This is a genomic window from Labrys sp. E2SS-1L, assembly GCF_057073705.1.
In genome coordinates this window covers 2,883,370-2,938,867 of record NZ_CP172712.1, presented here as the reverse complement: position 1 = coordinate 2,938,867, position 55,498 = coordinate 2,883,370, and the positions used below count along the sequence as shown (strand labels likewise).

Genomic DNA, 55,498 nt, shown 5'->3' with positions numbered 1-55,498 from the left:
GGACGGGCGTCTAGTCGCCGCCAGTGGCATCGGCGCCGGCAATACGATCGCCCGCGATATCCGGCTGTGCGAAATGCTGATCGCCAAGCGCGCTCATCCGGACAGGGGCAGGCTCGCAGACCCCAACACCCGCCTCAAATCCCTTCTCTCAGCCTAAGCCACCTTTGCGCCTCGACGACTCGATCGAGCCGCGGGGCACCCTGGAGACCGTCATGGCTCGCCTTCGCCCGACCGTTGCCGACCTGCTCGCCCTTCGCGGCAAGAAGCAGATCGCCAAACTGAGAGTCACCACGCTCGAGGAGGCGGAAGCCGCCGAACGCGCCGGCATCGGCATGCTCTCGGTTCCGCCCGCGCTGATCGCCGAGCCTGCTTTCCGCGACGCGGCACCGACGACCTTTGCAGTGACCGGGCTGGAATATGGCAACTACGTCACGGCAGAGGATTACCTGCGGGCCGCCTTCCTCGCCCGGCAGCAGAGTTCGGATGCCGTCTATTGCGCCGCCAGCCTAGCCACCATCCGGCGACTTCGCGACGAGAAGGCATCCCGGTGGTGAGCCATGTCGGCCTGATCCCCTCGCATCGGACCTGGACGGGCGGCTTCAAGGCGGTGGGCAAGACGTTCGAAACCGCCTGGCAGGTCTGGCAGCAGGCCAAGGCCCTCGAAGAGGCAGGCGCCTTCGCAGCGGAGATCGAAGTGGTGCCCGTGGAGGTCGCCACCGCGATCAGCCGGCGCACCAGCCTGTTCATGATCTCCATGGGCGCCGGCGGAGGGTGCGACGCACAATATCTGTTCGCCGATGACGTTCTAGGCGCCCATGGCGGGCATTATCCCCGTCACGCCAAGGTCTATCGCAATTTCCGTGGCGAATATGACCGCCTGCAGAAGGAACGCATTGCGGCCTTTTCCGAATACAATGCCGACGTCACCAATGGCGCTTTCCCGGCCCCGAACCAGGTCGTCGGTATTGCGGGCGATGAGTTCGCACGCTTCCTGAAGGCGCTCGATGCCGCCTGATCATCCCGGATGATCAGGCGATCGGCGGGGCCGACGCAATATCCTTGTCGAAGCAGCGATCGATCACGCGCTGGAGGTTCGCGGCGTGGCGGAAGCTGGGTTCGGCATTCTCGCCGCTCTGAACGGCCGCGATGAAGCGCTGGTAGTTGGTCTTCACTGGATCCGCATGCAGATCGCGCCAGGCCTGGCTGTGGATCCCGTCCCCGGTGCAGATGCGCAGGCTCGTATAGGGACCGTGATTGATCTCGATCGCGCCCTTGGTGCCGAACACGCTGAGCTTGAGCGTATTGGCATAGCCGGTCATGAAACGACTGGTGTGGATCACGCCCAGCGCCCCGTTCTCGAAGCGCACCGACATCACCGCGCTGTCATTGGCATCGAGCGGATAGTCGCCGATGCGGTCGCCGGGCGCCTTGTGGAAGGTCGCGAGCTGCGCCTGAAGCGCGACCGGCGTCATGCTCACCGCATAGCTGGCGAAATCCAGGATGTGGATGCCGACATCCCCCAGCACGCCCTTCGAACCATGCTCCTCGGACAGGCGCCAGAGCCAGCGCGGCTCGGTCGACCAGTCGCCCCAATGGTTGCCCACCAGCCAGCTCTGGCGATAGGAGGCCTCGACATGGCGAACCTCGCCGATCTCGCCGCGCGCGATGATGCCATGGGCCGCCTGCAGGGCCGGCACGTCACGATAGGACAGGTTGACCATGGCGATCAGACCGGCGGCCTCGGCCGCCGTCGCCATCTCATCGGCCTGTGGGAAGGTCTCGGCCAGCGGCTTCTCGCACAGGACATGCTTGCCGGCCAGGATCAGCTTCATCGTGGTGGGATGATGGAACCTGTCAGGCGTGACATTGGCGACGGCATCGAAGCCGCCCCAGGCGATGGCCTCGTCGAGATCGCCGAAGGAATGGGGAATGCCATGCTCGTCGCTGAACTGACGGGCCCTTGCCTCGTCGATGTCGACGCCCGCCACCACTTCGGCGTCGGGAGAAGCCTGGAAGTGCCGGGCGTGGTTGGCCGCCATATTGCCGGTGCCGAGCACGAGAATGCGGATCTTGGACATGAGGTGATCCTGGGATCGCAGGCTTCCAGCCTGCTTTTGGCTAAGCAGAACTTCCCGATGTGTCCGTTCGCGGGCAACATCGAAAAACCGTGCAAGTGTTTGAGATCTTGAAGATTCCGCCTGATCGAACCCTTGATTCGATCAGGCGGACTCCACTCAGGATCGGGAAAGTGACAATGCGGGAAGGGACGCCTGCAATCCCAGGACTAACGGAAGCCCTCTTCGCCATCCTGGTGGAGTCGCGGCCCTTTCACTTCCAGGGGGACCGGCGCCTTGTCATGCGGCGTGTTGGGGGCTTCGTTGACCCGCTTCCAAGCCGTTGCCGGATTGTAGGCCCACTTCACCGCGTTGCCGAGCACCTTGCGCACGGTGGCGTTGTGATAGGTCGGATAGGCCTCGTGGCCCGGGCGGAAATAGAAGATCTTGCCGGCACCGCGCTGATAGGTCAGTCCAGAACGGAAGACTTCACCACCTTCGAACCAGGAGATGAACAGCGTCTCCATCGGCTCGGGCACGGTAAAGGGCTCGCCATACATCTCCTCGTGCTCGATCTCGAAATATTCGGGCAGGCCTACGGCGATCGGATGGTTCTTGTTGAGCACCCACAGCCGCTCGACCTCGCCGGCCTCCCGCCAGGACAGGGCGCAGGGCGTGCCCATGAGTTGCTTGAAGATCTTGGAGAAATGGCCCGAATGCAGCACGATCAGGCCCATACCCTCCCAGACTCGCTCCTGCACGCGCTGGACGATCTCGTCCTTGACCTCGCCATGGGCGGTGTGGCCCCACCACAAGAGCACGTCGGTATTCTTCAGCTTCTCGACGGTCAGGCCATGCTCGGGCTCGTCGAGCGTCGCCGTGCCGACACTGATGCCACCGGCCTCCTCGAGTGCCGCCGCGACCTCGCCATGGATGCCCTTGGGATAGAGCTGGCGCACCAGGGCGTTGGTCTGCTCATGCCGGTTCTCGTTCCAGACGAGTGCGCGGATAGTCATCTCGGATTTCCTTTGCCGTGGACGGCGATTCAAAGCGCTTTAACAAAAATCTCTGCCACATCCGACGGGGCGATTGAAGCGGGTTGTGGACCTATTTTTTGGCCCGGCGAAAACCGCCGGAACCAATCCTTGTGGCACCCCAGGCGCCCCGTGACGAAAAGCCTTCCAGGTGCCTCGCCAAATGCGACGATGCAGGCCCCGTTCAGGCCGGCAGTCGCCGCAGAGCCGAACCATCCGCCTTGAAGACATGGGAAAGATCGCCGGGCACGCCGATATTCACCTTGGTCGCGGCAACCACCGGGGCGTCCCCGGCGTGACGCAGTGTCACCAGCCTGCCATCCGCCGTGCGCACATAGAGGAAGTGGCTTTCGCCCAGTTCCTCGACCACCTCGACATCGCCGGTGAACGAGGCCTCCCCGCCCGTCTCCTGCAGATGTTCGGGCCGGATTCCGAGCTTCACCTTGTCGCCGGCGCGCACGCCGTTGCCGTCGACCTTGGCGACCACGCTGCCCCCGCCCGGCAAAGCGACCTTCACACCGGAAGCGTCGGCAGCCTGGACTTCGGTATCGATGAAATTCATCTGCGGCGAGCCGATGAACCCGGCGACGAACAGATTATGCGGGTTGTGATAGAGCTCCAGCGGCGCGCCCACCTGCTCGACATTGCCGGCGTTCAGCACCACGATCTTGTCGGCCAGAGTCATGGCCTCCACCTGGTCATGGGTGACGTAGACCATGGTGGCGCCCATCTGCTTGTGCAGCTTGGCGATGGAAATGCGCATCTGCACGCGCAGCGCGGCATCGAGGTTGGAGAGCGGCTCGTCGAACAGGAAGACCTTGGGGTTGCGCACGATGGCGCGGCCGATGGCGACGCGCTGGCGCTGGCCGCCGGACAGTTGCTTGGGCAAGCGCTCCAGCAGCGGCGTCAGTTCCAGGATCTTCGCCGCCTCGCGCACCTTCTGGTCGATGGTCTGCGTATCGGTTTTCGCCAGTTCCAGGCCGAAGGCCATGTTCTGGTAGACGTTCATGTGCGGATAGAGCGCATAGGACTGGAACACCATCGAGATGCCGCGATCCTTGGGTGTCTTCTCGTTCACACGCTGCCCATCGATCAGGAGGTCGCCGGAGGTGATGTCCTCGAGGCCTGCGATCAGGCGCAGCAAGGTTGACTTGCCGCAACCCGACGGGCCGACGAAGACCACGAAATCCTTGTCCTCGATGTCCAGGTTGACGCCGTGCACGGTTTCGATCCGGCCGAAGGCCTTGCGGATGTTCTTGAGTGTGACACTGGCCATGTTGCTTAACCCTTCACGGCGCCGGCGGTGAGACCCGCCACGATCTTGCGTTGGAAGATGAGGACGAGAACGATGAGGGGCAGCGTCACGATGACCGATCCGGCCATGATGTTGCCCCAGGGCAGTTCCTGCTGGCTGGCGCCGCTCATCGAGGCGATCGCCACCGGTACGGTGCGGTTGTCGGGCGAGAAGGTCAGTGCGAACAGGAATTCGTTCCAGGCCGCGATGAAGGCGAGCAGGCCCGTCGTCACCATGGCCGGCCACATCAGCGGCATGAAGACGCGGCGCACCACCGTCCAGGGGCTGGCGCCGTCGACGAAGGCGGCCTCCTCCAGTTCCCGCGGCAGCTCTTTCATGAAGGTGGTGAGCACCCAGACGGTGAAGGGCAGCGTCAGTATCAGGTTGGAGAGCACCAGCGCCGGCATGGTGTTGTAGAGGCCGAAGGCGCGCACCACCTCATACATGCCCGAAAGCACCGCCACCTGCGGGAACATCGACACGGCGAGGATAGTCATCAGCAGGAGGCCCCTGCCCTTGAAATGCACCCGCCCCAGCGCATAGGCGGCCGTCACGCCCAGAAAGAGCGAGATCAGCACCACCGTGACGGCGACGACGATCGAGTTCCAGATGTTCCAGGCGAAGGGCTGCTGCTCGAACACGCCGACATAGTTGGAAAAATCCAGGCTGTCGGGCAGCAGCGAGGTCGAAAACAGCGCCTGTCCCGTCCGCATCGAGGTCAGGATGGCGTAGTAGAACGGGAAGACGGCGTAGAGGACGATGACGACGACCAGCGCCCAGAACCCGATGGGTTTGAGGATCTTGCTCATCTCGTTCCGTCCTCCGAAACACGCACCTTGCCCACGGTCATGGCCAGCACGGTGATGAGGCCGATCACCAGGAACAGCAGCGTCGCCGCCGCCGAACCGAGGCCCGTCTTGGCGAAATCGACCAGTTGCAGCCGGGCAAAGCCCGACATCGAGATGGTGTCGCGGCTGCCCGAGGTCAGCACATAGATCAGGTCGAAGATGCGCAGGGCATCGAGGGCGCGGAAGACCACCGCCACCATCAGGGCCGGACGGATCAGCGGCAGCGTCACCTTGAAGAACACCTTGACGGGGTGAATGCCGTCGACCTTGGCCGCCTCATAGCAATCGGAGGGCATCATCTGCAGCGCCGCCAGGATCAAGAGGGCCATGAAGGGCGTCGTCTTCCAGACGTCCACCATGATCACGGCCCACATCGCAGTCTGCGAATTGGCGGTCCAGGCGACCGGCTCGGAGATGATGTGCAGGCTGAGCAGGATGTGATTGAGGATGCCGAACTGGTCGTTGAGCATCCATAGCCACATCTTGGCCGAGACGATGGTGGGAATGGCCCAGGGAATCAGCACGGCGGCACGCACGATGGCGCGTCCCTTGAAATTGGCGTTCAGCACCAGCGCCACGATGGTGCCGAGCACCGTCTCCAGCGCGACCGAGACCAGCGAGAACCACACGGTGTTCCAGACCGAAAGCCACCAGACCTTGTTGGCGAGCAGGCCGATCCAGCGCCCATCGACATTGGCGAGATAGTTCGAAAAGCCGACGAGCTTGTAATTGCCCGGATTGGAGAGCTTGGCATCGGTAAAGCCAAACCAGATGGTACGCAGAAGCGGCCATCCGGCGACGATTGCCAGGACCACCAGCATGGGCAGCAGGAACAGCCATGCCGACCGAACCCGGGTCCTTGTCAGTTCTGATTGACTTGCCATCGGGGACTCCCAGAAGGAGGCAGGAAGAGTTGGCCGGCATCTCAGCCGCCACCCCAGTCACAATGCGGGAAATCCATACGCGGCCGGCCGCCGGCGAGGCCCCGAAGCGCTTTGCGACTTGAGCGAGTCACCCCGCATCGCACAGACGCTCTCGCCAATCCGTCGGATTGGCTTGGAGACAAGGAGCTCGAGCAAACAGCCGTCCGGTCGTGAACGCGCTCTGCTCCCGGGATCAGGAACCAGGCTTCGGTCGATCAAGTCGCGAAGGATGAGAGAACGGCGGAAAGAGCGCCGCGAACCGGGGGGTTCGCGGCGCAGTCGGGGAGGATCCTACCAGCCCGAGCCCTTGATATTGGCGAGTTCGCCGTCAAGGTCCTCAAGGGCCTGTTCCGCCTTCGCCTTGCCGGACAACACGCTGGCAACCGCGTTCCAGAAGGCGTTCGAAACTTCGTTGTAATTCGCGCCGGTGATCTTGGAGGGACGGGCCACCGCGCTGGTGAAGGTCGCCTTCAAATCGCCGAAGAAGGGCACGGCCTTGAGCACGTCCGGGTCCTCATAGAGGCTGGCGATGGTCGGGTTGTAGCTGCCCTCGATGGCGCGGCGCTTCTGCTCTTCCTTGGAGGTCAGATAGACGGCGAGGTCGGCAGCAAGATCGGCCTTCTTGGAATATTTGGAGACGGCGAGCTGCCAGCCGCCGAGCGTGCCGGTATTCTTGCCGTCGGCACCGCCCTTGGGCAGGGCGACGACGCCGATCTTGCCCTTGACCGGGCTGTCCGCGCCATTGCCCAGCGACCAGGCATAGGGCCAGTTGCGCATGAAGGCCGCATTGCCGGACTGGAACACGCCGCGCGCTTCCTCCTCGCCGTAATTGAGCACGCCGTCCGGCGAGATCTTGCCGATCCAGGAGGAAGCCAGCGTCACCGCCTCGGCCGCCTTGGGATTGTTGATGGTAATCTTGCCCTCGGCATCGACGATGGTGCCGCCGCCAAAGGAGTCGATCCACTCCAGCGCGTCGCAGGTCAGGCCCTCATAGGCCTTGCCCTGGAACACGAAGCCCCAGAACTTGTCGTTGCCGCCCTTGCGCTCGCCTTCCTGGACCTTGGCCGCGGCCTCTGTCATTTCCTGCCAGGTGGTCGGCGGCTTCAGCCCGTTCTTCTCCAGGAGATCCTTGCGATAATAGAGCACGCCGGCATCGGTGAACCACGGCATGGCGACGAGCTTGCCGCCCACGGTGTTGTTGTCGATGATCGCCGGGAAATGCTCCTTCTCGGCTCCCTTGGTGTAGGGCGCCAGATCGATGAAGTGATTGGCGAGAATGCCGGGCCAGATCACGTCGATCTGGAAGACGTCGATGTCGCTCGCGCCGGCCGACAGCAGTTGCTGATAGAGCGCCAGCCTTTCATTGGTATCGTTGGGTGTCGAGACGATCTTGACGGTATTGCCGGTCTTCTTGGCCCAGGCTTCCGCACCGCTCTTGCACAGCGCCAACTCCTGGCCGACTGCGCCGCAGGAAATCGCAACCTCGGTAGCGCTGGCAAAACTCGTGAGAGCGATAGAGGCAGTCGCGGCCAAGGCCCAACGCATGAACATGCGGTCTTCCTCCCTTTTATGCGCCATAGCTGCCTCCTCTATGGCAGGTCAGCATAGGCAACCGACATTTCCTCGTTCGAAGTCCCTTTTAGCAGAGCTTCTATAATCTACTTCAAAGCGCTTTGAATTCTAATTCCGACAAAAGTTTGCCTTTGTCAAGGCGACCTCGTGGCAAAACTGCGTAACAACTAAGGCGCAGGAACAGTTCCCCCAAAAGTAGCATCTTTCATTGAAACAATTTGATTGAAAATCAGAGCCGTTGATGCCTTTTGAGCGATTGAGTGAGAAACTTGTGAATTTCCTGGTAAATGTGGCGGCTGCGCTACCTATTTGACGGAAAAGAATTAAGCTGACTCAGAAAAAATAATAGAAAGCGTTAGTCCAAAGCGCTTTAATGAACAAATGCAGTCTGGTCGCTGCTTGCGGTCGGGAGACTACCAGGAAGGGCATGCAGTATCGCGAGATATTTGCCGTGCCCGACGAGCGTTTCTCCCCGATCCCTGGCATGACGAGCTTGCCTCTGTTCATCGAGAGAAACGAGAAGGCCTGGAAGGAACGTTGCGGTGAACTTGAAGGAACTGTCACAGCATCTGGGCCTATCCCAGACGACTGTCAGCCGCGCGCTCAACGGCTTTCCGGAAGTTGGCGAGGCGACCCGCAAGCGTGTGCTGGAGGCGGCCGAGACCTTCCAATACCGCCCCAACGCCAGCGCCCGCAAACTCGCCACCGGCCGTGCGGGAGCGATCGGCATCGTGTTCTCGTCCGAGCGCAACATGCTGCTCGATCCGATCTTCACCGATTTTCTCGCCGGCGTCGCCACCCAGTGCTCTCGATCCGACAATGACGTGCTGGTCTCTTCCGCCCAGGGCGACGAGGCGGGCACTTATCGGCGCCTCGCCCGCGTGCGCTCGGTGGACGCCCTGTTGCTGTCCTCACCCACGATCGACGATCCGCGCATCGCCATGCTGCAACGGCTGGGCATGCCCCTGGTCGTGCATGGGCGCACGCAGACCGGCCTCAATTATCCCTATCTCGACATCGACAATGAGGGAGCCTTCCACAAGGCCACCACCTTGCTGATCGATCTGGGCCATCGCCGGATCGGGCTGCTCAACGAAAATCTGCGCTTCACCTTCGCCACGCATCGCTCGCAAGGCTGGCGCCGGGCGCTGACAGCTCGGGGCCTCGCCGCCCCTCCGGAACTCGAAGGCGGCGCCCGCATGACGGAAGAGAACGGCTATCGCATGGCGCGGGGCCTGTTCGAGCTATCAGACCCACCGACCGCCCTGCTCTGCTCGTCGATCTTCCTCGCTCTGGGGGCCATGCGAGCCGCCCGGGAAACGGGCCGGATCGTCGGAAAGAATCTGTCGCTGATCGCCCATGACGACGGCCTCGACGCCATCAGGCCGGAAACGCTGACGCCGGCCCTCACCACCACCTTCTCTTCCATCCATGCCGCCGGCGTCCGCGTCGCCGAGATCGCCATGGCCCTGGCCAACGGCGCCGATCCCACAGCCGCCGCGGAGATCTGGCCGGTCGATCTCGTCTTCCGCGGCTCTACTGTGCCCCCCGCCCCCTGATTACTCGGCTGGCGCCGACACGGTGGCGCGATCGCGATAGAAGACGAACAATCCGCTGCCGATGATGATGCAATTGCCGATGAGGATCGGCAGTGTCGGCACATCGCGCCAGACGATCCAGCCCATCAGCGTCGCCCATACCATGGCCGAATATTGGAACGGAGCGAGCATCGCAGCCGGCGCCATGGCCAAGGCACGCGTGATGCACACGAAGCAGACCATGGCAACGATGCCGACGAGGAACATCAGGACAAGATCGAACCAGCCCGGCGTGGCCCAGGCAAACGGTATCGTCGCTGCGCCTATGACACCCGCACCGGCAAACTGCCAGACCACGAGGGAAAGCCAATGCGTGCGCCGCAAGCGTCGCGTCACGGTAACCGCCAAGCCAAACATGATGGCGCCGACGAGAGCAATGGGCGAGGCCGAGGAGAACAGTTCCGCCGAGGGCTGCAGCGCCACCAGAACGCCGATGAAGCCCACGATCACAGCGCCCCAACGGAACGGCTCAACCCTTTCGCCGAGCAGCGGAACCGACAAGGCGGTAATGATCAGGGGTGCCGCCATGTAGAACGTCATGACATCGGCGAGCGGCATGCTGCGCGTGGCGAAATAGAAGCAGAAGGTATCGCCGGCCATGCACAGGATCCGCACGACCTGGAGCCGCCACTGGCCGAAATCGAAGAGATCGACCTTCAGGTGCCAGACCATCGGCACGAGGACGATGGCGGCGCCGACGGAGCGCAGCAGCAGCAACTGACCGACGGAATAGTCGGCGACCAGCCATTTGCCGAGGGCATCGTTCAAGGCGAAGAGGAACACGCCGATGAGATAGAGCGCGATGCCCATGCCGACACTTGTGGTCCCGATGCCGGCCCGGCGGAGGGTAGTCATTTCGGTCTCGTTTCCTGCCGGAGCGCCACGCGTTCAGCCATGAACGCGTTGTGCTCCAACTCCTTGGTTCAAGGCGTCTTTGCGGGTCTTGCCGAGTCCGTCAATTCGCAAAGCGTTCCAGGCGCGTGGCATGGTGTCTGATGCGGTCCGGGCGTCCGCCGGGCATCGCCCTCACCCAGCGGATCGCCATTTGTCGTACCAATATCGGCGGGCGGCGGAAAGAGGCAATCTTGCGCAGCATGCAGGGGCATCAGGCCGCAGCCATCTTCGCCGCCATGTCCGAAGCGAGCAGGCCGTCGAGCGCGACCTTGATCAGCGGGCGGCGCACACGCAGGGCGTTGAGGGCTGCGACCGGCCATTCGACATAGCAGGCACCCGGTTCGACCGTCACGGTGGCCGAAGCGGGCTGGCGGCGCAGGAAGCCGGCCTCGCCGATAAAGGACTGCGGCCCGACAACCAAGCTGCGCCCAGCCTTCATCACATGGGAGCTGCCGTCGAGCACATAATAGACCTTCTCGACCGTTTCCCCCTCGCGCAAGAGCGTGTGGTTGCCCTCGCTGCGTCGCCAATGACCGATCTTCATCAAGGAGCGGAACTCGCCCGGCGACAGGCCGCCGAGGGCGGCGAACAGCCGGCGCTCTTCGGCACTGAGACGAAACTGGGTGCGAGCAAAGACCAGCCTGGCCATCATCAGCAGATTCACGCCCAGATTGACCGCCGTCCAGAACAGCGCATCCCACAGCATGATCTCGGGCACGACCAGATAATAGAGGATGTAGAGCAGGGTCGAAACGACCAAGAGGGCGCGCAAGACCAGTTGGTCGCGACAGGTCAGCGCCGCGACGGCAATGAGGGCGGCGGCATGGATCAGGCCGAGCCGGACGATTTCGAAGAACATTTCAGCACCAGGACGGGAAGATCGGCTGGCGCATCACGTCGCCAACCACGGCGTCGACATGGTGCGTTTGCCGTCCAATTGCTGTGCGCCCTTGCACGGGTCAGCCGCTATGACCGAGGCCAGGCGCCAACCAGCGCCTGGGCAAGGCCTGTCCTACGCCAAGCCGTGATCTGACTGCCCTGAGGCATTGGAGGGCACCTCCTCGCCACAACCCAGTTGAACCTCTTCCCATCCGGGATGCCGGCCTGCGGCGCTCGGCCTTGCGTCGGCCGACATCCGTCCGGAGCGATCTCATCTCCCCTTGCGTGCACCACCGACACAAGCGCGCAATGTCCCTGCAATAATAATCAGCAGTATAGATTTGTTGCCGGCTGCATTTTTTATCCAATGCCCTGCTCAGTTGGCACACAAATCTCTCCAACTCGCCCCCCAGGAAGAACACAATGTCGCCATTTTTTGTGACAACAAGGGAGATAATCAAAGATATATTTAAAAATTTTGACAATATTATCTCATTTATTCTAATAATTCTGATGATAATTACGGCATTTTGGGCATCAATTTATGAGAAAATTAGTACCGACCGCTCCAACGCCCTTGCATCGCTGTCGATCCTGTTCGCGCTGCTGCTGTCCTACTATCGATTGAAGGAGCATGTCCGGCACAACCCAGGATCCTCCCTGCGCTACCTGCTTCCGCGCTTCCTTTTTGCACGGGCGAAGGGAGGCAGCCGGGCCGGCAGATGGTTTGCCAGGGCGCTGCTCTGGAGCATTTCAGCCGTGACGATCTATGTCGGAGTGCTGCTCTATTGGGGCAATTTCGGCACGGTGATTCGCGGACAGGTCTATCGTTCTGCCCAGCTCGGCAGCGCCACGATGTCGATCAACGTCCAGCGCTACGGCATCAGGGCCATCATCAATCTGCGCGGCAGCAATCCGGGCCAGGACTGGTACGACCGGGAGGTGGCCGATGCGAAGGCACTCGGCGTTCATCACATCGATTTCCGGATGTCGGCCAAGCGAGAACTAAGCCGGGAACAAGCCGAGCAGCTCATCGCCCTGATGGCACAGGCACCGAAGCCGTTGCTGATCCATTGCGCGTCCGGCGCCGATCGCACCGGCCTTGCCGCCGCTCTCTACGTCGCTGCGATCGCTAAGGCCGGCCGCGAAAAGGCGCAGGCCCAGTTATCGCCCTTCTTCGGGCACCTGTCCCTGCCCTTCCTGCCAGGCTATGCGATGGACAGGACCTGGGAGGAGTTCGCCCAATGGCTGAACAAGGCCGGACACGAACCGCGCCCCGCGCTGGCCACGGCGAGCGGGGGCACCACCGACCGGCGCTGACTGGCAGCCACGGGACCAGCAAATTCCTGCGTGGAGGTCTGGTGGGCCCGGAGGGACTTGAACCCCCAACCAGACCGTTATGAGCGGCCGGCTCTAACCATTGAGCTACAGGCCCGGCTGTGCCAGACGCCGCATCTATAGGCAGAGTCTCGCCCAGGTTCAATCGGCATCCGCAATTGCGATGCCCGCCGCAAGCCCGTCATCATCCCGCCGCCTTCGATTGCAAGGTTCCGACCGCAATTTTCTTCACTGGAGTTCACCGATGCTACCGTCTTTCGTCGCCCGCCCCGCCCTCGCCGCCCTGCTGCTGGCCGGAGCGCTTGGCGCCGCTCAAGCCGAGGATTTCAAGCGCGTGGTCGCCATCAACGGGGAGGCGACGGTCGGCGCCAAGCCGGACCTGGCCTATGTCAGCATCGGCGTGCAGAGTGCGGGCAAGGTGGCACGCGACGTGCTGACCGCCAATTCCAAGGCAACCGGTGAGGTCCTCTCCGCACTCAAGGCAGCCGGCATCGATGCCAAGGACTTGCAGACCTCGGGCTTCAGCGTGCAGCCGGCGAGCCCCCAGAACAGCAAGTTCTCGTCAAGTTCCGAGGATGGCCCGACCATTGCAGGCTACACCGTCTCCAACACCGTAAACGTGACGCTACGCGACCTGCCCAAGCTCGGCGACATCCTCGACAAGGCTGTCAGCGCCGGCGCCAACAGCATCGAGGGCATCCAGTTCATCGTCTCCAACCAGTCGGTGCTGCTGGATGGCGCCCGCAAGACCGCCCTGGACGATGCCAGGCGCAAGGCCGAGATCTACGCCAAGGCATCCGGCCTGCGCCTGGGCAAGCTGGTGGATCTGAGCGAGAATACCGGCCCGATCGGCGGCGGTCTCTATCGCGCCAAGGCGGTGCAGGATTCAGTGCCGATCGAGTCCGGCGAGAGTACGCTGAACGTGACTGTTTCCGCGCGTTTCGAGCTGGAAGACTGATCTCCCATACCCCCCTCCCAGTATCGGACAAGATTCCACGGGCCGGCAGCGCATCTGCTGCAATGCCGGCCCGGCAGATTTTCCGCACACGCAAGTTTGTTTCACGCAGCAAGGCCGATTGGGTAACAAAGATGCTTGCTTGACTGTTCTCCCCGGTTTAGGACGGCGTAACCGCTGTTAATCGGAAAGCTTATCGTGCGCGCACGCCTTGATGCTGTTGACTGGAAAATCCTGCAGGAACTACAGGCCGATGGCCGCATGACCAATGTGGAACTGGCCAAGCGCGTCGGCATTTCAGCGCCTCCCTGCCTGCGGCGCGTGCGGGCCCTCGAAGATGCCGGCGTGATCAAGGGCTATCGTACCCTGCTCGACGAGGCCTCGCTCGGCTACGAGATCACCATCTTCGCCATGGTCAACCTGACTTCGCAGGCGGGGGCGGATCTGCAGTCCTTCGAAACCTATGTGAAGAATCAGCCCTTGGTGCGCGAATGCTGGATGCTGTCCGGTGACGTCGACTTCGTGCTCAAATGCGTGGCGAAGGACTTGCGCTCCTTCCAAGCCTTCGTGGCCGAGCTGACGGCCGGGCCAGCCGTGCGCAACGTCAAGACGGCGCTGACCCTGCGTTCCATCAAGGACGATCCGATCGTCCCCCTCGAACTCGACGTGAGCGAAGGGGCCTAAGCCAGCTTGCTCAGCAGCCAATGGGCATAGCTGGATGCCAGCCAATCATAGCGGCGCGGCGTCGGGTCAGGCACTTCAGGAGCAGCATCCACCGAACTCGTGGTGGCAAAGAGCGGGAAGCTCTTGATCACGCCGCCCGATGACGACAAGAGCGTGACACGGCCATCGAGCGTGTCGACGCTGTCGAAACTGATCAGGCCGCCATCCGAATCCACGGGAAAACTGATGTCGGTAAGCGCCACTGACAATGTCGCGCCGCTCTTTGCACCGGGCTGGTAGCGCGAGCCGAGCTGCCGGACGAGATTGCGCTGGAGAAAAGGCGGCATGCGCTGGAGCCAGAGATTGCCGCTCCCGCTGACCTGCACCCGGCGGATGACCGGAATGGCCGGATTGTCGGCGTAGGAAGTGGCGCAACCGGTGAGCAGCAGACCGGCACCCATGGCCAGGAAGCTTCTGCGCCCGACACGTCCCGAAGTCATGATAGCCTCCTGCTCACGATATTCACTGTCTATAGAATGCGTCGCGCCGCCAATCGAAGCAAATTCGCGCGACCACACAGCAAAACGCCGCATCCGGTGGGATGCGGCGCATTGTGTCTACAGGGTCTGAGATCGGCAGGCGGTTCAGCGCCAGGCGACGTTGGCGATCTCATAGGCCTTGGGGCCCTTGGGCGTGTTGACCTCGACGGAAACGCCGATCTTCTTGCCCACCAGTGCGCGGGCAAGCGGCGAGCCGATCGAGATCTTGCCGGAGCGCACATCGGCTTCGCTCTCGCCGACGATCTGATAGGTCTTCTCTTCCTCGGTGTCCTCGTCGATCAGCGTGACATGAGCCCCGAATTTGACGGTGTCGCCGGACAGCTTGGTAATGTCGATTACCTCGGCGCGCGACAGGATGTCCTCGAGCTCGGCGACGCGGCCTTCATTGTGGCCTTGGGCTTCCTTGGCCGCATGGTATTCGGCGTTCTCGGAAAGGTCGCCATGGGAACGGGCCTCGGAAATCGCCGCAATGATGCGCGGCCGTTCGATCTGCTGCCGTTCCCTCAATTCTGCCTCGAGCGCGGCATGGCCTGCCGGCGTCATCGGGATCTTGTCCATAGCTTCGTCTTCTCTTTCCAAACGCAAAAAAGATACGCGCCGGACGGACTTCCCCGGCGCGGCTGACATATCGAATTTGCAATATTACGGTACCCTCGCCCCGATGGGCGAAGGCGCCTCCTTCAGAAGTAGGATTGCAGCGCCCGCACTTCCAGATCTCCGCCCTTATTGGCCTTGATCCCCTGCGCAGCCGCCACCGCTCCGAAGAGAGTGGTGTAATATGGGACTTTATGCAAGAGGGCGGCGCGTCGCAAGGAACGCGAATCCGCCAGCGCCTGGGCTCCCTCCGTGGTGTTGAACACGAGCTGGACGCTGCCATTCTTGATGGCGTCCACGATGTGCGGACGCCCTTCCAAGACCTTGTTGATCCGCGTGGCCTCGACGCCGTGGCCGGCCAGGAACTGCTGCGTACCATCGGTGGCGACGATCGTGAAACCCAGATCGGCAAGCAGCCGCATCGAATCGAGAATGCGCGGCTTGTCGCTCTCCTTCACCGACACGAACACCGTGCCGCCGGAGGGAACGGTGACACCGGCGCCGAGCTGGCTCTTGGCGAAAGCCACGGCATAGTCCCGGTCGAGACCGATGACCTCGCCGGTCGAACGCATCTCGGGTCCCAGCACGGTGTCGACGCCCGGGAAGCGCGCGAAGGGATGCACGACTTCCTTGACCGCGATGTGATCGAGCTTCTTCGCCTTCAGATTGAAGGAAGCCAGGCTCTCGCCGGCCATGACGCGAGCGGCAATCTTGGCGATCGGCTCGCCGATCACCTTGGCCACGAAGGGCACCGTGCGCGAGGCGCGCGGATTGACTTCGAGCACGTAGATCAGGCCGTCCTTGATGGCGTATTGCACATTCATCAGGCCGCCGACATCGAGGGCCAGGGCCATCGCCTTGGACTGGCGCTCCAATTCGGCCAGGATCTCGGGGCTCAGCGAGCGCGGCGGCAGCGAGCAGGCCGAATCGCCGGAATGGATGCCGGCTTCCTCGATATGCTCCATGATGCCAGCGACGAAGACGTCCTTGCCGTCGGCCAGCACATCGACATCGACCTCGACGGCATCGGAGAGATAGCGATCGAACAGCAACGGGTTCTTGCCCAGCAGCGTGTTGATCTGGCCTGTCTTGTCGTTGGGATAACGCGTCTTGATCTCCGGCGGCACCATTTGCGGAAGGGTGCCGAGCAGATAGTCGTCGAAGGCGACCTCGTCGCGGATGATCGCCATGGCGCGTCCGCCGAGCACGTAAGACGGGCGTACCACCAGCGGCAGGCCGAGATCGGCCACGACCAAGCGTGCCTGCTCGACCGAGTAGGCGATGCCGTTCTTGGGCTGGCGCAGACCGAGCTTGTCGAGCAGCCGCTTGAAGCGGTCGCGGTCCTCGGCAAGATCGATCGCATCGGGCGTGGTACCGAGGATGGGAATGCCGGCCTCCTCCAGGGCAGCCGCCAGCTTCAGCGGCGTCTGGCCGCCGAACTGCACGATGACGCCGTGCAGCGTGCCCTTCGACTTCTCGACCCGCAGGATCTCCAGCACGTCCTCGGCCGTCAGCGGTTCGAAATAGAGCCGATCCGAGGTGTCGTAGTCGGTCGACACCGTCTCGGGATTGCAGTTGACCATGATGGTCTCATAGCCCGCATCCGAAAGCGCGAAGCAGGCATGGCAGCAGCAATAGTCGAACTCGATGCCCTGGCCGATGCGATTGGGACCGCCGCCGAGGATGACGACCTTCTTACGGTCGGACGGGTCGGCCTCGTCGGCCGGCGCGCCGACGAAGGGCGGCGCATAGGTCGAATACATATAGGCGGTGGGCGAGGCGAATTCGGCGGCGCAGGTGTCGATGCGCTTGAAGACGGGGTGCACCTCGAGTTCGGCGCGCCGGTTCTTGACCGTTCCTTCCGGAACGCCTGCGAGCGCATCGAGGCGCCGATCGGCAAAGCCCATCGCCTTGAGGGAGCGCAGGGCGCCCGGCGTCTTGGGCAGGCCGATCTCGCGCACCTTCTGCTCGGTCTCGACGATGCCGCGGATCTGGGCCAGGAACCAGGGGTCGACCTTGCACACGCCGTGGATCTCGGTGTCGGACAGGCCAAGGCGCATGGCCTGGGCGATGTTGAGCAGGCGGTCAGGCGTCGGCTTGCCGAGCGCAGCGCGGATGGCATTCTTGTCGTCGCCCTGGCCAAGGCCCTCGATCTCGATCTCATCGAGGCCGTTGAGGCCGGTTTCGAGCGAGCGCAGCGCCTTTTGCAGGCTTTCCTGGAAGGTGCGGCCGATGGCCATCGCCTCGCCGACCGACTTCATCGCGGTGGAGAGGATCGGCTCGGCGCCCGGGAACTTCTCGAAGGCGAAGCGCGGGATCTTGGTGACGACGTAGTCGATCGTCGGCTCGAAGGAGGCCGGGGTCGCGCCACCGGTGATGTCGTTCTCGATCTCGTCGAGCGTATAGCCGACGGCGAGCTTGGCAGCGACCTTGGCGATCGGGAAACCCGTGGCCTTGGAAGCCAGCGCCGAGGAACGGGACACGCGCGGATTCATCTCGATGACGACGAGGCGGCCCGTGGCCGGATCGACGGCGAACTGCACGTTGGAGCCGCCGGTCTCGACCCCGATCTCGCGCAGCACCGCGATCGAGGCGTTGCGCATGATCTGGTATTCCTTGTCCGTCAGCGTCAGCGCCGGCGCGACGGTGATGGAATCGCCGGTATGCACACCCATCGGATCGATATTCTCGATCGAGCAGACGATGATGGCATTGTCCGCCTTGTCGCGGACGACCTCCATCTCGAATTCCTTCCAGCCGAGCACGCTCTCCTCGACCAGGACCTGGGTGGTCGGCGAGGCGTCGAGGCCGCGCTCGATGATGTCGATGAATTCGGCCTTGTTGTAGGCGATGCCGCCGCCCGTGCCGCCCAGCGTGAAGGAGGGCCGGATGATCGCGGGCAGGCCGATATAGTCCAGCGCCTCCAACGCCTCGGAGAGGCTGTGGGCCAGGCGCGAACGCGGCGTCTCCAGGCCGATCTTGGTCATCGCCTCGCGGAAGCGCTCGCGATCCTCGGCCTTGTCGATGGCGTCGGCGTCGGCACCGATCATCTCGACGCCGAACTTCTCCAAGACGCCCATCTCGGCAAGCTTCAGCGCGGTGTTGAGTGCCGTCTGGCCACCCATGGTCGGCAAGAGCGCGTCGGGGCGCTCCTTTTCGATGATCTTGGCGACGATCTCGGGCGTGATAGGCTCGACATAGGTCGCATCCGCCAGGTCCGGATCGGTCATGATCGTGGCCGGGTTGGAATTGACCAGGATGACGCGATAGCCCTCCTCGCGCAGGGCCTTGACGGCTTGCGTACCCGAATAGTCGAATTCGCAGGCTTGGCCGATGACGATCGGGCCGGCGCCGATGATCAGGATGGAGGAAATATCGCTACGTTTTGGCATCGCTCGTCCGATTTGGGAGGGCCGGCATGAAAAAGCCGCGGAGGGAACTCCACGGCCAAGAATTCATGGCTCCAGCCTGACTCAATCGGCCCGAACGCGGTTCGGACCGATTGAGTCAGGCTGCGGCGGATCGAGCGGACCGACTAAACCATTTTGGCGTCTTGCGAAAGGGGCCGTTTGCGGACTGTTGCGGAAAGTGACGGTTGCAAGAGGAAATCCAAGGTTCGACCCGCCCTTACAGCGGCTTTTGCGACGTGCATTTCGCCGTCTGGCCGCTCGGCATGCGCAGGATATAGACATACAGCTTGTCGCGCGGACCGAAGTCCATGACATAGCTATCGATCACCTTGCCCCCGCGCTGGGTCAGGGAGTGGCAGGATTCTTCCGCCTGCGCCGCCGGAGGCATCCCCAGCACCACTGCGGCAAGGAGTAGGCGAATCAAGGTCCAGGCCATCGGCCCTCCTTTCGGGATGGGATCGTGTTCGGGATCATAAGCGATGATGACGCGACGTCATTCTGAAAAACGGCCCCATTTCGCCATCATCCCCCTCACACCGGTGACTGCCACGTTCCAGTTGTGGAGATTTTGCATGATCGGGCCGCGATTTACCCTGCTTGCCTGCTCCCTGGCATTGGTGGCCTGCCGTCCCGCAGGATGACCCGCCTTGGACCGGTCCAGCATGACAGGCGTGCTTCTCGACGAAGGCTGTCCTGTCGCTGGAGCACAGATCCGGGTGACCAATTCGCATCGGCCAAGCCGCTCGTCATTCACCAGCACCGACCAGCAGGGACGCTTCTCGCTCAGAACCGGCGAAGCCAGGGCAACCGGTCAAGGCACTGAACTGCAGGTAAGGCCGAGGTAGATCCTGGGGAGCGCGGTCGCCTTGCAGGAGGTGGAGAGCGGATACGATGTCCTGCCCTCAGCGCGCCTGCGCCAACACGAAGCGCCGGAAGGCCGCCACTTTGGCCAACGCCAGGGCGCCCGGCGGATAGGCAAGATAGTAGCCATACCCCAATGTGACCTGCCGATCGAACAGCGCTACCAGGCGTCCCTGGCGGATCAGGCCTTCGACCACGCTGCCGACGACCAAGCCCACCCCCTGCCCTGCGAGCGCCAGTTCGATCAGCACGTTCTCGTCGTCGAAGGTCGGTCCGGACTGCGCCAAAGCCGGATCGAGATGCGCAACAGCCAGCCATTCCCGCCAATCGCTGCGGTCCTGGTCATGCAGCAATCGCGCCCGGGCAAGGTCCGCCGGCTCGACGAGACGCAAGCGCTCGACATAATCCGGCGCAGCCACCGGTAGCGTGACGGAGGGACCGATCAAGTCCGCCGTCAGGCCAGGCCATTTGCCGAGGCCGCCCCGGATGGCAAGGTCGATCCCCTCGGCCACGATATCCAGCGGCGTCTCGGTATGACGCACCGAAACCTCGATGTCCGGGTGGAGCTCGGCAAAACGCGGCAGGCGCGGTGCCAGCCAGCGGGCGCCGAAGGAGGGTGTGGTGGTGATCGAGAGCAGGCTCTGCGCGCGCCTGATGCCGGCAACCGCCCGCTCGAGTTCACCGAAGGCCGCGACGGCGGCCGGCAGCAATTGCTGTCCGGCGGCGGTGAGTTGCAGACTGCGGGTGGTACGCTGGAACAGCTTCGCGCCGAGTTGGTCTTCAAGCACCCGGATCTGATGCGACACGGCGGCCTGGGTGACGTTGAGCGTCTGAGCGGCGCGCGTGAAGCTGAGCGCCCTGCCCGCCACGGCAAACACACGCAGCGCCGGAAGGGAGGGCAGCGTCTCCATGCATTTCACTCACAAGTAAAACTCATGAGTGAGGCACTATATTCAAGCCGAACTCGTTTGTCGAATGCCAGAATTTTCCGGACAATGAGCGCTATTCCACCGGATTTTCACAACCGGCGAGGAGGCGTTCATCATGATTGATTCTTATCTGACTGCAGGCCTGACCAGGGGCCTTAGCCTTGCTCTGTCGCCACAAACAGCGCTGCATGGTAAGGGCCGGCCGGCCCCTCGAGAAGCAAGCGAGCCGCCCAGGCGAACGAAAGCCCCGCTCATGGCACGCCTCGCCAGGTTCTTGACCTTGGCCCGCGCCGAACCGCTGCCGTCATGCCCGGACACCGCGAAGGCCGCCAGCCTTCACGGCTGAAGGCCGGCCGTCGATAATGGCCGGCCGGGAGCGTCGAGGAGAAAAGAAGAGGGTCTTACCGGCAGCTCTTCCAGCGGCCGAGATCCATGTGGAAATGGTCCTCATGGTAGCCATCCGAGCCGGGGCCTAGCACGACCTGGAACACGCCGCAGGTCACGCCATGCACCTGCTTCAGGAAGGCGGCCTTGGCGCCCCCGCCCTTGAAGTCATGGCGGACGGTGATCTCCTTGCCGCTGGCCGTGATATAGCCGGAAATGTCGATGGCATTGCCCTTGGCGTGCTCGGATAGCTTGGCGCCGCGAATATTGTTCATGCCACGGCAGACATAGGAGGCGGCAACCTTGATGGCGACGACGTTCTCGCCGAGATATTGCTTGGCGGCGGCCTGCATGCCGGCTTCCCAGCGCACCAGCCCATTCACCATGGCGTAGTCGACGGTCGCGGCCGGCACCAGCGTGGTGCGGCTGCTCGGCCCCAGCGCCATCAGGCGATAGGGCTGTGCGACGCTGCAGGCCCCCTTGACGATTGCCGCTTCCGGTACGGCGCGCGCCAGATTGTTGATGGCGATGCCCGCCCCCGGCATGCCGCCAAGCATGGCGACCTTGGTCTCCGGCGGCGGCGCATTGACGCCGGGATTGGTGGTCATGCGGTCATCGATGCCGCCGGGCCGGCGCACGGGCAGCGGCACGAAGGCATGCGACAAGGTTCCCGGCGGCAAGGCCGCGTCGGGCTTGGCGCCCGGCGCGGCATCGGCCTGGGTCGACGCTCCATCGGGCTCCGGCCCCGCCATGTCGATATCGGTATCCGGACGCTCCGGCGGCAAGGGCGTGTCGGCGGCATAGGCCGACACCACGGGAGAGTCATTCGGGCGCGGACGCTCCGGCGGAGTGGGCACGCCGCCATGCACGATCAGGTCCGGCAGACCTTCCAGCCCGGTCGAAGCCCGGATGGCCCGCATCTGGCTGGGCTTGGGCTTGAGGGGCGGCAACGGCTTGGCGTTCGCCGCGGCGATGCTCTTCTGAAAGTAGTCCGGCAGAGGAACCAGAGCCCCATCTGCCGATTGCGCCGACGCAGTGGCGCAAGAAACCACCAGGAAGAGACAGGCGACGCTTGCTCGCATGCACACTGCTCCGATTGCGATCAGGCGTTGTGTTGCGCAACTGCGGCAACACCATGGCGAGACGCCATGTTTTCGACAAACCGCTTAAAGAGGTAGTGGCTATCCTGTGGACCAGGCGACGCCTCGGGATGGTGCTGCACCGAGAACACCGGCTTGCCTGTGACGGCGATGCCGCAATTGGAACCGTCGAACAGCGAGGCATGGGTTTCGATCACGCCGGCCGGCAGGCTGTCGCGATCCAGCGCAAAGCCGTGGTTCATCGAGACGATCTCGACCTTGCCGGTGGTGAAATCCTTGACCGGGTGGTTGGCCCCGTGATGACCCTGCTTCATCTTGGCCGTGCGGGCACCAAGCGCGAGGCCGAGCATTTGGTGGCCGAGGCAGATGCCGAAGATCGGAATGTCCTTTTCGAGCAGCGTCTTGATCGCCGGCACCGCATATTCGCCGGTGGCGGCCGGATCGCCCGGGCCGTTGGAGAGAAAAATGCCATCCGGCTGCAGAGCGATGATCTCCTCGGCCGGGGTGGTGGCCGGAACCACGGTGACGGCGCAGCCGGCCGCGGCCAGCAGGCGCAGGATGTTGCGCTTCACGCCATAATCGATGGCGACGACTTTGTATTGCGGAGCGTCCTGCTTGCCGAAGCCCTGCGACCATTCCCAGGTGGTCTGGTCCCAGTCGAAACGCTGGGCCGTGGTCACCGGCGGCACCAGGTCGAGACCGTCCATCGAGGGCAGGCCGGCGGCCTCGCGCTTCAGGGCTTCGACGTCGAAATTACCGTCGGGATCGAAGGCAAGCACGGCATTGGGCATGCCGCCCTCGCGGATACGGGCCGTCAGCGCCCTGGTATCGATGCCGGCAATGCCGGCGATGTTGCGGGCCTTGAGCCAGGCATCGAGATGGCGACTGGCGCGGTAATTGGCAGGCTCGGTGATCGGCGCATGCAGCACCACGCCCCTCACCCCGGAGGAAGAGGCCATGTTGACCGTTTCGATGTCCTCGTCATTGACGCCGACATTGCCGATATGGGGGAAGGTGAAGGTGATGATCTGCCCGGCATAGGACGGGTCGGTGAGGATTTCCTCATAGCCGGTCATCGCGGTGTTGAAGCACAATTCACCCGCCGCCTTCGTCACGGCGCCGAGCCCGGTGCCCTCGATCACGGTGCCGTCTGCGAGGACCAGGAGCGCGGTTGCCTTGGGTTCCGCCCAGCCATTTTCCATCTGTCTAGTCCTTGCGCTCGCTTGTGTGACGGTCATTTTCATCTTAAGTGCCGGATGAATGGCGGCGGCATACTCGGCTCCGCCCGGCAGTCGCGGCGGAAAGTAGGGGGCGGACGGCTTGCCGTCAACCCTTGGACACACTCGAAATCATCAGCATTTTCAATGATTTGAGGTGATACCACCAAATATTTCGCTGCCACGTGCCGCTCGGTGAACAATTTTGATTCCAAGAAAGGTAGGGCATCATGTCTCTGCGTGACGATTTCACCACCGCCGTCAAGGACGCCATGAAGAGCGGCGACAAGGCTCGCCTGTCGGTCGTGCGTATGATCCAGGCCGGGCTGAAGGATCGTGACATCGCCGCTCGTGGCGGCGAGCATGACGGCAAGATCCCGGAAGCCGAGATCCTGTCGATGCTGCAGAAGATGATCAAGCAGGCCCACGAAACGCTGGAGACCGCCGTAAAGGCCGGCCGCGACGAAATGGCGGCAGCCAGCAAGGCCGAGATCGAGACGCTCTCCTCCTTCCTGCCCAAGCAGATGGACGTGGCCGAGACCAAGGCCGCCATCGCCGCCGTCGTGGGCGAAATCGGCGCTGCCGGCGTCAAGGACATGGGCAAGGTCATGGCCGTGCTCAAGGAGCGCTTCGCCGGCCAGATGGATTTCGGCAAGACCAGTCCGCTGGTCAAGGAAGCGCTCGGCGGTTAAGGACGTCGAAACTCTGGACTTTTCCGAGACCGATGCGCCCGCTAGATTGCCGGCCGCTGCAACGATGAGGCCGGCATGGCGCCTTCACCACGCTTCCTGGTTCGGTTTTCGGTGATCCTGCTTGCCCTGGCCGGCTTGGCGTCCTGCGCCGACCGGCCCGGTGCGTTGATGCTGCATCCGGTCTCGGCATCGGCCGGTATCGGCACGCCGGTCAACATCCTGGTCGCCACCACCCGCCAGCGCTCCGAGACCGACAAGCGCGACTTCACCGCCAAGCGCAATTTCGGGCTGAGCTATGAGGCCTACACGATCTCGGTGCCGCCCAACCATGCCGTCGGCAATATCGAATGGCCGAAGAAACCTCCCGGCAATCCGGCCGTCAACTTCGTGGTGACCAACTCGGCTCCCCTCGACCAGGCTCGCTTCGATGCGGCGGTGGTGAAGGACACCAAGGGCACCGGCGAAGTCATCGTGTTCGTGCACGGCTATAACACCAACTACCAGGAAGCCGTCTATCGGGTTGCCCAACTCGAGAAGGACAGCGGCTTCCCCGGTGCCGTGGTCGCTTTCGCCTGGCCCTCGCTCGGGACCTTGACCGGCTATGTCGCCGATCGCGAGAGCACCACCTATTCGCGCGATTATCTGGAGACCACCCTGAACGGCCTCGCCCGCACGCCAGGGGTGCGGCGCATCCACATCATCGCACATTCGATGGGCAACTGGCTGGCCGTGGAAACCCTCCGCCAAGCCAGGATCCGCGGCAACTCGGCCTTCCTGCCCAAGCTCGGCGAAGTCTTCCTGATGTCGCCGGATATCGACATCGACGTCTTCCGCACCCAGCTCGACACCATCGGCAAGCTGAATCAACCCATCACCGTCGCGATTTCGCGCGATGACCGGGCCCTCGGCTTTTCGCAGCGGCTGGCGGGCGACGTACCGCGCGTCGGCAATGTCCTGATCGACAACAAGAAGGCCCAGGAGGCCATTGCCCATTACGGCCTGCGGGTCATCGACATGTCGGACGCCAAGAGCCTGGATTCGATGAATCACAGCAAGTTCGTCGGGCTGCTGCCTTCCCTGAATCAGATGGCCAAGAATGATGCGGCGGCTGCGCGCGGCAATCCGATCTCCCGAACCGGGCTGTTCGTCGTCAACACGGCCGGCACCCTGCTCCAAACCCCCTTGCGTCTGGGCGAAGCCATCGTCGGGCAGTGAGATTCAAGATTTTCGGAAGCTGGCGGCGGTGGCCGAGATGCCCTGTTCGAGCGGCATCGGCCGGAAGCCGAAATAGCGCTCGAAACTGCTGCCATCGACCAGGAACGGACGGTCGTGCTGATAGGACGTCTCGGTCCACTCCCCGAGAAAGGGCACGAACCGGCCCATCACCTTCTGCAGCCAGCCCGGAAGCGCTTGCAAGCGCGGCTTCACGCCGAGCGCGGCGGCGGCCATGCCGATCACCGCGCGCGGGGTGCGCGCCGGAGCGCAGGGCATGATCCAGGCCCGGCCATAGGCGTCATCCGCCGCATCGGCGAGCAGGATCGCCGCCGTAGCGACATCCGGCGCATAGGCGAAGGCGTGCGGCTCGTCTGCGGCGATGCCCAGCTGTGCGGCGCGGCCGGCGGCCAGACGACCGATGGCCTCCTGGCCGAGTACCGACAACACCACACCGGGACCGTAGAAATCGGTCACCCGCAAGGCCGCGGTCTTCACCGCGCTCATTGCCTGCCACTGTCGTGTAATGGCGGCGCGCACCCTGCCCTTGCGGCCCGGGGCATCGAGGGGGGTGTTCTCGTGGAGCGGCCCGCGCTGGGGACCGTGCATATAGAGGTCGTCGACAAAGACCAGACGCGCGCCGTTCGCCTCGCAGGCTGCCAGCATATTGGTCATCAGCCGGGGCCAGTCCCTCTCCCAGATGGCCGCGTCATAGGCGAGGCCGATGGTGCAGATCAGCACATCGTGCCCCTGCAGCGCGGCAGTCAGGCTGGCTCGGTCGAGAGCATCGCAGGCTCGGAACCGCGCGCCGGACGGCAGGTTGGCGGGCTCGCGTCGCTGGGCGACGAGCGCCTCGCGTCCCGCATCCGACAGCTGGCGTGCAACGGCGCGGCCGATGGGCCCGTAGCCCAGGATCATGATCTTGGCAGGCATGGTGCGTTCTCCTTGATGAGGAGATGCTAGCAACGGCTATACCATAATTCCAATGCATGCTTTATATCCAATATATGCGTGACATGCATTTGAAGGCGATCGATCTCAACCTGCTGACAGCCCTCGGCGCCCTGCTCTCCCAGCGCAGCGTCAGCCGCGCGGCGCGCGAGATCGGGCTCAGCCAGCCGGCGATGAGCCGGGCGCTCGATCGCCTGCGCCATTTGTTCGGCGACGAACTGATGCTACGCTCGGGCGCGGGCATGGTACTGACGGCACGTGCCGAAGCCTTGGCGCCACAAGTGCAGGAACTCCTGGCCGATATCCGCGCCCTCGTCACCGAACCGCTTTTCGACCCTTCCACCGAGCGCCGCACGCTTCGGATCGCGGCGGTCGATTCGCTGACAACCCTGCTCTTTCCCGGCGTGATGGCGCGGTTGCTCCGGCAAGCCCCCTATATCGACCTGCGGGCCGTGCCGATCGGCACGGATATCGCCCATCGCCTGCAAAGCGGTGACATCGACATGACCTTCGCCCTGGCCAATTACCCGCTCGCGGCCGGGACCCACAGCGAGATGCTGATGGACGATCGCCTCGCGCTGATCATGCGACGCGATCATCCCGCCGCGCGGAACGGGCCGCCCAGCCTAGCCGCCTATGCCGCCCTCACCCATGTCACCGTCTCTGTCTTCGGCGACGGCAGCACCGAGGCGGATGCGGCGTTGGCCGCGGCGGGCCTGGAACGGCGCATCGGTCTGACCACGCCGCATTTCACCTCGGCCCTGCTGGCCGTTGCCCGCACCGACATGGTGACCGTGCTTTCCCGCGCCTTCGCCCGGCAATTCGCGGAAGCCTTCGGTCTCGTTCTGCTCGAGCCCCCGCTCGAGCCAGCCGATCTGAAGGTCACCATGGTCTGGCACGCATCCCGCAAGCACGATCGCCTGCTCGCCTGGCTGCGGGGAATATTCAAAGAGGTTGCCGCCGACATGGCGGCATAGACCTTGCTGAAGGCTCCGGCTTCCAACCAGGGGCTGCGAAATACAACCCATGGACGTTTTTCAGCATCATGGCGTAACGGATGCGTGCACGCCGAGAACGCATCCTGTCTAGAAGAGGGCCGCCCCGATCCAGACCTGGCGAGAACGGCTCTCCAAGCCTCGGACTTTTTCTTGATTACCTAGAATTATTTTGAATTCTATAAATAAATTTTATGAATATATACAGATATTACAAATATTTATTTCAAATAATAAGTATTTCATAAAATTGTCATAAAACTATATGTGGCTTTTTAGAGACACTTCCTAGTTATAAATACGTCACACCAATCAAAAGTTGTATTTTCAATTGTGAATCTTTCGAAGATTCCGCAAAGACGCCTCGGTTCCCGTTCGGCGGGTGCCTGGCCGTCGTCTCGCCTTTCAAGCGAATTGACCGGGCCCCGACGCCGGAACGAGCCAGCCCGATGCACTCAATCCAATTTGCTCAGTGAGCCTTCAGATGACGATGAAATCTCTCCTCCTCGGCGCCGCGGCCAGCCTTGCCGCCCTTGCCACCGCCCAGGCCGCCGACCTCCCCATGACCAAGGGGGAAGCCGTCGAATATGTGAAGGTCTGCTCCGCCTTCGGCCCCGGCTTCTTCTACATCCCCGGCAGCGACACCTGCCTCAAGATCGGCGGCGAGATTCGCGCCGACTATCGCTTCTACAATCAGAGCGGTGATAGCCGGACGGCCGAGAACGGCTACAAGCAGACTCGCAACAACCACACCAGCGCCTTCAATACCGAGGCTCGTATCTCCTTCGACGCTCGCACTCAGACCGAATATGGCCTGCTGCGCTCCTTCTTCCAGCTCCGCGCGAACAGCCGCCCGATCCCGAGCAATTGGAACGTCAACAGCGACACCTCCGGCAACACCTTCTCGATCAAATACGCCTATCTGCAGTTCGGTGGTTTGACGGCTGGTTACGCGCATTCTTACTTCGGCTTCTACGACTTCGAATATGGCAACACCTTGTGGGGTCCCTATTACGCCCAGTCGAATATCGTAAATCTTCTAGCCTATACCGCCGACTTCGGCGGTGGTTTCTCGGCGACGCTCTCGATCGAAGATGGTCGCGACCATCGTCAGAACGCATTCCGCAGCACCATGCAAGGCGGGCAGCAAGTGCCCGACGTCGTCGGCCAAGTCCGTTTCAAGCAGGACTGGGGTTCGATTGCCGTCCAGGCTGCCGCTCATCAATATCGTTCGGCGACGGCCGTCGATTCCAACGGCGTGCCTGTCCCCCCGACGAATGCCAACTATATCCCGCGCGAAAACAATTGGGGCTATGCGGTCGGCGCTAGCTTGCTGCTTAACATCCCTGCCCTCGACAAAGGCCATCTGGTGATCGAAGGCCAGTATGCCGACGGTGCTCTCGACTATCTCGGCATTTCCTCGACCAAGACCAAGGGTCAGGACTATTTCATCAATTCGAATGGCAGCTTCGATGGCGGCAAAGGTTGGTCGGTGACCGCCGAACTCGGCGGCAACTTCACACCACAATGGGGGTTCAACCTGGTCGGTGGTTATATCGACACCACCTATGACAAGTTCAGCGCTCTCGGCGGCGACCTCGGCGTGAAGGAATATTCGCTGACGGGTAATCTTACTTACACCATCGTCAAGGGCCTGACGATCACGGGTGAAGTCACATACACTCACCAGGACATCGACAATACGGTGTGGACGACGGGAACCGCCCCCAACACCGTTTCGCGAGTGGCCGACGCCAAGTCCAATTTCTGGACCGGCGGCGTGCGCATCAAGCGCACCTTCTGATCCAGCCTGTCGCGTTCAACTGTTGCAAGAAGGGCCCGGCGCGAGCCGGGCCCTTTCGCTTTGCTGGCTCCGAACAGCGGTCGCTACACCAGGACATCGTCCTACTTGCGGATACCCCAAGGGACTGCTTCAGTGCTGCAATTGTAAATTCCTTGGCCGAATTCGATCTCAACGTCAGCTCAAGAGAGTCAACTTGATGTCCGAAACCTCCTCTGAGACGTCGAACTCCAAAACCGCGATAGACCTGGCCTGCAGTAGCGTTCGTCTCCGCGGCAAGCTGACCGGCCATAACGAAACCTGGTCTGATCTCAAGATCATGACCTTGGCGAAAGAACAGAAGATGCGCCCCGGAGGCCGGGCGCAGCAATATCTCGACCATTACCTGCAAGGCTCGGGAACGCCTATGCCGTTTTCAGTGCGGACTTTGCTGAATGAAGATCCGGGCGTGCGCGGCTGCATCTTTCGCGAAGTCAATGCCAGCATTATGACCGCCGAGGTCCGGAAGCAAGGCAGCGTGGGCCTGACGGGTTCCGTTGCCGTCAAGCAGTTCTATTTCCAGAACATCGACTGGCAATACGCCACCGGTGCCCTCAACGTTCAGTGGCAATGCATGGGCGAGGAAGTCCGCAACGGAACCCGTGTCCTGCTCGTCGACGTCTGGTGCCAAAATCTCTATCGCTGGCATCCCGGCGCCGGGCGCGCCACCGACTGCGTGCATCGAGCCGCCGTCAATCTGCAGGCGCCTCAGCCCGAAACACGCCTGGTGCTGCAGCCGGTCCACGTTCCCGGCGCACCCTCCTATGCCCAGAGCTGGTTCAGGACGGAGACGACCAACTACCAGAAGGCCAAGGACTTCCTGATGGTGGCGCCACGCGAACGCATCCTCGTGCCCAGGACATCCGGAAAGGCGATGAGCTGAGCGACGGCGCTGGAAATGGCTGCTTTTGTGTTCGGGGTGGGCTTCGCTCAGATCGGCACACGCAGCGAGCAACTTTCGGTCCTCCCTTCCGGCTCGGCGCAAGGGCGTGGCCTGAGGACAATGGGGAAAGATTCGACTCACGCCTTCCGTGCTAGATTAGGGGTCTTGCGTCGGTCGCCAACGTCCTCACATAAGAACCCATGAAATACCCGCCTTCCCTGCTCGATGAGATCCGTGCCCGGCTGCCCGTGTCGGAGGTGGTCGGCAGGCGCGTCAAGCTCAAGAAGCAGGGCCGGGAATGGCGCGGCCTTTCGCCCTTCAACGCCGAGAAGACGCCGTCCTTCTATGTCAACGACCAGAAGGGCTTCTATCACTGCTTCTCCTCGGGCAAGCATGGCGACATTTTCCGCTTCCTGAGCGAGGTCGAGGGCATTTCCTTCCCCGAAGCGGTGGAGCGTTGCGCCAACGATGCGGGCGTCACCCTGCCCAAGATGACGGTGGAGGATGTCCGCCGCGAGGAGCAGCGCGCCTCGCTGCATGAGGTGATGGAGCTTGCCGCCACCTTCTTCCAGTCCCGCCTGCAGGCGCGGGAAGGCGCCGCTGCCCGTGGCTATCTCGCCGATCGCGGCCTGACGCCGGCGATCCAGGCCGAATTCGGGATCGGTTACTCGCCGAACGAGAAATTCGCCCTGCGCGATCATCTCGCCGGCAAGGGTGTCGACCGCGATGCCATGATCGAAGCGGGCCTGCTCATCCATGGCGAGGACATCCAGGTCCCCTATGATCGCTTCCGCGACCGCATCATGTTCCCCATCCATGACGTGCGCGGCAAGGTGATCGCCTTCGGCGGCCGCGCCATGGACAAGGAGGCATCCGCCAAATATCTCAACTCGCCCGAGACATCGCTCTTCCATAAGGGCGCCTGCCTCTACAACCATCACCGTGCCCGCAAGGCCGCCCATGAGAAGGGCGGCGTCATCGCGGTCGAAGGTTATGTCGACGTCATCATGATGAGCGTGGCGGGCTTCGGGCATACGGTCGCCCCGCTCGGCACGGCCCTCACCGAAGACCAGCTCAACCTGCTCTGGCGCATGAGCGAGGAGCCGGTGCTGTGCTTCGATGGCGACAAGGCCGGCCGGCGCGCCGCCTATCGAGCCGTCGACGTGGCGCTGCCGCAGATCGGACCGGGCAAGACCTTGAAATTCGCGCTGCTGCCGGGCGGGCAGGATCCGGACGAACTGGTACGCAGTTCGGGTGCCACGGCCGTTTCGGAAGTCCTGCAAGGTGCCCTTCCCCTGTCCGACATTCTCTGGGAACGGGAAACGCAGAGTGGTGACTTTTCGACGCCGGAGCGGCGGGCCGCACTCGAACGCAAGCTGATGGATGCGTTGGCGCCGATCCGCGACGAAACGGTGCGCAAGCATTATCGCGCGGACATGGACAACCGCCTGCGCAGCTTCTTTGCCCCGGCGCGGGCCGCCCAATCCGGTTTTGCAGGCGGCCCGCAACGGGCGTGGCGCCAGGGCGGCGGCCGGCGCGAAACATCGCAGGCCACGCATCTGGTGACACCCGCGGTGAGGGAAAGTGCACGCATGCGGGGTGGCCATGGCAGCATTCCCGCGCGCGAGGCTCTCATCCTGGCCGTCGTGGTCGCTCATCCCTATTTGCTCGACGACCATTGCGAATTGCTGGCAGGGCTCGAATTCGAGAATGTCGAGGCGAGCCGCCTGCGCCAGGCTTTGGTCGACTGCGTGGCGCACGGCCTGCGCGAATCAGTTGCGCTCGAAGCAGAGCTGATGCTGCAGGGATTCGAACGTTTGCTTGCCCATATCGCCGCTTTGAGCGGTCCAACCCACTTTTGGGTGCGACGGGACGCCGCGTTTCCCGACGTTCGGGACGGATTCGTGCATGCAGTGGCCTTGCATCATAAGAATCGTACGCTACATAAGGAACTCAGGCTCGCCCAGGCGGCCATGGATCAGGACTTCACCGAAGAGAATTGGGCTCGGCTCACCGACATCAAGGCACAGATCGCCGCGATGGAAGGAACCGAGGCAACGATCGAGGGGTTTGGAGCTTCGTCCGGGCGGACTTCGCGAGCCGTGTAGGAGCTGTCAGGGTTAACGGCGGATTAGCCATTACCCCGGTAGTGATAGCGCCAGTTCCTGGAACTGGATTTCGATTCTGGCAGTTGCTGCAAGGCGTTGCATGGGCGAATCGAAGGTCTTTCCCAGGGCGCTGGAGCAAGGCGGCGACAAGTCGGGTGGCTCCGGGTACCGGATGCTGCCCTTTTTGGTGTTGGCGAACGGTCCGGGTTGGCGGGAACTTCCCGCGAAGTGCAGGGTTTTGGGCCAGGGTTCCCACCCGATACCAAGATCGGGCGCCAAGGCCTTGAAGTTGTTCGGAATTGCTCGGACGCGCCGGCAGGCGAATCTGAGAATTTCCATATCGGGTTTGGCACAGGGTGCGCGGATGCGCCAGTGCTTGCGGACCAAAATCTGTGGTCCCGGAGAATTGGCAATCGCCGGGCTCGGACCGGCAGGGACGTATTGCAGGATTTCAGAGCTCTACCCGGCGGGGCGAGCTGCGAAATCCTGCTTTGAGCGAGTGAGGGAAAGCAACGATGGCGAAAAAGGAAGCTGACAAGGAAGAAACGCCGGACACCGAAGCGCCGAGCCAGGACAGCCCCTTGCTCGACCTGTCGGATGCCGCGGTTCGCGCCTTGATCAAGCGCGCCAAGAAGCGTGGCTATGTCACGCATGAAGAGATCAACAACGTCCTGCCTTCCGATCAGGTCGATGGCGACCAGATCGAGGACGTGCTCGCCATGTTCTCCGAAATGGGGATCAATGTCGTCGAGAACGAAGAGAACGAGGAGTCCGAGGAGGCTGCTCAGGGCGAGGAGGAGGAAGCCGAGGGCGGCGACCTCGTCGAGGCCACCACCTCTTCACGGGCGATCGCTTCCACCACCACGGCCAAGGAGCCGACCGACCGCACCGACGATCCCGTGCGCATGTATCTGCGCGAGATGGGAACGGTGGAGCTCTTGTCCCGCGAAGGCGAAATCGCCATCGCCAAGCGCATCGAGGCCGGCCGCGAGGCGATGATCGCGGGACTTTGCGAAAGCCCCCTCACCTTCCAGGCCATCATCATCTGGCGCGACGAGCTCAATGACGGCAAGATTCTCTTGCGCGACATCATCGACCTCGAAGCGACCTATGCCGGCCCCGACGGCAAGAACCCGCCGGCAGTGGCGGGTGAAGGCGAGGCCGAGGCCGGCGAGGCCGAGCAGCAGCAGATGGACGACGACGCCTTGCCGCCGATGGACGGTGACATGGACGAAGACGACATGGAGAACAACGTGTCGCTCTCGGCCATGGAAGCCGAGCTCAAGCCCAAGGTGCTCGAGACCTTCGATCGCATCGCCGACGACTACAAGAAGCTGCGTCGCCTGCAGGACGTGAATGTCGAGAGCCGGCTGCAGAACCGCTCGCTCTCGCCGTCGCAGGACCGCAAATACAAGAAGCTGAAGGAAGAGATCGTCGTCAACGTCAAGAGCCTCTCGCTGAACCAGGCGCGTATCGATGCCCTGGTCGAGCAGCTCTACGACATCAACAAGCGCCTGATCAGCTATGAAGGCCGCCTGATGCGCCTGGCCGAGAGCTATCGCGTCGACCGGACGGACTTCCTGAAGACCTATCAGGGCTCGGAGCTCGATCCCAAGTGGATCCTGCGCGTTTCCAAACTCGGCTCCAAGGGCTGGAAGGAGTTCGTGGCCCACGAGCTCGAGACCATCAAGACGATGCGCGAGGACATCCACAACCTCGCCACCGAGACCGGGCTCGAGATCACCGAGTTCCGCAAGATCGTGCATATGGTGCAGAAGGGCGAGCGCGAAGCCCGCCAGGCGAAGAAGGAAATGGTGGAGGCCAATCTGCGCCTCGTCATCTCCATCGCCAAGAAATACACCAATCGCGGCCTGCAGTTCCTCGACCTGATCCAGGAAGGCAATATCGGCCTGATGAAGGCGGTCGACAAGTTCGAGTATCGCCGCGGCTACAAGTTCTCGACCTACGCCACCTGGTGGATCCGGCAGGCGATCACCCGCTCGATCGCCGACCAGGCCCGCACCATCCGCATCCCCGTGCACATGATCGAGACGATCAACAAGATCGTGCGCACCTCGAGGCAGATGCTGCACGAGATCGGCCGCGAGCCGACCCCGGAGGAACTCGCCGAGAAGCTCGCCATGCCGCTCGAAAAGGTGCGCAAGGTGCTCAAGATCGCCAAGGAGCCGATCTCCCTGGAAACCCCGATCGGCGACGAGGAGGATTCGCATCTCGGCGACTTCATCGAGGACAAGAACGCCATCCTGCCGATCGACGCAGCCATCCAGTCCAATTTGCGCGAGACCACCACGCGCGTGCTGGCTTCGCTGACCGCCCGTGAGGAGCGCGTGCTGCGCATGCGCTTCGGCATCGGCATGAACACCGACCACACGCTGGAGGAAGTCGGCCAGCAATTCTCGGTGACGCGCGAACGTATCCGCCAGATCGAGGCCAAGGCCCTGCGCAAGCTCAAGCATCCGAGCCGCTCGCGCAAGCTGAGGAGCTTCCTCGACAACTGATTCCTCGGAGCGCGGACTTCTCAGCGACATGCAAGCATGTCGCGATATCCGCTCTTGGAAGCTGAGAGCACAACAGGAAAGGGCGCGAACCTCACCGGTCGCGCCCTTTTTTCGTAGGATGTTGCTTCCAAGAGCGGACTGGAAGTCCGCGCTCCGAAGAGGCGCTACTCCGCAGCCGGCGCAACCTCCGCCGGCTTGACCTCCTTCTTCTTCCTGCCGGGCGCGATCAGGCGCATGGTGACGTAGAACACCGGCGTCAGGAACAGGCCGAAGAAGGTGACGCCCAGCATGCCGAAGAACACGGCGGTGCCGAGAGCCTGGCGCATTTCGGCGCCGGGGCCGGTGGCGATCAGCAGCGGCACCACGCCCAGGATGAAGGCGAAGGCCGTCATCAGGATCGGGCGCAGGCGCAGGCGGCAGGCCTCCACCACCGCTTCGATCGGGCTCTTGCCATCCCGCGCCTCGGCCTCGCGCGCGAACTCCACGATCAGGATGGCGTTCTTGGCGGCCAGGCCCACCAGCACGATCAGGCCGATCTGGGTGAGGATGTTGTTGTCCATGCCCCGCGCCATCACGCCGAGCAGCGCCGAGAGCACGGCCATCGGCACGATCAGGATGATGGCGAGCGGCAGCGACCAGCTTTCATACTGGGCGGCCAGCACCAGGAAGACGAACAGCACCGACAGGGCGAAGATGAAGATCGCGGTATTGCCGGTCGCCCGCTCCTGGAAGGCCAGGTCCGTCCATTGGAAGCTGGTGCCCTGCGGCAAGGTTGCCTTGGCCAGGGCCTCCATCTCGTCCAGGGCCTGGGCCGTGGACACGCCCGGCCCGGCATTGCCCTGCAGTGGCACGGACGGGTACATGTTGTAGCGCTGGATCAACTGCGGGCCGGAGACCTCCTTCACCTCCACCAGCGTGCCGAGCGGCACCAGGGCCCCCGACGCCGAGCGTACGCGCAGGCCCCCGATCTGTTCGGGATCGTTGCGGAAGCGCTGGTCGGCCTGCGCCTGCACCTGGTAGACGCGCCCGAACGCATTGAAGTCATTGACATAGGCCGTGCCGAGATTCTGCTGCAGCGTGTCGAAGATGTTGGTGATCGGCACGTTCAGGATCTCGGCCTTCTGCCGGTCGATATTGAGGAAGAGCTGCGGCGAGTTGGCCGAGAAGGTGGTGAACACGCCCGACAGCTTCGGATTCTGGCGCGCCTTGCCCATCATCTCATAGGTCGAAGCAAGGATGCGCTGGATGTCCGAGCCCAACCGCTCCTGCACCTGCAGCTTGAAGCCGCCGGCATTGCCGATACCACGCACCGGGGGCGGCGGGATGGCGATGATGAAGGCCTCCTCGATCACCTGCATGCGGCCGAACAGGTCCTTGATGATCTTGTCGGCCGTCAGCCCTTCCTTGAGACGCTCTTCGAAAGGCTTGAACGGCACGAAGATCGCAGCCGAATTGGTGGCATTGGTGAAGGTCGCGCCAGAGAAGCCGGCAAAGGCGACGGCATCCTGCGCACCGGGCGTTGCCCGCGCGATTTCCGAGACCCGACGGGTGACGGCATCGGTGCGCGAAAGCGCGGCACCGTCCGGCAGCTGCACCACCACGATGGCATAGCCCTGGTCGAGCGTCGGGATGAAGCCCTGCGGCACCTTCTGCACCGCCCAGACCGTACCGGCCAGCAGCCCCGCATAGATCGGCCACATGACGAGCTTGCGCCTGACGACACGATTGACGCTGGAGGCATAGCCATTGGACAGGCCGTCGAAGCCGCGGTTGAAGCCACCGGCCAAGCTCTTGCCGAGCCTCGTCAGGGGATTGCGCGGCGGCTCATGGCTGTGCGGCTTGAGCAGGATCGCGGCAAGCGCCGGCGACAGTGTGAGCGAGACAAAGGCGGAAAGGAAAGTCGAGACCGCGATCGTCAGCGCGAACTGCCGATAGAACTGGCCCGATATCCCAGGAATGAAGGCGGTGGGAATGAAGACCGCGCCCAGCACCAGGGCGATGGCGATCACCGCCGTGCCGACCTCGTCCATGGTCTCATGCGCCGCATCGCGCGGCGACATGCCCAGGCTGATGTTGCGCTCGACATTCTCCACCACCACGATGGCGTCGTCGACCACGATACCGATCGCCAGCACCATGCCGAACAGGGTCAGCGTATTGAGCGAAAAGCCGAAGATGGCCATGATCGCACAGGTGCCGATCAGCGAGATCGGAATGGCGATCACCGGGATGAGCGCCGTGCGCCAGCTCTGCAGGAAGATGATGATCACCACCACCACCAGCACCACCGCCTCGCCGAGGGTGTGGTAGACGGCATTGACCGATTCCGCGATGAACTGGGTGGGATTGTAGACGATCGAATAGGCGATGCCGGGCGGGAAGGACTGCTTGAGCTCCTCCATCTTCTTGATGATTTCGTCGGCGGCCTGCAGCGCATTGGTGTTCGGGCGCTGGAAGATCGCCAACGCTACCGCCGGCTTGCCATTGAGATAGGAATTGGTGACATAATCCTGGGCGCCGAGTTCGACGCGCGCCACGTCCTGGACCCGGACGAGTTGTCCGTCCGGGGTCGAGCGCACGATCACGCGCCGGAACTGGGCGACGTCCTGGAAGCGCCCCTGCGTGTTGATGGTAACCTGGAAGGCCCCGCCCGAACTGGTCGGCTCCTGGCCGATGGCGCCGCTGGAAACCTGGACGTTCTGGGCCTGGATAGCCTTGACCACGTCGGACGAGGTCAGGCCATAGCTGGCCAGCTTGTCCGGATCGAGCCAGACGCGCAGGCTGTACTGGCGCTCGCCGAAGATGGTGAGATCGCCGACGCCATCGAGACGCAGGAGGTCGTCGCGTACATTGTTGCGGGCGTAGTTGGAGACGTAGAGCTGATCGTAGCGGTCATCCGGCGAGAACATGTGGATGACCATCATCAGGTCGGGCGAGGACTTCAGCGTGGTGACGCCGAGGCGCCTGACATCGTCGGGCAAACGGGGCGTCGCGATGGCCACCCGGTTCTGCACCAGCACCTGCGCGGTATCGAGATCCGTACCGAGCTTGAAGGTGATGGTCAGCGACATCGAGCCGTCGTTGGAGGCATAGGAGGACATGTAGAGCATGTTCTCCACGCCGTTGATCTGCTGCTCCAAAGGCGTCGCCACCGTGGCAGCAACGGTCTGGGCATTGGCGCCGGGATAGCTGGCGCGCACCACGATGGTGGGTGGTGCGATCTCGGGATATTGCGCAACCGGCAGGCCGAGAAAGGCGATGGCGCCGACAAGGGTGATCACGACCGCCAAAACCGAAGCAAAGATCGGCCGATCGACGAAGAAATGGGCAAACCGCATGACCGCTCTCTCAGTTGGCGGCTGCGACGGCGGTCGCCGGCAAGGTCGTCAGCTTGGGATCGACCTTGATACCCGGTCTCACCCGCATCAGCCCATTGACGACGATGGTCTCGTCACCCTTCAGCCCTTCGCGGATGACGCGGTAGCCGTCCACGCGCGAGCCGACACGCACCGGCTTCAGCGCAATCGTGTTGTCGGCACCGACGACATAGACGACACGCCGATCCTGGTCGGAACCGAGCGCGTCCTCGGGCACCAGCACGCCCTTGTATTTGTCGGAACCGAGAATGCGGATGCGGCCGAACAGGCCGGGCACCAGAGCCAGGTCCTTGTTCTCGAACACGGCGCGGGCCCGCATGGTGCCGCTGGCGGCGTCCAGGCGGTTGTCGGTGAAGTCCATATGGCCCTTGTGGATGGGCTCGCGCTCGTTGGAGGTGGCGACCAGGACCTCGTTGAGATTGCCGTCGCTGGAGACGCGCAACGACCCGGTCGAGAGCTTCTGGTAGGCGAGATAGGAGCGCTCGTCGACGTCGAAATAGAAATTGATCGGATCCATCGACACCACATTGGTGAGGACGGTCTCGTTTGCGTTGACGAGATTGCCGAGCGAGACCAGCCGGCGCGACATGCGGCCACCGATCGGTGCCTTGATCTCGGTGAATTGCAGGTCGAGCTTGGCGCGGTTCAAGGTTGCCTGCGCCCGGTTGAGGTCGGCCTTGGCCGTCGCAAGGGTCTGGGTACGCTCGTCGTAGATCTGGCCGGTGATGTTGCCGGACTTACGCAGATTCTCGGCCCGGCTGACGTCGCCCGCGGCGAAATCCACCCGCGCCTTGGCTGCCTCGACGCCAGCCTGCGCCTCCTCGAGGGCGGCCTGATAGGGGCGCTGGTCGATGGTGAAGAGCGGATCTCCCGCCTTGACGATGGCACCGTCGATGAAATGGATCTTGTCGACATAGCCCGAGACCCGAGCTCGGACGTCCACGCGGTCTACCGCTTCGAAGCGGCCGATGAAATCGTCATATTCGACGACGTCCTTCACCACCGGCTTGGCGACGGAAACCGGGGGTGGCGGTGCATTCTGGGCGATCGCCGCCGTCGAGAGCCCCAAGGCCAGCAGGGTGCCGATGAGGGCATCGCGGCCATGCAAACCATCTAGTATCATCTTACCTTCACGCATCGCTGCCCCTTTATGGACCCTGGTGAAAAATCAATAAGTTAGCGAAAATCGGCACCAGGCATACCGACGCGCCCGTCTGCCGGGTCCGTCGACAATCCCGATGCCGGCTCCCTTGTCCGGCAAAACTGAAAATGAAATCCCCGCGGCTCCCCGCCGTCTTGTGGGGTTCCTAGATTTTGGTCTTCCCGCGGCAATTTCAAGGCCACTGGATGAAAAGCGATGCGGAAAAAAATGCGCCCCCGCGCTCCGAAGAGGCGCCCCCGGGCTTGGCATCGAGGCCAGCTTCGAGGATTCCCACCGGCGGGCCGTCCTCGCTGAGAACCGGAATCCTGTTTACGGCGTAAGGCTTTAGCGACGCCAGCCGCGATGTCGGTGGCTGCGATACTCCCAGGCATGCCCGTTCTTGCCATCGGGCGGATCCTGGATTGCTTCGTCGCAGGCACCAAAGAAGCGGTACCAGGGCAGGATGCATTCGAGCCTGGCATTGTCGGCGTAGCGCTCGCCTTGAGGGCGGGAGGCCGCCTGTCCCGTACCTGTCCCAGCATAGAACCCACCCATCACGATCATGCTGGCGAGAATGAGCTTGTTCATGTCTGTGTCCCAGGAATCGCTGCCGCATCTCGTAGCGGCCGGCAAATTCTAGTGAAGCACGCCGGCTGGAGCAAATCCCCGCAGCCCCTGCGCGAAAGCTCGTCCTCCCACAACCGGGCGGAACATGCGCCCATTGGCGACAGGCGTCAATGCGGCTATCGTGCGGGCCTTGATCAATCAGACTGGGACTTTGCCGTGGCCTCCTTCCTTAAATCCCTCTCCTCTCTGTTCGGAGGCAAACGCGAATCGGATGGTGAGCCCGCCCCCAAGGGCGACGGCGAGGAATACAACGGATTCACCGTGCGTCCGGCCCCCTACAAGGAGGGAGGCCAGTATCAGACCTGCGGCTATGTGGAAAAAGAGATCGGCGGCGAACTCAAGAGCCATAAGTTCATTCGGGCCGATCGTTTCGCCAGTTTGGACGATGCCGTGCAGTTTTCCCTGACCAAGGGCAAGCAGTTGATCGACGAGCAGGGCGAGGGTTTGTTTCGATAATGTGAAAAAAAGCGCGAGGGGGGCTTGCATCCCCCGCTTCGCTTGGTTATCAGACCGCCCATGGAAGCGCCGGTCGCTTCCCAGCGCGCCCGTAGCTCAGCTGGATAGAGCATCAGACTACGAATCTGAGGGTCAGAGGTTCGAATCCTTTCGGGCGCGCCATTCTCTCCTTTCCTTCACATTGTCAGTTATTTGTGGGCATGAGCTTAAGTGCCGTCCCATGCCTGCGAGGAATGACTGATCTGTCCTTCCTTCTCCGGACATTGGAGGCTTCCTCAAAATCCCGGCATCGCGTAAGAGCGGGGTTCCCTATTCATTGACCGCACCGCATCATGATCCGCCTCGAAAACATCTCCAAGCAGAACGGCAACCAGATTCTCTTCATCGAGGCTTCGGCCACCCTGCAGAAGGGCGAGAAGGTCGGGCTCGTCGGCCCCAACGGCGCCGGCAAGTCCACGCTGTTTCGCATGATCACCGGCGAGGAGGAGACCGATGAAGGCCGCGTCTCGGTCGATCGCGGCGTGACCATCGGCTATTTCAACCAGGATGTCGGTGAGATGGCCGGCCACAGCGCGGTCGCCGAGGTGATGAACGGCGCAGGGCCGGTCAGCGAAGTCGCGGCCGAGTTGAAGGAACTCGAAGCCGCGATGGCCGATCCGGACCAGGCCGACAACATGGACGCGATCATCGAGCGCTATGGCGAGGTGCAAGGGCGCTTCGAGGAACTGGGCGGCTATGCGCTCGAAGGGCGTGCCCGCGAGGTGCTGGCCGGTCTCAGCTTCAGCGAAAGCATGATGGACGGCGATGTCGGGGCTCTCTCCGGCGGCTGGAAGATGCGTGTGGCGCTGGCCCGCATCCTGTTGATGCGCCCCGACGCGATGCTGCTCGACGAGCCGAGCAACCATCTCGACATCGAGAGCCTGATCTGGCTGGAAGAGTTCCTCAAGGGTTATGAAGGCGCCCTCCTGATGACCTCGCATGATCGCGAGTTCATGAACCGCATCGTCTCCAAGGTGGTGGAAATCGACGGCGGCACGCTGACCAGCTATTCGGGCGACTACGAATTCTACGAGCAGCAGCGCGCCCTCAACGAAAAGCAGCAGCAGGCCCAGTTCGAACGCCAGCAGGCCATGCTGGCCAAGGAAATCAAGTTCATCGAGCGCTTCAAGGCCCGCGCCTCCCATGCAGCGCAGGTGCAGAGCCGGGTGAAGAAGCTGGAGAAGATCGACAAGATCGAGCCGCCGCGTCGCCGCCAGAGCATCGCCTTCGAGTTCCAGCCCGCGCCCCGCTCGGGCGACGACGTGGTCAGCCTGAAGGAAGTCCACAAGGCTTATGGCGATCGCAGCATCTATGAGGGCCTCACCTTCCAGGTCCGCCGCAAGGAGCGCTGGTGCGTGATGGGCATCAACGGCGCCGGCAAGTCGACCCTGCTCAAGCTCGTCGCCGGCACTGCCGACCCCGACAAGGGCACGGTCGTCCAGGGCGGCAGCGTCAAGATGGGCTATTTCGCCCAGCATGCCATGGACCTGCTCGACGGCGATCGCAGCATCTACGAGACACTGGAGGATGCTTTTCCCCAGGCGGGCCAGGGCTCGCTGCGGACTCTCGCCGGCTGCTTCGGCTTTTCGGGCGATGACATCGAGAAGAAATGCCGCTTCCTGTCAGGTGGTGAAAAGGCCCGGCTGGTGATGGCCAAGATGCTCTATGATCCGCCGAACTTCCTGGTGCTGGACGAGCCCACCAACCATCTCGATCTGGCCACCAAGGAGATGCTCATCGCGGCCCTGTCGCAATATGAGGGCTCGATGCTGTTCGTCTCGCATGACAGGCGCTTCCTCGCAGCGCTCTCCAACCGCGTGCTGGAACTGACGCCAGAGGGCATCCATCAATATGGCGGCGGCTACACCGAATATGTCGCCCGCACCGGGCATGAGGCACCGGGGCTTCATAGCTAAGCCGGGTCTTCCCATTCCCGCCAAGGGTGTGAACGGCGCGTCAAGCTGGTAGGCTGGCCAGAGAAATCCGTGGTCTGGTCTGGCCTGTGCTGTGCCCCTCGCCTTTGAAGGAGTGATACCCGATGATCAATCGCTGGCGACCTCTCGCTGTAGCCTGCGCCCTGGTCGGCCTGATGCTTCCCGCAAGCGAGGCGTTCGCAAGGCAGCGCACCCTCGCCGGTACGGTCAGCTATCGCGAGCGCATCGCCTTGCCTCCTACGACTGTGGTCGAAGTCAAGCTCGTCGACGTCTCCCTGGCAGACGCCCCAGCCCGAACGCTGGCGCGGACATCGGTCCGATCCGGCAGGCAGGTGCCCATTCCCTATCGCCTGCGCTATGACGACAGGGTGCTCAAACCGTCGGGCCGCTATGCCATGGAGGCGCGCATCAGCGTCAATGGCCGGCTCTGGTTTCTCAACACCACTCACCATGCCGTCACCGCGGGCGAGCCGGTGAATGGTGACATCCAGGTCGATCGTGTGGGGCAGGAGGCCGAAGCCGGCCCGACCGGTCCGAGCGGACGTTGGCTGGCCGAGGACATCAATGGCCGCGGCGTGGTCGACGATGCCCAAAGCGTGCTCGAAATCGCCGCCGACGGCAAAGTCTCCGGCCGCGGCGGCTGCAACGGCATGGGCGGTAGTGCCGTGATCAAGGGCTCGCGCATCCGCTTCGGGCAGATCGTCAGCACCCAGATGGCCTGCCCTCCCGCCATCATGGACCAGGAAGGCAAGTTTCTCAAAGCCCTGCAGGCCGCCCGCAGCTGGCGCATCGATACCGCCCGCAACAAGCTGCTGCTCCTCGATGCCAGGGGACGCCGGATCCTCCTGCTCGCCCGCATGTAGCCGCCCCGGCTCTTACGACCCGACGCGCTCGACAAGCCGCTCCATCAGCGCCTGCAGGAGCGGCTCCTCCGCCCGGTCGACGGGGCAGAGGATATAGTAGGCCGCCGCGGCGTTGATCGAGGTGGCGAAGGGCTGGATCAACCGGCCCTCGCGCAGCAAATTGCGCGTGAGCACGTCCGAGACCAGCGCCAGCCCCTGCCCCTGCACGGCGGAGGCAACCGCCTGCGCCACCGAAGCCACGCGCACGCTGGCGCTGCCTTGCAGATTGACCCGCGCCGCCACGCCCCAACGCGCCCATTCCTCGCCGCGATCCTCGTGCAGCAGCGTGATACCGTTGAGCTTGCGCTCGCGGTGCTGCAGGTCAAGCCTCGGAAACAGGGTCGGGGCGCATACTGTCCGCAGCCGCACCTCGCTGAGCAGGCGCCAATACCGTCCTGGAAAAGGTGGATTATCATAAACGATGGCGACATCGCTGGCCTGCCAATCCACCTCGGCGGCGGTTATCGCCTCGTTGATGGCCAGGTTGGCGATGTTGCGGTTTTCCGCAAACTCCACCGCCACCGCACTCAGCCAGGCGACCCCGAGCGCAGTCGGCAGGGACAGTGCCAGGCTCTGCTGTGGGGTTGCTGCGCCCCGGCTGCGGCAGTCGCGCGCCGCCGCATCGAGCTGGCCAAGGCTGACGGCGACTGCCTGGGCAAAATCGCGGCCAGCCGGCGTCAGCGCAATGTTGCGCCCTGCCCTTTCGAACAGGACGATCCCCGTCGCTTCGCCGAGCTTCTTGAGTTGCAGCGAGACCGCGCTCGGGCTGAGATTGAGCTCCTCCGCCGCCCGGCGAAGGCTGGCCAGCCGGGCCGTCGCCTCGAAGGCCGGAAGATATTGCAGATAGACCAGGGGCCGGGCCACGGTGCCTCGCAGGATAATTGATGAATTTAATAGAACAATTTTGGTTAAAACAAATCGTTTTTTGAGAACGATTTCGGGTGCTATCCAGGAAAGCGAAAGGGAGCACCCCGATGATCAAGGCAACACCATTCGATTATCCCTATGATGGCCGGCTCGATCCGCGCAGCACGGCGCTTGTTGTCATCGACCTGCAGGAGGACTTCCTTTCGCCGACCGGCTATTTCGCCAGGCAGGGCTATGATCCCAGCCCGCTTCGGGCCATCCTGCCGACGGTCAACCAGCTGATTGACGCCGCCCGCGCCGTCGGCATCCGCATCATCCACACCCGCCAGGGCTATCGCGGTGACATGGCGGACATGACCCCTTACGAAAAATGGCGTCGCAGCCGCGCCGGCCTCGACGGCACGCAGGTTCTGCTGCGCTCGGGCCCGGGCTTCGAGATCGTCTCCGACATCGAGGTGCGCCCCGAGGACATCATCGTCGACAAGACTTGCAACGGCGCCTTCACCTATACTGATTTCGAGCACGTGCTGCGGGCCCAGGGCATCACCCATCTGCTCTTTTCGGGCTGCACCACCGATGTGTGCGTCCACACCACCTTGCGCGAGGCCTGCGACCGCAACTTCCAGTGCCTGACCATCGCCGATGCCTGCGCCAGCGGCGACCAGCGCGCCCATGAGGCGGCGCTGCACATGGTGACGGTGGAGAACGGCATCTTCGGCGCCCTGACGAATTCGGCCGCGGTGCTGGCCGGCCTCGCCAAGCTGCCGAGGGCCGGCGCGTGATGCCGGATCGCGGCGCACCCCAGCGCTACATTTCCCTGATGCGCCTGACAGCCAAGGGGCTGGCCGAGCTTGCCGACAGCGCCGGGCGGCGGCAGCTCAGCGAGGAGCGTGTCGCCGCGCTCGGCGGCCGTTCCATCGCCTTCTACGCCGTGCTCGGCGCCTACGACTTCGTCCAGGTCTTCGAGATGCCGAGCGTTGAGGCGATGATGCAATATGTGCTCACCGCGCGTCGCGACGGGCATGTCGATCCGCTCATTCTCCCGGCCTTCGACACACAAGCCTATGGCGGGATCATCGGACGCATCCAGGCAACGGACACCCTGGGAACCTGAAGCGCTTTGCGGCGTGACGGAGCCGCCAAGAATCACAAAGACACGTCGAAACATGAGTCGGAGCGTGCCGGCGTTCAGCCATGAACACGCCTTTGCTCCAAGGGAACCAGTCATGACAGCAAAATTCGTGACCATGGTCGCGCTGGCGACGCTCGCCAGTACTGCGGCACTCGCAGAGCAGCCGAGCTTCGTCTCGGACGGATCGCTCAATATTTGCACTACCGCAGCGTTTCCACCCTTGACCTACAAGCGCTCGCCCGGTGACCTGACGCCTGTCGGCATCGACGTCGAGATCGCCGAGGCATTGGCCAAGGCCTGGGGTGCCAGCACGACCTACACCGTCACCGACTTTTCGGGCCTCCTGCCGACGCTCGGCTCGGGACGCTGCGGCCTGATCATCAGCGGCATCTATGTCAATGACGAGCGCCGCAAGACCTATGACGGCGTGCGTTACATGAAATCGGCCACCGTGCTGGTGACCAAGGCCGGAAACGGCGCCATCGGCAAGCCGGACGATCTCAGCGGCCTCAATGTCGCGCTGGAGGCTGGCACCTATTACAAGGAAGAGCGCCTGGATCCCCTCAACAAGACGCTCGAAGCCGCCGGCAAGGCCCCAGTCACTATCCACAATTACCCGACCCAGCAGGCCGCCTACCAGCAGGTGATAGTGGGTCGGGTCGATGCGACGCTGACCGAGGAGGCCGAGGGCGCGTTCCGGGTCGCCGACGCCAGGGACACGCTCCAGATCGCCTATACATGGCAGTCCGACTTCACCTACGGCATCTATATGCGTCGCAAGGACGGCGACCAGGCAGTGGTGCGCGACGCCCTGAGGAAGCTGCGCGATGACGGCTTCTTCACCGCTCTCGCCCAGAAATACGGCCTCAAGTCTGCTGTCTTCGACGTCGACTACGACAAGTAGCCGGAAGCGGCAGCGTCGACATGTCCTTCGATCCGGCCCTCCTCCTGACGGCACTGACCAACCCGGCCATGCTGCAGGGCGCGGCCATCGCCCTGGTCCTGTCCGTCATCGTCTTCGCCGTCTCGTTCTTCGTCTGCCTGCCGCTGGCGCTGTGCCTGAATTCACGCAAGGCGATACGCAATGGCTCGGCGCAGTTCTATGTCTGGGTGTTCCGCGCCGCCCCGCTCATCCTGGTGCTGCTCCTGGTGTGGAACGGCTCGCCGCAGTTGATGCCCTTTCTGCTCAAGGCCGGCTGGTTCACGCCCTTCGTGGCGGCCGCAATCTCCTTCACTCTGGTCACTGCCGCCTATATGGCGGAGATCATGAAGGGAGCTCTGCGCTCGATCGGTGCGGGACAGGGCGAAGCGGCGACGGCTCTCGGCCTCACGCGGCTGCAAGCCTTCCGCTTGGTGATCCTGCCGCAAGCCCTGCGTGTCTCGCTGCCCGCTTTGGTCAACGAGTTCATCAACCTCCTGAAGGTGACCTCGCTCGCCTATGTCATTTCGCTGCGCGAGATCATGGCGGTGGTGAACGACGCCATCGCAGCCTCCTTCCGCTTCGTCGAATGGTATTGCGCCGCCTTGATCTATTATCTCGCCATCGTCTCGCTGTTCATGCTGGCGCAATCGATCATCGCGCGCCGCCTGCAGTGAAGCCTCACGGCTTGACGAAGAGAATGGTGGTCAGCCCACTCTGCCATTCCTCGTCAGGATAGCGTCCGGCCTCGCGATAGCCGCGCGAGTGGTAGAAGGCCTGGCTTGCCTGGTTGAAGGTATCGGTTTCGAGGCGCACCTGTGCAAACCCGGCCGCCACGATCGCGGCCTCCGCTCCTTCCATCAGCCGCTGTCCGAGTCCCTTGCGGGCATGACGGGAATGGACATGCAGGGCATCGATGAAATCACCTTCCCAGCGAATGAAGCCCGCCACCTCGCCATCGATCTCGGCAACCAGGCATTCCAGCCCGTGCTCGTCGATGAAGCGGTCGGCAACGCCGGAGATCAGATAGCGCTCGACGGCTGCCGGCGTGATGTTGGGCCGCCAGGTGCTGTCGAACGTATCCTTGAGGATCGCCTTCAGCGCCGGCTTGTCCGCCTCGCCGCCCAGCCTGATCACAACGACATCCATTGCCATCCGTCCCGATTGCACGCCTGCCCGATGCGGGCTCTTGCGCTTCACGCTGCCTTACCCCGATTCTCTGCGGTTCCTGCGCCCTGTACGCGGAGAGCTGATCGGCCCACATTCTCGCCACGTCACCGTGGAAGGAAGTGCCGGCTGGCGCCGAATAGACGCTGAAATGACGAGGATCGCTCCTTTTGGAGGAAATGCCGATGAAACTGACGGTCCAGCCTTTCCTGATGTTCCAGGGACAAGGCCAGGCGGATGCCGCCATGAACCTCTATGTTTCCCTGTTTCCCGACGGCGAGATCCTCGACGTCGAGCGTTATGGCGCCGGCGAGATGGGGCTGCCGGGCTCGATCAAGAAGGCACGCTTCAGCATCGCCGGCCAGAGCGTAATGTGCATCGACAGCCCCGTGCAGCACAATTTCACCTTCACGCCGTCCTTTTCGTTCTTCATCGACTGCGAAACGAATGAGGACCTCGATCGCCTCTTCGCGGCCCTGTCCCAGGACGGCACCGTCTTCATGGCTCTCGACGACTATGGATTCAGCCGCCGGTTCGGCTGGGTCGCCGACCGTTTCGGCGTCTCCTGGCAGATCAACCTGCCGTTCGAGGCTCCCGCCTGAGCCGCATCATTCTCCAGCCTCCTGCATCAGCCGGATCGGCCCGCTGCCCGCATCGGCGAGCCGGTCGTCGGTGTTGAGCAGGGTGCAGCGCTCCATCGACAGGCAGCCGCAGCCGATGCAGCCGGTCAGCTCGTTGCGCAGGTTCTGCATCAGGGCGATGCGGTGGTCGAGCTCGTCGGCCCAGTGCGTGGCGAGCCTTTCCCAATCGCTGCGTGAGGGCGGACGATTGTCGGGAAGCTCGGCGAGGCGCGCCCGGATCTCCGCCAGCGAGAAGCCGAGCTCCTGCGCCACCTTGATCAGGGCGACGCGGCGCAGCACAGCCCGGTCGTAACGCCGCTGATTGCCCTGGCTGCGCCGGCTGCGGATCAGCCCCTTGCGCTCGTAGAAATGCAGCGCCGTCACCGACACGCCGCTGCGATGAGCAAGGTCGCCGACGCTCAGTTCAGCCATGGATCGTCTCCCAAAAAACCGCTTGACCTTAACTTAAGTAGAGGTTGTAGGCCAGACGAAGTCGCGATGCCGAAGTGACATCGGACCTTGTTCGAGATGGATGTTGCGAGTTGGAGCCGAGGATGGACACGCAGGTCGGGACGGGAACCCAAGCCCATTGGCGCGAGATCGCGGTCGGCCGTTATGCCGGCGCGACAGCCACGCTCTGCCTTGGCGTTGCCCTGTTCGCCTTCAACAGCTTCCTGGTCTCGACCGCCCTACCCTCGGCGATCGACGAGCTTGGCGGTGCCTCGCTGATCGCCTGGTCTGTCAGCCTCTATCTGATCTTTGCCATTCTCGGCGGCTCGATTGCGGCGCTGGCCAAGGGTCGCCATGGCGCACGGGCGGCACTGATCGGGGCAGCTCTGCTGTTCACGGCCGGCACCCTGCTTGCGGGCTTTGCTCCCGCCATGGCCGTGCTGCTGGTGGGACGCGCCCTGCAGGGCTTCGGCGAAGGCCTGATCGCCGCGGTCTGCTATGCCCTGATCCCGGAAATCTTTCCCTCGCGCCTGGTACCCAGGGTGTTCGGCGCCGAGGCGATGGTCTGGGCAGCGGCGGCCTTCGGCGGCCCGGCCATCGCCGGCATCATCAGCGAGACCGTGTCCTGGCGGGCCGCCTTCCTGGTCAATGTACCGCTGTCGCTGATCTTCATCGTCCTGGTCCTCAAAGTAGTGCCGCATGGAGCCCGACAGGAGGCGGCAGCGCTTCCCCTCGTCCAGCTCGGTGCGATCGGGGCTGGCATGGCCGCGGTGATGATCGCGGACGTGGCCGGCGGCACCGGCACCGCCATGCTGCTGCTGGTGCTGGCCGCACTTTTCTATGTCGGTGCCGTCTACAGCGACCGGCGTTCGCCGGCGCGGCTCTTCCCCAAGGACGCCTTTCGGCTCGACAAGCCCATCGGCCTCGGCCTGTGGATCGTCTTCCTGATGCCGATGGCCCATTCGGCGGCCTCGGTCTATCTCGTCTACCTGATCCAGCATCTCTGGGGCTACGGCGCCACGCTGGCGGGCGCGCTCAACGCGGTAATGGCCGTGTTCTGGAGCCTGGTCGCCATCGCGGTGGCGAGCGTAGGCTCGCAGCAGATCCGCCGCCGGCTGATCTGTCTGGGCCCGCTGTTCCTGGTGCTGGGCCTCATCGCCATCATCGTCGCGCTCTGGCGCGCCGACATCGCACTGCTCGTCGGCGGCCAGGTCCTGATCGGGGCGGGCTTCGGCGCGAGCTGGGGCTATCTCAGCCAGGGGCTGATGGAGGCCTCACCGGCGGAGGAACGCAACCGCACCTCGGCCCTGCTGCCCACCCTGCAATCGGCCGCCTATGCCATCGGGGCCGCGGTGCTCGGCTTCGTGGCCAACGCCAATGGCGCAGGTTCCGCCACCACGGGTCCGCAATTGCAGGAAGCCATGCTGGCCGTGTTCGCGTTGGCCATTCTGATCGCCCTGCCGGGGGTCTTTGCGGCACTGAAACTGGCGCCGCATTTGTTCAGGGAAGCGGAAAAGGTGCAAGAATGCCCTGCGTAAGACCATCTTTGCTACGGCTGCCGACTACTTGCGGCCCCGCAGCGCCAATCTGCGCGATCATTCGCCCAAATGGTAACTTGTCCTTCCCACATGGGAACCTTCATACAAAGGTCCCATGATTCGCCCGCTTCGCCCGTTCCTGTGCCTAGTGCTCGCATTGCTTTTCGCAGTGACGACGGTGGGCTGGGCGATGGCGAGCACGCGCATGGCCGGCGACCAGGCCATGAGCCACCATGCCGCCGGCAAGGAGGCCGAGACGCCGCATCATGGCGATGAAGCCGCCATGGAAGGAATGTCCTGTCATCCGCCGGCGCCATGCGGCAATGAAAATAGTGCCGGAGAAGCAGCCTCTACCTGCTGCGCCTTCGCCTGCCACGTTGCGGTGGAGACCGATGCTCCCCTCCTGAATGCGCGCACCTTTACCATCGCCATCAAGCGCTCCATCAGGGAACAGGACTCGCCGATGTCGATGCTGTCGCTGCTCGACAGACCGCCGAGACAAGCCGAAGCGTCCGTCGGCTGATTCCGCCCGTTCCATCCTCCGGTCGATGCCCCTGCATTGCCGGAATCTGCGCGGGCTCGGCCGACCGGTCGCGATGCACGGCGCCTGACGCCCTGCATTCCGCCTTGTCCCCAGAACCGGCGTGCCGGCCGCTGCCTTGACGGCAGCCCGGACGCCGCTGTCCGAGAAATTCCATGAAAATCGCCGTCCCGACGGTTCTCGCCGTCGTCCTGTCTGCTTGTGCGCCGCCGCCCAGGCTCGCCGTCGGCCCTGATCCCGCCAATCCCGCCTCACCGGTCCCGCGCCTGCGATACACGCCCGTCACCGCGGGGACCGTGGATTTCCGCCCAGTCGATCCCAAACCCTGGGTGGAGCGGAACGACAGCGTCGCTCCCCGACGGAAGGAGCCATGATGTCCCGGTTTCCATCCCACTCCATCGCGCGGCCGAAGAGGCTGGCGATGCTGACTTCTCTCGCCTTCACTCTGGCAGGCTGTGCCAGCTTCACGCCCGACGGCGGCATGGCACCCGTCAAGGGGAGAGTCGCTGCGGAACTCGGCAAGGACACGGTCAAGATCACCTCGCCGGCCGAGGCAGCCCAGGCCAAGGCCCGTGTCGCTGTCCTGCTCGCCAAGCCGCTGACCGCCGACAGCGCAGTGCAGATCGCCCTTCTCAACAATCGTGGTCTGCAGGCCGAGTACAACACGCTCGGAATCTCCGAGGCCGCCTATGTCGCGGCGAGCCTGCCGCCGAGCCCGACCTTCCAGCTCGAACGCGTGGTAGCCGGCGGCGAACTCGACATCGAACGCCGCCTGGTGGCAAACCTTCTGGCCTTGCTCACCCTGCCCGCTCGCCGCGACATCGCCAGGACCCAGTTCGAGGCGGCGCGCTACCGGGCCATCGAGGCGACCTTCCGCCTCGCCGCCGATACGCGGCGGACCTACTATCGCGCGGTCGCGGCCCGACAGACCGTCGGCCTCTTGCAGAAGGCGCGGCTCTCGGCCGAGGCCGCCGGTGATCTCTCGCGCAAGCTCGGCGAGACCGGCGCCGCCACCAAGCTCGACCAGGCGCGCTCGGCCTCCTTCTATGCCGAAGTCGCCAACCGCCTCGCCGAGGCAAGGCTCCAGGCCGGCACCGAGCGCGAAGCCCTGATTCGCCAGCTCGGCCTGTGGGGCAACGAGACCGACACCAAACTGCCCAGCACCCTGCCGAATACACCTGGGAAGCTGCCGCCTTCGACAGAGATCGAGGCGCAGGCCATCCGCAAGCGTGTCGACCTGATCGCCGCCCGGCTCGACCTCGACGCCATGGCCGCCGAGCTCGGCCTGACGCAAGCGAGCCGCTATGTCTCCCTCCTCGACCTCACGGGCCTGGCCAATTACACCCGCGCCAGCGAGGACGGCGTGAAGAAGCGCGACTATCCCCGCGGCTTCGAGCTCGAAGTGCAGATCCCGCTGTTCGATCTCGGCGAGACCGGCGTGCGGCGTGCACGCGAGACCTACATGCAGGCGGTGAACCGCCTGGTGGAAAAGGCCGTCACCGTGCGCTCGGAAACGCGCGCGGCCTATCTCACCTATCGCGGCCGGCACGACATCTGGCGCCAGTACCGCGCCCGCATCCTGCCGCTGCGCAAGACAATCAATGAGCAGGCCGTGCTCGAATATAGCGGCATGCTGATCGACGTCTTCGACCTGCTTACAACCACGCGCGAGAGCCTCGACGTCAGCGTCGCCGCCATCGGCGCACAACGCGACTTCCTCATCGCCGGCGTGGATTTCCAGGCTGCCCTCGTTGGCGGCGGCTCGGCCCCGTCGTCGGGCGGGGAAACCGCCATGGCCGCCGCACCTGCCGCCGGCGCAGCGCATTGATCACGGGAGATGACATCATGACAGTATCCCGCCGTTCCCTCCTCGGCGCCGCAGCCTTGATCAGCGCTGGCGCCATCTCCGGCCGTGCTCAGGCGGCCGCCATCCCCGAAGCGCCCAGCATGAAGGAGGCCGGCATGCAGCCCCCGCTCGTGCCGACCAGCGGTGTCGACTACAACCCGGTCGTCACCCTCAATGGCTGGACGCTGCCCTGGCGCATGAATGGCGACTGGAAGGAATTCCATCTCGTCGCCGAGCCGGTGGTGCGCGAGATCGCCCCCGGCATGGTCGCCCATCTGTGGGGCTATAACGGCCAGTCCCCCGGCCCGACCATCGAGGCGGTCGAGGGCGACAAGGTGCGCATCTTCGTCACCAACAAGCTGCCCGAGCACACCACCATCCATTGGCACGGCCAGTTGCTGCCCAATGGCATGGATGGCGTCGGCGGCCTGACCCAGCCGCACATCAAGCCCGGCAAGACCTTCGTCTACGAGTTCCAGCTGCGCAAGAGCGGCACCTTCATGTACCACCCGCATGCCGACGAGATGGTGCAGATGGCGATGGGCATGATGGGCTTCTTCGTCGTGCACCCGCGCGACCCGGCCTTCCGCCGCGTCGACCGCGACTTCGTCTTCCTCATCAACGCCTACGACATCGAGCCGGGGTCCTATGTGCCCAAGGTGGCGGAGATGACGGACTTCAATCTGTGGACCTGGAACAGCCGGGCCTTTCCGGGCATCGACCCGCTGGTCTGCGGCAAGGGCGACAAGGTCAGGGTGCGCTTCGGCAACCTCACCATGACCAACCACCCCATCCACATGCATGGCTATGACTTCAAGGTCTCCTGCACGGATGGCGGCTGGGTGCCGGAAGCGGCGGCCTGGCCGGAGGTGACCATCGACTGCGCCGTCGGGCAGATGCGCGCCTTCGACTTCACCGCCGATGCCGAGGGCGACTGGGCCATCCATTGCCACAAGTCGCACCACACCATGAATGCCATGGGCCACGACGTCCGCAACTATATCGGCGTCGACAAGAAGGGCGTCGCGGCCAAGATCCGCAAGCTCGTGCCCGACTACATGCCGATGGGATCCGCCGGCATGGCCGACATGGGCGAGATGGAAATGCCGTTGCCCGACAACACCCTGCCGATGATGACGGGCTTCGCCCAGTTCGGCGCGGTGGAGATGGGCGGCATGTTCTCGGTGGTCAAGGTCCGCCAGGGCCTGGCCTCCGGAGACTACAAGGATCCGGGCTGGTTCAAGCACCCGGAGGGCACGGTCTCCTATGAATGGACCGGCGCGTCGAAGAACGCCTTCCACGCCCCCTCCATTCCCGCGAGCCGCAGCAGCACGGCCGACGTCCGGGTGGTCAAGCCCGGCCGGCGTTCGACCCACGATCAGCACTGACCCTCAATGAAAGGAGCATGGATGTTTTCGAAAATCCTGTTTGCGACCGTTGCCCTGGCCCTGGTGTCCGGCCCGGCTTTGGCCGATGCCGGCCATGGCGGCACGCGCGCCTATGGCGAGCCCGGCGATGCCAGGAAGCCGGCCCGCACCATCGCCGTCACCATGCGTGAGAGCGACGGCAAGATGATGTTCATCCCCAGCAAGATCGAAGTGCGCCAGGGCGAGCAGATCAAATTCGTCCTGCGCAACAATGGCGAGATCGACCATGAGATCGTGCTGGCCACCCTGGCCGAAAACCTCAAGCACGGCGCGGAAATGCAGAAAAACCCGGACATGGAGCATGACGATCCCAATGCCCGGCGCCTCAGCCCCAAGAAAACCGGCGAAATGGTCTGGAAGTTCACCAAGGTCGGCGAGTTCGACTTTTCCTGCCTGATCCCAGGCCACCGCGAAGCCGGCATGACCGGCACCATCGTCGTCACCACCAAGACAGGAGCTCTCTAATGCGCAAACTCTTTTTCGCCCTCGCCCTTTCGACCTTTGCCACCACCGCTCTGGCGCAAACCGCCCCGGTCAGCGGCGAAGTCACCAAGATCAACGAGGCCCAGGGCAAGATCACCCTCAAACATGGCCCGATCAAGAATCTCGACATGGACGGCATGACCATGGTCTTCGCCGTGACCGATCCGGCCATGCTCAAGACGGTCAAGGCTGGCGACAAGGTCTCCTTCGAGGCCGACCGCGTCAACGGGCGCCTGACGGTGACCAAGATCGAGAAGGCGAAATAGCGCTGGATACGACCGGCCCCCTTCCCCGGAAGGGGGCCATCGAAACCACGACAGGTTCCCGGAATGCGCAGAGTTCTCTTGATAGCCGGAATTCTGGCTGGCCTCGTTTCGACAGAGGCTGATGCCGGCGATGGCGCGCTGGCAGGCATATTGGCGCGCAATGACTGCCTCGGAGCGAAGATCACTTCGATCTATCGCTCAGACTCCACATCGGTATTCCAGGCCAATTGCGGCGGCACCTCCCACCGCATCCTCGCCGTGGAATGCGGCACCGCGAGGTGCCGCCTTCTGCATCGCAGCGACGAATATGGCGAGGCCGAATAGCCCCGCCCTTCGCCCGTCAACCTTCCATCAGGATCTGAAGCTTGACATCGGTGGGCAGGGCCTTGGCGGCCCGCTCGAAGGCCGCGATGGATTCCTCGAAGGCATAGGTGCCGGTGATCAGCGGCTTGAGATCGACCTTGCCCGAGCCGATCAGCGCCAGAGCGCGGTCATAGATGTTGGCATAGCGGAACACCGTCTCGATGCGCACTTCCTTGGCGATGGCGCCGGGGACGTCGAAAGTAACCGGCTCCACCGGCAGGCCGACAAGCACAAGCGCGCCGCCGGGCCGCACCAGGTCGAAGATGCCATTATAGGCCTTGGCGCTGCCGCTCGCCTCGAACACCACGTCGGCCCCCCATTCGTCGGTCTCCCGCGCGATGGCGGCCGCGAAGGTCTCCTTGGTGAGGTCGACGGGGATGATGCCGTCATAGCGGCCGGCAATCTCGAGCTTTTCCTTGCTGAAATCGGAGATCAGCACCTTGGAGCAGCCGCCGGCCAGGGCGGCCAAGGCAACCATGATGCCGATCGGGCCGGCGCCGATCACCGCCCCGACGTCGCCGGGCGCGATGCGGGCGCGGGCCGCCGCCTGCATGCCGACGGCGAAGGGCTCGACCATCGCACCCTCGGCGAAGGAGACATTGTCGGGCAGCTTGTAGGTGAAGGCGGCCGGATGCACGGTGAAGGGCGTGAGCACGCCATGCACCGGCGGCGTCGCCCAGAACACCACGGACGGATCGACATTGTAGATGCCGAGCTTGGAAGCCCGCGAGCTCAGGTCGGGAATGCCCGGCTCCATGCAGACGCGGTCGCCGGCCTTGAGGGTCGTCACCTTCGCGCCGACCTCCACCACGGTGCCGGCCGCTTCATGGCCCAGCACCATCGGTGCGTTGACGATGAAATTGCCGATACGGCCATGGGTGTAATAGTGCACGTCGCTACCGCAGACGCCGACGGTATGCAGCGCGATCTTCACGTCGGTCGGGCCGACCTCGAGCGGGAGATCGATCTCGCGCAGCGACAATTCGTGCTGGCGTTCGAGGACAAGGGCGCGCATGGGTTTCCTCCGGTTCCTGGCTGACGTCGCCGAAGAGCCGGCGCGTATTCATCCGACATTATCGCCAGTTTGTTGCGGCAA

General features: G+C 63.4%; 52 protein-coding genes, 2 tRNA genes and 1 pseudogene (1 of these 55 cut by a window edge). 31 read left to right on the top strand and 24 right to left on the bottom strand.

Going from position 1 to position 55,498, the window contains the following annotated elements; all coding sequences use genetic code 11:
• Both ACIGJE_RS13535 and ACIGJE_RS13530 read left to right on the top strand, forming a co-directional pair.
• On the top strand, window positions 1-157 hold the 3' portion of the coding sequence (locus ACIGJE_RS13535; RefSeq protein WP_415086817.1) for an NAD(P)/FAD-dependent oxidoreductase. 1,079 nt of this gene lie to the left of the window's left edge; only the last 157 of its 1,236 coding nucleotides appear in the window; its start codon lies beyond the left edge, outside the window; it ends in the stop codon at window positions 155-157.
• A gap of 55 nt (window positions 158-212) precedes the next feature.
• Window positions 213-1,015: pseudogene (locus ACIGJE_RS13530) on the top strand (3-methyl-2-oxobutanoate hydroxymethyltransferase).
• Window positions 1,016-1,028: 13 nt separating this feature from the next.
• On the opposite strand, the gene ACIGJE_RS13525 reads toward ACIGJE_RS13530, so the two are convergent.
• The 6 genes from ACIGJE_RS13525 to ACIGJE_RS13500 form a co-directional block, all read right to left on the bottom strand.
• On the bottom strand, window positions 1,029-2,078 hold the full coding sequence (locus ACIGJE_RS13525; RefSeq protein WP_245196656.1) for a Gfo/Idh/MocA family protein: 1,050 nt from the start codon (window positions 2,076-2,078) through the stop codon (window positions 1,029-1,031).
• A 206-nt stretch (window positions 2,079-2,284) separates the two neighbouring features.
• On the bottom strand, window positions 2,285-3,070 hold the full coding sequence (locus ACIGJE_RS13520; RefSeq protein ID WP_415086815.1) for a ThuA domain-containing protein: 786 nt from the start codon (window positions 3,068-3,070) through the stop codon (window positions 2,285-2,287).
• A 202-nt stretch (window positions 3,071-3,272) separates the two neighbouring features.
• Entirely contained in the window at window positions 3,273-4,364 is a 1,092-nt protein-coding gene (locus ACIGJE_RS13515) for an ABC transporter ATP-binding protein (RefSeq protein ID WP_415086813.1), read from the bottom strand.
• A gap of 5 nt (window positions 4,365-4,369) precedes the next feature.
• Window positions 4,370-5,191: a carbohydrate ABC transporter permease gene (locus ACIGJE_RS13510; protein ID WP_311934393.1), complete on the bottom strand. Its 822-nt coding sequence runs from the start codon at window positions 5,189-5,191 to the stop codon at window positions 4,370-4,372.
• Window positions 5,188-6,114, bottom strand: coding sequence for a carbohydrate ABC transporter permease (locus tag ACIGJE_RS13505; protein ID WP_311934392.1), 927 nt, complete (start codon window positions 6,112-6,114; stop codon window positions 5,188-5,190). The genes ACIGJE_RS13510 and ACIGJE_RS13505 overlap by 4 nt, the downstream gene beginning before the upstream one ends.
• Window positions 6,115-6,444: 330 nt before the next feature.
• Window positions 6,445-7,704: an ABC transporter substrate-binding protein gene (locus ACIGJE_RS13500; protein WP_311934391.1), complete on the bottom strand. Its 1,260-nt coding sequence runs from the start codon at window positions 7,702-7,704 to the stop codon at window positions 6,445-6,447.
• Window positions 7,705-8,267: 563 nt separating this feature from the next.
• On the opposite strand from ACIGJE_RS13500, the gene ACIGJE_RS13495 reads away from it, so the two are divergent.
• The gene (locus ACIGJE_RS13495; RefSeq protein ID WP_311934390.1) at window positions 8,268-9,284 is read left to right on the top strand and encodes a substrate-binding domain-containing protein; all 1,017 of its coding nucleotides are present in this window, start codon (window positions 8,268-8,270) and stop codon (window positions 9,282-9,284) included.
• Here ACIGJE_RS13495 and ACIGJE_RS13490 read toward each other — a convergent pair whose 3' ends face one another.
• Both ACIGJE_RS13490 and ACIGJE_RS13485 read right to left on the bottom strand, forming a co-directional pair.
• Window positions 9,285-10,178: a DMT family transporter gene (locus ACIGJE_RS13490; protein ID WP_311934389.1), complete on the bottom strand. Its 894-nt coding sequence runs from the start codon at window positions 10,176-10,178 to the stop codon at window positions 9,285-9,287.
• A gap of 250 nt (window positions 10,179-10,428) precedes the next feature.
• Complete coding sequence (locus tag ACIGJE_RS13485; protein WP_415086809.1) at window positions 10,429-11,076, bottom strand: cyclic nucleotide-binding domain-containing protein; 648 nt, start codon at window positions 11,074-11,076, stop codon at window positions 10,429-10,431.
• Window positions 11,077-11,519: 443 nt separating this feature from the next.
• Here ACIGJE_RS13485 and ACIGJE_RS13480 point away from each other — a divergent pair, with 443 nt between their 5' ends.
• Window positions 11,520-12,416 carry a tyrosine-protein phosphatase gene (locus ACIGJE_RS13480; RefSeq protein ID WP_483677676.1) on the top strand — a complete coding sequence of 299 codons (897 nt, stop codon included), beginning with the start codon at window positions 11,520-11,522 and terminating at the stop codon, window positions 12,414-12,416.
• Between the two features lie 39 nt (window positions 12,417-12,455).
• Here the strand turns inward: ACIGJE_RS13480 and ACIGJE_RS13475 are convergent.
• A tRNA-Ile gene (locus ACIGJE_RS13475) sits at window positions 12,456-12,531 on the bottom strand.
• Window positions 12,532-12,678: 147 nt separating this feature from the next.
• On the opposite strand from ACIGJE_RS13475, the gene ACIGJE_RS13470 reads away from it, so the two are divergent.
• Complete coding sequence (locus ACIGJE_RS13470) at window positions 12,679-13,392, top strand: SIMPL domain-containing protein (RefSeq protein ID WP_483677674.1); 714 nt, start codon at window positions 12,679-12,681, stop codon at window positions 13,390-13,392.
• Window positions 13,393-13,587: 195 nt separating this feature from the next.
• Entirely contained in the window at window positions 13,588-14,073 is a 486-nt protein-coding gene (locus ACIGJE_RS13465) for an Lrp/AsnC family transcriptional regulator (protein ID WP_082979703.1), read from the top strand.
• On the opposite strand, the gene ACIGJE_RS13460 is transcribed toward ACIGJE_RS13465, so the two are convergent.
• From ACIGJE_RS13460 to ACIGJE_RS13445, 4 genes are all read right to left on the bottom strand, one after another.
• Entirely contained in the window at window positions 14,070-14,552 is a 483-nt protein-coding gene (locus ACIGJE_RS13460) for a hypothetical protein (protein ID WP_483677672.1), read from the bottom strand. The genes ACIGJE_RS13465 and ACIGJE_RS13460 overlap by 4 nt on opposite strands.
• A 144-nt stretch (window positions 14,553-14,696) precedes the next feature.
• Window positions 14,697-15,170 carry a transcription elongation factor GreA gene (gene greA / locus ACIGJE_RS13455; RefSeq protein ID WP_311934384.1) on the bottom strand — a complete coding sequence of 158 codons (474 nt, stop codon included), beginning with the start codon at window positions 15,168-15,170 and terminating at the stop codon, window positions 14,697-14,699.
• A gap of 122 nt (window positions 15,171-15,292) precedes the next feature.
• Entirely contained in the window at window positions 15,293-18,598 is a 3,306-nt protein-coding gene (gene carB / locus ACIGJE_RS13450; protein ID WP_483677671.1) for a carbamoyl-phosphate synthase large subunit, read from the bottom strand.
• 235 nt (window positions 18,599-18,833) lie between these two features.
• Window positions 18,834-19,052, bottom strand: a complete 219-nt coding sequence (locus ACIGJE_RS13445; RefSeq protein WP_415086800.1) for a hypothetical protein — start codon at window positions 19,050-19,052, stop codon at window positions 18,834-18,836.
• Between the two features lie 226 nt (window positions 19,053-19,278).
• Here ACIGJE_RS13445 and ACIGJE_RS13440 point away from each other — a divergent pair, with 226 nt between their 5' ends.
• Window positions 19,279-19,461: a DUF6795 domain-containing protein gene (locus ACIGJE_RS13440; RefSeq protein ID WP_483677669.1), complete on the top strand. Its 183-nt coding sequence runs from the start codon at window positions 19,279-19,281 to the stop codon at window positions 19,459-19,461.
• Between the two features lie 57 nt (window positions 19,462-19,518).
• On the opposite strand, the gene ACIGJE_RS13435 is transcribed toward ACIGJE_RS13440, so the two are convergent.
• The 3 genes from ACIGJE_RS13435 to carA form a co-directional block, all read right to left on the bottom strand.
• The gene (locus ACIGJE_RS13435) at window positions 19,519-20,388 is read right to left on the bottom strand and encodes a LysR substrate-binding domain-containing protein (protein WP_367625699.1); all 870 of its coding nucleotides are present in this window, start codon (window positions 20,386-20,388) and stop codon (window positions 19,519-19,521) included.
• Window positions 20,389-20,807: 419 nt separating this feature from the next.
• Window positions 20,808-21,872 (bottom strand): extensin-like domain-containing protein, encoded by a 1,065-nt coding sequence (locus ACIGJE_RS13430; protein WP_483677666.1) that lies wholly within the window; start codon window positions 21,870-21,872, stop codon window positions 20,808-20,810.
• A 20-nt stretch (window positions 21,873-21,892) separates the two neighbouring features.
• Entirely contained in the window at window positions 21,893-23,092 is a 1,200-nt protein-coding gene (gene carA, locus ACIGJE_RS13425) for a glutamine-hydrolyzing carbamoyl-phosphate synthase small subunit (protein ID WP_311934377.1), read from the bottom strand.
• A gap of 245 nt (window positions 23,093-23,337) precedes the next feature.
• Here carA and ACIGJE_RS13420 point away from each other — a divergent pair, with 245 nt between their 5' ends.
• The gene (locus ACIGJE_RS13420) at window positions 23,338-23,799 is read left to right on the top strand and encodes a GatB/YqeY domain-containing protein (RefSeq protein ID WP_311934376.1); all 462 of its coding nucleotides are present in this window, start codon (window positions 23,338-23,340) and stop codon (window positions 23,797-23,799) included.
• 75 nt (window positions 23,800-23,874) lie between these two features.
• On the top strand, window positions 23,875-25,014 hold the full coding sequence (locus tag ACIGJE_RS13415; protein ID WP_415086795.1) for an alpha/beta hydrolase: 1,140 nt from the start codon (window positions 23,875-23,877) through the stop codon (window positions 25,012-25,014).
• Between the two features lie 3 nt (window positions 25,015-25,017).
• Here the strand turns inward: ACIGJE_RS13415 and ACIGJE_RS13410 are convergent, their stop codons facing one another.
• Window positions 25,018-25,944 (bottom strand): NAD-dependent epimerase/dehydratase family protein, encoded by a 927-nt coding sequence (locus ACIGJE_RS13410; RefSeq protein ID WP_483677663.1) that lies wholly within the window; start codon window positions 25,942-25,944, stop codon window positions 25,018-25,020.
• 56 nt (window positions 25,945-26,000) lie between these two features.
• Between ACIGJE_RS13410 and ACIGJE_RS13405 the strand changes: the two genes are divergently transcribed.
• The 5 genes from ACIGJE_RS13405 (at window position 26,001) to rpoD (ending at window position 34,307) form a co-directional block, all read left to right on the top strand.
• Window positions 26,001-26,939 carry a LysR family transcriptional regulator gene (locus ACIGJE_RS13405; protein WP_483677662.1) on the top strand — a complete coding sequence of 313 codons (939 nt, stop codon included), beginning with the start codon at window positions 26,001-26,003 and terminating at the stop codon, window positions 26,937-26,939.
• Between the two features lie 502 nt (window positions 26,940-27,441).
• On the top strand, window positions 27,442-28,761 hold the full coding sequence (locus ACIGJE_RS13400; RefSeq protein ID WP_311934368.1) for a porin: 1,320 nt from the start codon (window positions 27,442-27,444) through the stop codon (window positions 28,759-28,761).
• A 316-nt stretch (window positions 28,762-29,077) separates the two neighbouring features.
• The gene (locus tag ACIGJE_RS13395; protein ID WP_483677660.1) at window positions 29,078-29,680 is read left to right on the top strand and encodes a hypothetical protein; all 603 of its coding nucleotides are present in this window, start codon (window positions 29,078-29,080) and stop codon (window positions 29,678-29,680) included.
• Window positions 29,681-29,880: 200 nt separating this feature from the next.
• Entirely contained in the window at window positions 29,881-31,788 is a 1,908-nt protein-coding gene (gene dnaG, locus ACIGJE_RS13390; protein ID WP_311933053.1) for a DNA primase, read from the top strand.
• A 515-nt stretch (window positions 31,789-32,303) separates the two neighbouring features.
• Window positions 32,304-34,307, top strand: a complete 2,004-nt coding sequence (gene rpoD / locus ACIGJE_RS13385) for an RNA polymerase sigma factor RpoD (protein ID WP_311933054.1) — start codon at window positions 32,304-32,306, stop codon at window positions 34,305-34,307.
• A 164-nt stretch (window positions 34,308-34,471) separates the two neighbouring features.
• Here the strand turns inward: rpoD and ACIGJE_RS13380 are convergent, their stop codons facing one another.
• From ACIGJE_RS13380 to ACIGJE_RS13370, 3 genes are all read right to left on the bottom strand, one after another.
• A complete protein-coding gene (locus ACIGJE_RS13380; RefSeq protein ID WP_311933055.1) occupies window positions 34,472-37,645 on the bottom strand; it encodes an efflux RND transporter permease subunit in 3,174 nt (1,057 codons plus the stop codon).
• 10 nt (window positions 37,646-37,655) lie between these two features.
• Window positions 37,656-38,807 carry an efflux RND transporter periplasmic adaptor subunit gene (locus ACIGJE_RS13375; RefSeq protein WP_483677658.1) on the bottom strand — a complete coding sequence of 384 codons (1,152 nt, stop codon included), beginning with the start codon at window positions 38,805-38,807 and terminating at the stop codon, window positions 37,656-37,658.
• Between the two features lie 363 nt (window positions 38,808-39,170).
• On the bottom strand, window positions 39,171-39,413 hold the full coding sequence (locus tag ACIGJE_RS13370) for a hypothetical protein (RefSeq protein WP_311933057.1): 243 nt from the start codon (window positions 39,411-39,413) through the stop codon (window positions 39,171-39,173).
• 51 nt (window positions 39,414-39,464) lie between these two features.
• Here ACIGJE_RS13370 and ACIGJE_RS13365 point away from each other — a divergent pair, with 51 nt between their 5' ends.
• From ACIGJE_RS13365 to ACIGJE_RS13350, 4 genes are all read left to right on the top strand, one after another.
• Window positions 39,465-39,908: an HlyU family transcriptional regulator gene (locus ACIGJE_RS13365; RefSeq protein WP_311933059.1), complete on the top strand. Its 444-nt coding sequence runs from the start codon at window positions 39,465-39,467 to the stop codon at window positions 39,906-39,908.
• A gap of 85 nt (window positions 39,909-39,993) precedes the next feature.
• Window positions 39,994-40,070 (top strand) — tRNA-Arg (locus ACIGJE_RS13360).
• A 170-nt stretch (window positions 40,071-40,240) separates the two neighbouring features.
• A complete protein-coding gene (locus tag ACIGJE_RS13355) occupies window positions 40,241-41,863 on the top strand; it encodes an ABC-F family ATP-binding cassette domain-containing protein (protein WP_483677655.1) in 1,623 nt (540 codons plus the stop codon).
• Window positions 41,864-41,985: 122 nt separating this feature from the next.
• Entirely contained in the window at window positions 41,986-42,744 is a 759-nt protein-coding gene (locus ACIGJE_RS13350) for a YbaY family lipoprotein (protein WP_483677653.1), read from the top strand.
• 12 nt (window positions 42,745-42,756) lie between these two features.
• Here the strand turns inward: ACIGJE_RS13350 and ACIGJE_RS13345 are convergent, their stop codons facing one another.
• Window positions 42,757-43,647 carry a LysR family transcriptional regulator gene (locus ACIGJE_RS13345; RefSeq protein ID WP_246683724.1) on the bottom strand — a complete coding sequence of 297 codons (891 nt, stop codon included), beginning with the start codon at window positions 43,645-43,647 and terminating at the stop codon, window positions 42,757-42,759.
• Between the two features lie 110 nt (window positions 43,648-43,757).
• Between ACIGJE_RS13345 and ACIGJE_RS13340 the strand changes: the two genes are divergently transcribed.
• The 4 genes from ACIGJE_RS13340 (at window position 43,758) to ACIGJE_RS13325 (ending at window position 46,378) form a co-directional block, all read left to right on the top strand.
• The gene (locus ACIGJE_RS13340) at window positions 43,758-44,432 is read left to right on the top strand and encodes a cysteine hydrolase family protein (protein ID WP_483677651.1); all 675 of its coding nucleotides are present in this window, start codon (window positions 43,758-43,760) and stop codon (window positions 44,430-44,432) included.
• Entirely contained in the window at window positions 44,432-44,764 is a 333-nt protein-coding gene (locus tag ACIGJE_RS13335; RefSeq protein ID WP_311933066.1) for a GYD domain-containing protein, read from the top strand. Before ACIGJE_RS13340 ends, ACIGJE_RS13335 begins: the two co-directional genes overlap by 1 nt.
• 112 nt (window positions 44,765-44,876) lie before the next feature.
• Complete coding sequence (locus ACIGJE_RS13330; protein WP_483677650.1) at window positions 44,877-45,686, top strand: transporter substrate-binding domain-containing protein; 810 nt, start codon at window positions 44,877-44,879, stop codon at window positions 45,684-45,686.
• A gap of 20 nt (window positions 45,687-45,706) precedes the next feature.
• Window positions 45,707-46,378, top strand: coding sequence for an amino acid ABC transporter permease (locus ACIGJE_RS13325; RefSeq protein WP_415083659.1), 672 nt, complete (start codon window positions 45,707-45,709; stop codon window positions 46,376-46,378).
• Between the two features lie 4 nt (window positions 46,379-46,382).
• On the opposite strand, the gene ACIGJE_RS13320 is transcribed toward ACIGJE_RS13325, so the two are convergent.
• Window positions 46,383-46,850, bottom strand: a complete 468-nt coding sequence (locus ACIGJE_RS13320) for an N-acetyltransferase family protein (protein WP_483677648.1) — start codon at window positions 46,848-46,850, stop codon at window positions 46,383-46,385.
• Window positions 46,851-47,053: 203 nt separating this feature from the next.
• Here ACIGJE_RS13320 and ACIGJE_RS13315 point away from each other — a divergent pair, with 203 nt between their 5' ends.
• A complete protein-coding gene (locus ACIGJE_RS13315) occupies window positions 47,054-47,470 on the top strand; it encodes a VOC family protein (protein ID WP_367625686.1) in 417 nt (138 codons plus the stop codon).
• Window positions 47,471-47,476: 6 nt separating this feature from the next.
• Here the strand turns inward: ACIGJE_RS13315 and soxR are convergent, their stop codons facing one another.
• Complete coding sequence (gene soxR, locus ACIGJE_RS13310; protein WP_394309790.1) at window positions 47,477-47,920, bottom strand: redox-sensitive transcriptional activator SoxR; 444 nt, start codon at window positions 47,918-47,920, stop codon at window positions 47,477-47,479.
• A gap of 122 nt (window positions 47,921-48,042) precedes the next feature.
• Between soxR and ACIGJE_RS13305 the strand changes: the two genes are divergently transcribed.
• From ACIGJE_RS13305 to ACIGJE_RS13270, 8 genes are all read left to right on the top strand, one after another.
• Window positions 48,043-49,476 carry an MFS transporter gene (locus ACIGJE_RS13305; protein ID WP_415083664.1) on the top strand — a complete coding sequence of 478 codons (1,434 nt, stop codon included), beginning with the start codon at window positions 48,043-48,045 and terminating at the stop codon, window positions 49,474-49,476.
• Between the two features lie 115 nt (window positions 49,477-49,591).
• Complete coding sequence (locus tag ACIGJE_RS13300; RefSeq protein ID WP_149254613.1) at window positions 49,592-49,999, top strand: hypothetical protein; 408 nt, start codon at window positions 49,592-49,594, stop codon at window positions 49,997-49,999.
• A gap of 173 nt (window positions 50,000-50,172) precedes the next feature.
• The gene (locus tag ACIGJE_RS13295) at window positions 50,173-50,391 is read left to right on the top strand and encodes a hypothetical protein (protein ID WP_367625683.1); all 219 of its coding nucleotides are present in this window, start codon (window positions 50,173-50,175) and stop codon (window positions 50,389-50,391) included.
• A gap of 47 nt (window positions 50,392-50,438) precedes the next feature.
• On the top strand, window positions 50,439-51,845 hold the full coding sequence (locus tag ACIGJE_RS13290) for a TolC family protein (RefSeq protein ID WP_415083668.1): 1,407 nt from the start codon (window positions 50,439-50,441) through the stop codon (window positions 51,843-51,845).
• 17 nt (window positions 51,846-51,862) lie between these two features.
• The gene (locus tag ACIGJE_RS13285) at window positions 51,863-53,251 is read left to right on the top strand and encodes a multicopper oxidase family protein (protein WP_367625681.1); all 1,389 of its coding nucleotides are present in this window, start codon (window positions 51,863-51,865) and stop codon (window positions 53,249-53,251) included.
• A 21-nt stretch (window positions 53,252-53,272) separates the two neighbouring features.
• Window positions 53,273-53,755 carry a cupredoxin domain-containing protein gene (locus ACIGJE_RS13280; RefSeq protein WP_367625680.1) on the top strand — a complete coding sequence of 161 codons (483 nt, stop codon included), beginning with the start codon at window positions 53,273-53,275 and terminating at the stop codon, window positions 53,753-53,755.
• Window positions 53,755-54,039, top strand: a complete 285-nt coding sequence (locus tag ACIGJE_RS13275) for a copper-binding protein (protein ID WP_415083671.1) — start codon at window positions 53,755-53,757, stop codon at window positions 54,037-54,039. The genes ACIGJE_RS13280 and ACIGJE_RS13275 overlap by 1 nt, the downstream gene beginning before the upstream one ends.
• Before the next feature lie 63 nt (window positions 54,040-54,102).
• A complete protein-coding gene (locus ACIGJE_RS13270) occupies window positions 54,103-54,363 on the top strand; it encodes a hypothetical protein (protein WP_415083673.1) in 261 nt (86 codons plus the stop codon).
• A gap of 16 nt (window positions 54,364-54,379) precedes the next feature.
• On the opposite strand, the gene ACIGJE_RS13265 is transcribed toward ACIGJE_RS13270, so the two are convergent.
• The gene (locus tag ACIGJE_RS13265; RefSeq protein WP_415083675.1) at window positions 54,380-55,417 is read right to left on the bottom strand and encodes an NAD(P)-dependent alcohol dehydrogenase; all 1,038 of its coding nucleotides are present in this window, start codon (window positions 55,415-55,417) and stop codon (window positions 54,380-54,382) included.
• Window positions 55,418-55,498 lie beyond the last annotated feature (81 nt).

What these genes read in the sequence shown, in the direction of transcription:
- ACIGJE_RS13480 (WP_483677676.1), top strand. Translation starts at nt 11,520, where the DNA reads ATGTCGCCATTTTTTGTGACAACAAGGGAGATAATCAAAGATATATTT.
- ACIGJE_RS13420 (WP_311934376.1), top strand. Translation starts at nt 23,338, where the DNA reads ATGTCTCTGCGTGACGATTTCACCACCGCCGTCAAGGACGCCATGAAG.
- ACIGJE_RS13510 (WP_311934393.1), bottom strand. Translation starts at nt 5,191, where the DNA reads ATGAGCAAGATCCTCAAACCCATCGGGTTCTGGGCGCTGGTCGTCGTC.
- ACIGJE_RS13395 (WP_483677660.1), top strand. Translation starts at nt 29,078, where the DNA reads ATGACCTTGGCGAAAGAACAGAAGATGCGCCCCGGAGGCCGGGCGCAG.
- ACIGJE_RS13280 (WP_367625680.1), top strand. Translation starts at nt 53,273, where the DNA reads ATGTTTTCGAAAATCCTGTTTGCGACCGTTGCCCTGGCCCTGGTGTCC.
- carA (WP_311934377.1), bottom strand. Translation starts at nt 23,092, where the DNA reads ATGGAAAATGGCTGGGCGGAACCCAAGGCAACCGCGCTCCTGGTCCTC.
- rpoD (WP_311933054.1), top strand. Translation starts at nt 32,304, where the DNA reads ATGGCGAAAAAGGAAGCTGACAAGGAAGAAACGCCGGACACCGAAGCG.
- ACIGJE_RS13490 (WP_311934389.1), bottom strand. Translation starts at nt 10,178, where the DNA reads ATGACTACCCTCCGCCGGGCCGGCATCGGGACCACAAGTGTCGGCATG.
- ACIGJE_RS13305 (WP_415083664.1), top strand. Translation starts at nt 48,043, where the DNA reads ATGGACACGCAGGTCGGGACGGGAACCCAAGCCCATTGGCGCGAGATC.
- ACIGJE_RS13295 (WP_367625683.1), top strand. Translation starts at nt 50,173, where the DNA reads ATGAAAATCGCCGTCCCGACGGTTCTCGCCGTCGTCCTGTCTGCTTGT.
- ACIGJE_RS13485 (WP_415086809.1), bottom strand. Translation starts at nt 11,076, where the DNA reads ATGTTCTTCGAAATCGTCCGGCTCGGCCTGATCCATGCCGCCGCCCTC.
- ACIGJE_RS13290 (WP_415083668.1), top strand. Translation starts at nt 50,439, where the DNA reads ATGCTGACTTCTCTCGCCTTCACTCTGGCAGGCTGTGCCAGCTTCACG.
- ACIGJE_RS13470 (WP_483677674.1), top strand. Translation starts at nt 12,679, where the DNA reads ATGCTACCGTCTTTCGTCGCCCGCCCCGCCCTCGCCGCCCTGCTGCTG.
- ACIGJE_RS13300 (WP_149254613.1), top strand. Translation starts at nt 49,592, where the DNA reads ATGATTCGCCCGCTTCGCCCGTTCCTGTGCCTAGTGCTCGCATTGCTT.
- greA (WP_311934384.1), bottom strand. Translation starts at nt 15,170, where the DNA reads ATGGACAAGATCCCGATGACGCCGGCAGGCCATGCCGCGCTCGAGGCA.
- carB (WP_483677671.1), bottom strand. Translation starts at nt 18,598, where the DNA reads ATGCCAAAACGTAGCGATATTTCCTCCATCCTGATCATCGGCGCCGGC.
- ACIGJE_RS13370 (WP_311933057.1), bottom strand. Translation starts at nt 39,413, where the DNA reads ATGAACAAGCTCATTCTCGCCAGCATGATCGTGATGGGTGGGTTCTAT.
- ACIGJE_RS13430 (WP_483677666.1), bottom strand. Translation starts at nt 21,872, where the DNA reads ATGCGAGCAAGCGTCGCCTGTCTCTTCCTGGTGGTTTCTTGCGCCACT.
- ACIGJE_RS13330 (WP_483677650.1), top strand. Translation starts at nt 44,877, where the DNA reads ATGACAGCAAAATTCGTGACCATGGTCGCGCTGGCGACGCTCGCCAGT.
- ACIGJE_RS13270 (WP_415083673.1), top strand. Translation starts at nt 54,103, where the DNA reads ATGCGCAGAGTTCTCTTGATAGCCGGAATTCTGGCTGGCCTCGTTTCG.
- ACIGJE_RS13445 (WP_415086800.1), bottom strand. Translation starts at nt 19,052, where the DNA reads ATGGCCTGGACCTTGATTCGCCTACTCCTTGCCGCAGTGGTGCTGGGG.
- ACIGJE_RS13460 (WP_483677672.1), bottom strand. Translation starts at nt 14,552, where the DNA reads ATGACTTCGGGACGTGTCGGGCGCAGAAGCTTCCTGGCCATGGGTGCC.
- ACIGJE_RS13340 (WP_483677651.1), top strand. Translation starts at nt 43,758, where the DNA reads ATGATCAAGGCAACACCATTCGATTATCCCTATGATGGCCGGCTCGAT.
- ACIGJE_RS13350 (WP_483677653.1), top strand. Translation starts at nt 41,986, where the DNA reads ATGATCAATCGCTGGCGACCTCTCGCTGTAGCCTGCGCCCTGGTCGGC.
- ACIGJE_RS13265 (WP_415083675.1), bottom strand. Translation starts at nt 55,417, where the DNA reads ATGCGCGCCCTTGTCCTCGAACGCCAGCACGAATTGTCGCTGCGCGAG.
- ACIGJE_RS13325 (WP_415083659.1), top strand. Translation starts at nt 45,707, where the DNA reads ATGTCCTTCGATCCGGCCCTCCTCCTGACGGCACTGACCAACCCGGCC.
- ACIGJE_RS13285 (WP_367625681.1), top strand. Translation starts at nt 51,863, where the DNA reads ATGACAGTATCCCGCCGTTCCCTCCTCGGCGCCGCAGCCTTGATCAGC.
- soxR (WP_394309790.1), bottom strand. Translation starts at nt 47,920, where the DNA reads ATGGCTGAACTGAGCGTCGGCGACCTTGCTCATCGCAGCGGCGTGTCG.
- ACIGJE_RS13335 (WP_311933066.1), top strand. Translation starts at nt 44,432, where the DNA reads ATGCCGGATCGCGGCGCACCCCAGCGCTACATTTCCCTGATGCGCCTG.
- ACIGJE_RS13315 (WP_367625686.1), top strand. Translation starts at nt 47,054, where the DNA reads ATGAAACTGACGGTCCAGCCTTTCCTGATGTTCCAGGGACAAGGCCAG.
- ACIGJE_RS13375 (WP_483677658.1), bottom strand. Translation starts at nt 38,807, where the DNA reads ATGATACTAGATGGTTTGCATGGCCGCGATGCCCTCATCGGCACCCTG.
- ACIGJE_RS13320 (WP_483677648.1), bottom strand. Translation starts at nt 46,850, where the DNA reads ATGGATGTCGTTGTGATCAGGCTGGGCGGCGAGGCGGACAAGCCGGCG.
- ACIGJE_RS13355 (WP_483677655.1), top strand. Translation starts at nt 40,241, where the DNA reads ATGATCCGCCTCGAAAACATCTCCAAGCAGAACGGCAACCAGATTCTC.
- ACIGJE_RS13515 (WP_415086813.1), bottom strand. Translation starts at nt 4,364, where the DNA reads ATGGCCAGTGTCACACTCAAGAACATCCGCAAGGCCTTCGGCCGGATC.
- ACIGJE_RS13435 (WP_367625699.1), bottom strand. Translation starts at nt 20,388, where the DNA reads ATGGAGACGCTGCCCTCCCTTCCGGCGCTGCGTGTGTTTGCCGTGGCG.
- ACIGJE_RS13520 (WP_415086815.1), bottom strand. Translation starts at nt 3,070, where the DNA reads ATGACTATCCGCGCACTCGTCTGGAACGAGAACCGGCATGAGCAGACC.
- ACIGJE_RS13410 (WP_483677663.1), bottom strand. Translation starts at nt 25,944, where the DNA reads ATGCCTGCCAAGATCATGATCCTGGGCTACGGGCCCATCGGCCGCGCC.
- dnaG (WP_311933053.1), top strand. Translation starts at nt 29,881, where the DNA reads ATGAAATACCCGCCTTCCCTGCTCGATGAGATCCGTGCCCGGCTGCCC.
- ACIGJE_RS13405 (WP_483677662.1), top strand. Translation starts at nt 26,001, where the DNA reads ATGCTTTATATCCAATATATGCGTGACATGCATTTGAAGGCGATCGAT.
- ACIGJE_RS13275 (WP_415083671.1), top strand. Translation starts at nt 53,755, where the DNA reads ATGCGCAAACTCTTTTTCGCCCTCGCCCTTTCGACCTTTGCCACCACC.
- ACIGJE_RS13440 (WP_483677669.1), top strand. Translation starts at nt 19,279, where the DNA reads ATGACAGGCGTGCTTCTCGACGAAGGCTGTCCTGTCGCTGGAGCACAG.
- ACIGJE_RS13505 (WP_311934392.1), bottom strand. Translation starts at nt 6,114, where the DNA reads ATGGCAAGTCAATCAGAACTGACAAGGACCCGGGTTCGGTCGGCATGG.
- ACIGJE_RS13500 (WP_311934391.1), bottom strand. Translation starts at nt 7,704, where the DNA reads ATGTTCATGCGTTGGGCCTTGGCCGCGACTGCCTCTATCGCTCTCACG.
- ACIGJE_RS13525 (WP_245196656.1), bottom strand. Translation starts at nt 2,078, where the DNA reads ATGTCCAAGATCCGCATTCTCGTGCTCGGCACCGGCAATATGGCGGCC.
- ACIGJE_RS13380 (WP_311933055.1), bottom strand. Translation starts at nt 37,645, where the DNA reads ATGCGGTTTGCCCATTTCTTCGTCGATCGGCCGATCTTTGCTTCGGTT.
- ACIGJE_RS13415 (WP_415086795.1), top strand. Translation starts at nt 23,875, where the DNA reads ATGGCGCCTTCACCACGCTTCCTGGTTCGGTTTTCGGTGATCCTGCTT.
- ACIGJE_RS13400 (WP_311934368.1), top strand. Translation starts at nt 27,442, where the DNA reads ATGACGATGAAATCTCTCCTCCTCGGCGCCGCGGCCAGCCTTGCCGCC.